The 54,461-nt window shown below is 69.9% G+C and carries 51 protein-coding genes; 18 read left to right on the plus strand and 33 right to left on the minus strand.

Annotated features, from left to right (window positions below; all coding sequences use genetic code 11):
* Positions 1–92: 92 nt before the first annotated feature.
* Together Pth03_RS34610 and Pth03_RS34615 are read right to left on the minus strand one after the other, a co-directional pair.
* On the minus strand, positions 93–971 hold the full coding sequence (locus tag Pth03_RS34610; RefSeq protein ID WP_203948690.1) for an LLM class flavin-dependent oxidoreductase: 879 nt from the start codon (positions 969–971) through the stop codon (positions 93–95).
* Positions 962–1,474, minus strand: a complete 513-nt coding sequence (locus Pth03_RS34615) for a hemerythrin domain-containing protein (protein WP_203948691.1) — start codon at positions 1,472–1,474, stop codon at positions 962–964. Before Pth03_RS34615 ends, Pth03_RS34610 begins: the two co-directional genes overlap by 10 nt.
* An 80-nt stretch (positions 1,475–1,554) precedes the next feature.
* On the opposite strand from Pth03_RS34615, the gene Pth03_RS34620 reads away from it, so the two are divergent.
* Positions 1,555–2,010 carry a MarR family winged helix-turn-helix transcriptional regulator gene (locus Pth03_RS34620; RefSeq protein WP_203948692.1) on the plus strand — a complete coding sequence of 152 codons (456 nt, stop codon included), beginning with the start codon at positions 1,555–1,557 and terminating at the stop codon, positions 2,008–2,010.
* Positions 2,011–2,016: 6 nt separating this feature from the next.
* Here Pth03_RS34620 and Pth03_RS34625 read toward each other — a convergent pair whose 3' ends face one another.
* Positions 2,017–3,153, minus strand: coding sequence for an LLM class flavin-dependent oxidoreductase (locus Pth03_RS34625; protein WP_203948693.1), 1,137 nt, complete (start codon positions 3,151–3,153; stop codon positions 2,017–2,019).
* Positions 3,153–4,337, minus strand: coding sequence for an SfnB family sulfur acquisition oxidoreductase (locus Pth03_RS34630; RefSeq protein ID WP_203948694.1), 1,185 nt, complete (start codon positions 4,335–4,337; stop codon positions 3,153–3,155). The genes Pth03_RS34625 and Pth03_RS34630 overlap by 1 nt, the downstream gene beginning before the upstream one ends.
* 285 nt (positions 4,338–4,622) lie before the next feature.
* Between Pth03_RS34630 and Pth03_RS34635 the strand changes: the two genes are divergently transcribed.
* From Pth03_RS34635 to Pth03_RS34645, 3 genes are read left to right on the plus strand one after another with little or no spacing between them, the layout of a single operon-like run.
* Positions 4,623–6,803, plus strand: a complete 2,181-nt coding sequence (locus Pth03_RS34635; protein WP_203948734.1) for a SulP family inorganic anion transporter — start codon at positions 4,623–4,625, stop codon at positions 6,801–6,803.
* A gap of 49 nt (positions 6,804–6,852) precedes the next feature.
* Complete coding sequence (locus tag Pth03_RS34640; protein ID WP_203948695.1) at positions 6,853–7,233, plus strand: ArsR/SmtB family transcription factor; 381 nt, start codon at positions 6,853–6,855, stop codon at positions 7,231–7,233.
* Complete coding sequence (locus Pth03_RS34645; protein WP_203948696.1) at positions 7,230–7,928, plus strand: cation efflux transmembrane domain-containing protein; 699 nt, start codon at positions 7,230–7,232, stop codon at positions 7,926–7,928. Before Pth03_RS34640 ends, Pth03_RS34645 begins: the two co-directional genes overlap by 4 nt.
* A gap of 87 nt (positions 7,929–8,015) precedes the next feature.
* On the opposite strand, the gene Pth03_RS34650 is transcribed toward Pth03_RS34645, so the two are convergent.
* Genes Pth03_RS34650 through Pth03_RS34700 form a run of 11 tightly spaced genes read right to left on the minus strand, consistent with a single transcriptional unit; the run spans position 8,016 to position 19,054 of the window.
* Entirely contained in the window at positions 8,016–8,855 is an 840-nt protein-coding gene (locus Pth03_RS34650; RefSeq protein ID WP_203948735.1) for an SMP-30/gluconolactonase/LRE family protein, read from the minus strand.
* A 12-nt stretch (positions 8,856–8,867) separates the two neighbouring features.
* Positions 8,868–9,839, minus strand: coding sequence for a sugar kinase (locus tag Pth03_RS34655; protein WP_239119589.1), 972 nt, complete (start codon positions 9,837–9,839; stop codon positions 8,868–8,870).
* Positions 9,836–10,477 (minus strand): bifunctional 4-hydroxy-2-oxoglutarate aldolase/2-dehydro-3-deoxy-phosphogluconate aldolase, encoded by a 642-nt coding sequence (locus Pth03_RS34660; protein WP_203948697.1) that lies wholly within the window; start codon positions 10,475–10,477, stop codon positions 9,836–9,838. Before Pth03_RS34660 ends, Pth03_RS34655 begins: the two co-directional genes overlap by 4 nt.
* Positions 10,477–11,298 (minus strand): hypothetical protein, encoded by an 822-nt coding sequence (locus tag Pth03_RS34665; protein ID WP_203948698.1) that lies wholly within the window; start codon positions 11,296–11,298, stop codon positions 10,477–10,479. Before Pth03_RS34665 ends, Pth03_RS34660 begins: the two co-directional genes overlap by 1 nt.
* Positions 11,292–12,437, minus strand: a complete 1,146-nt coding sequence (gene dgoD / locus Pth03_RS34670) for a galactonate dehydratase (protein ID WP_203948699.1) — start codon at positions 12,435–12,437, stop codon at positions 11,292–11,294. The genes Pth03_RS34665 and dgoD overlap by 7 nt, the downstream gene beginning before the upstream one ends.
* On the minus strand, positions 12,434–13,138 hold the full coding sequence (locus Pth03_RS34675) for a FadR/GntR family transcriptional regulator (protein WP_203948700.1): 705 nt from the start codon (positions 13,136–13,138) through the stop codon (positions 12,434–12,436). The genes dgoD and Pth03_RS34675 overlap by 4 nt, the downstream gene beginning before the upstream one ends.
* A gap of 31 nt (positions 13,139–13,169) precedes the next feature.
* A complete protein-coding gene (locus Pth03_RS34680) occupies positions 13,170–13,913 on the minus strand; it encodes an SDR family NAD(P)-dependent oxidoreductase (RefSeq protein ID WP_203948701.1) in 744 nt (247 codons plus the stop codon).
* A 5-nt stretch (positions 13,914–13,918) separates the two neighbouring features.
* The gene (locus Pth03_RS34685; RefSeq protein WP_203948702.1) at positions 13,919–15,994 is read right to left on the minus strand and encodes an alpha-galactosidase; all 2,076 of its coding nucleotides are present in this window, start codon (positions 15,992–15,994) and stop codon (positions 13,919–13,921) included.
* The gene (locus tag Pth03_RS34690; RefSeq protein WP_203948703.1) at positions 15,991–16,821 is read right to left on the minus strand and encodes a carbohydrate ABC transporter permease; all 831 of its coding nucleotides are present in this window, start codon (positions 16,819–16,821) and stop codon (positions 15,991–15,993) included. Before Pth03_RS34690 ends, Pth03_RS34685 begins: the two co-directional genes overlap by 4 nt.
* Positions 16,818–17,720 carry a carbohydrate ABC transporter permease gene (locus tag Pth03_RS34695; RefSeq protein WP_203948704.1) on the minus strand — a complete coding sequence of 301 codons (903 nt, stop codon included), beginning with the start codon at positions 17,718–17,720 and terminating at the stop codon, positions 16,818–16,820. The genes Pth03_RS34690 and Pth03_RS34695 overlap by 4 nt, the downstream gene beginning before the upstream one ends.
* 41 nt (positions 17,721–17,761) lie before the next feature.
* Positions 17,762–19,054, minus strand: coding sequence for an ABC transporter substrate-binding protein (locus tag Pth03_RS34700; RefSeq protein ID WP_203948705.1), 1,293 nt, complete (start codon positions 19,052–19,054; stop codon positions 17,762–17,764).
* A gap of 329 nt (positions 19,055–19,383) precedes the next feature.
* On the opposite strand from Pth03_RS34700, the gene Pth03_RS34705 reads away from it, so the two are divergent.
* On the plus strand, positions 19,384–19,986 hold the full coding sequence (locus Pth03_RS34705; RefSeq protein ID WP_203948706.1) for an RNA polymerase sigma factor: 603 nt from the start codon (positions 19,384–19,386) through the stop codon (positions 19,984–19,986).
* A gap of 10 nt (positions 19,987–19,996) precedes the next feature.
* The gene (locus Pth03_RS34710; RefSeq protein ID WP_203948707.1) at positions 19,997–21,115 is read left to right on the plus strand and encodes a hypothetical protein; all 1,119 of its coding nucleotides are present in this window, start codon (positions 19,997–19,999) and stop codon (positions 21,113–21,115) included.
* A 190-nt stretch (positions 21,116–21,305) separates the two neighbouring features.
* Here the strand turns inward: Pth03_RS34710 and Pth03_RS34715 are convergent, their stop codons facing one another.
* The 7 genes from Pth03_RS34715 to Pth03_RS34745 all read right to left on the minus strand — a co-directional run bounded on the left by Pth03_RS34715 (position 21,306) and on the right by Pth03_RS34745 (position 28,692).
* Entirely contained in the window at positions 21,306–22,613 is a 1,308-nt protein-coding gene (locus Pth03_RS34715) for an ImmA/IrrE family metallo-endopeptidase (protein WP_203948708.1), read from the minus strand.
* Positions 22,610–23,020: a hypothetical protein gene (locus tag Pth03_RS34720; protein ID WP_203948709.1), complete on the minus strand. Its 411-nt coding sequence runs from the start codon at positions 23,018–23,020 to the stop codon at positions 22,610–22,612. Before Pth03_RS34720 ends, Pth03_RS34715 begins: the two co-directional genes overlap by 4 nt.
* Positions 23,021–23,092: 72 nt before the next feature.
* Positions 23,093–24,091 (minus strand): LacI family DNA-binding transcriptional regulator, encoded by a 999-nt coding sequence (locus Pth03_RS34725; protein ID WP_203948710.1) that lies wholly within the window; start codon positions 24,089–24,091, stop codon positions 23,093–23,095.
* A gap of 62 nt (positions 24,092–24,153) precedes the next feature.
* The gene (locus Pth03_RS34730) at positions 24,154–25,539 is read right to left on the minus strand and encodes a GH1 family beta-glucosidase (RefSeq protein WP_203948711.1); all 1,386 of its coding nucleotides are present in this window, start codon (positions 25,537–25,539) and stop codon (positions 24,154–24,156) included.
* On the minus strand, positions 25,536–26,357 hold the full coding sequence (locus tag Pth03_RS34735; protein ID WP_239119590.1) for a carbohydrate ABC transporter permease: 822 nt from the start codon (positions 26,355–26,357) through the stop codon (positions 25,536–25,538). Before Pth03_RS34735 ends, Pth03_RS34730 begins: the two co-directional genes overlap by 4 nt.
* A gap of 8 nt (positions 26,358–26,365) precedes the next feature.
* Positions 26,366–27,325, minus strand: coding sequence for a carbohydrate ABC transporter permease (locus tag Pth03_RS34740; protein WP_203948713.1), 960 nt, complete (start codon positions 27,323–27,325; stop codon positions 26,366–26,368).
* 74 nt (positions 27,326–27,399) lie between these two features.
* Positions 27,400–28,692, minus strand: coding sequence for an ABC transporter substrate-binding protein (locus Pth03_RS34745; RefSeq protein WP_203948714.1), 1,293 nt, complete (start codon positions 28,690–28,692; stop codon positions 27,400–27,402).
* Positions 28,693–29,051: 359 nt separating this feature from the next.
* Between Pth03_RS34745 and Pth03_RS34750 the strand changes: the two genes are divergently transcribed.
* Both Pth03_RS34750 and Pth03_RS34755 read left to right on the plus strand, forming a co-directional pair.
* Positions 29,052–31,217: a discoidin domain-containing protein gene (locus Pth03_RS34750; protein ID WP_239119591.1), complete on the plus strand. Its 2,166-nt coding sequence runs from the start codon at positions 29,052–29,054 to the stop codon at positions 31,215–31,217.
* An 82-nt stretch (positions 31,218–31,299) separates the two neighbouring features.
* Complete coding sequence (locus tag Pth03_RS34755; protein WP_203948715.1) at positions 31,300–32,586, plus strand: DUF1996 domain-containing protein; 1,287 nt, start codon at positions 31,300–31,302, stop codon at positions 32,584–32,586.
* Between the two features lie 50 nt (positions 32,587–32,636).
* Here Pth03_RS34755 and Pth03_RS41800 read toward each other — a convergent pair whose 3' ends face one another.
* Together Pth03_RS41800 and Pth03_RS34765 are read right to left on the minus strand one after the other, a co-directional pair.
* Positions 32,637–33,239, minus strand: coding sequence for an HAD family hydrolase (locus Pth03_RS41800; RefSeq protein ID WP_239119592.1), 603 nt, complete (start codon positions 33,237–33,239; stop codon positions 32,637–32,639).
* Positions 33,240–33,359: 120 nt separating this feature from the next.
* Complete coding sequence (locus tag Pth03_RS34765; RefSeq protein WP_203948716.1) at positions 33,360–34,601, minus strand: ROK family transcriptional regulator; 1,242 nt, start codon at positions 34,599–34,601, stop codon at positions 33,360–33,362.
* Between the two features lie 147 nt (positions 34,602–34,748).
* Between Pth03_RS34765 and Pth03_RS34770 the strand changes: the two genes are divergently transcribed.
* Positions 34,749–36,782: a beta-galactosidase gene (locus tag Pth03_RS34770; RefSeq protein WP_203948717.1), complete on the plus strand. Its 2,034-nt coding sequence runs from the start codon at positions 34,749–34,751 to the stop codon at positions 36,780–36,782.
* Here the strand turns inward: Pth03_RS34770 and Pth03_RS34775 are convergent.
* A complete protein-coding gene (locus tag Pth03_RS34775) occupies positions 36,779–37,090 on the minus strand; it encodes a sigma-70 family RNA polymerase sigma factor family protein (protein ID WP_203948718.1) in 312 nt (103 codons plus the stop codon). The genes Pth03_RS34770 and Pth03_RS34775 overlap by 4 nt on opposite strands.
* Before the next feature lie 43 nt (positions 37,091–37,133).
* On the opposite strand from Pth03_RS34775, the gene Pth03_RS34780 reads away from it, so the two are divergent.
* The 3 genes from Pth03_RS34780 (at position 37,134) to Pth03_RS34790 (ending at position 40,080) form a co-directional block, all read left to right on the plus strand.
* A complete protein-coding gene (locus tag Pth03_RS34780; RefSeq protein WP_239119593.1) occupies positions 37,134–38,117 on the plus strand; it encodes a sulfite exporter TauE/SafE family protein in 984 nt (327 codons plus the stop codon).
* The gene (locus Pth03_RS34785) at positions 38,107–38,874 is read left to right on the plus strand and encodes an aminotransferase class IV (RefSeq protein ID WP_239119594.1); all 768 of its coding nucleotides are present in this window, start codon (positions 38,107–38,109) and stop codon (positions 38,872–38,874) included. Before Pth03_RS34780 ends, Pth03_RS34785 begins: the two co-directional genes overlap by 11 nt.
* A gap of 378 nt (positions 38,875–39,252) precedes the next feature.
* The gene (locus tag Pth03_RS34790; RefSeq protein WP_239119595.1) at positions 39,253–40,080 is read left to right on the plus strand and encodes an SAM-dependent methyltransferase; all 828 of its coding nucleotides are present in this window, start codon (positions 39,253–39,255) and stop codon (positions 40,078–40,080) included.
* A gap of 78 nt (positions 40,081–40,158) precedes the next feature.
* Here the strand turns inward: Pth03_RS34790 and Pth03_RS34795 are convergent, their stop codons facing one another.
* From Pth03_RS34795 to Pth03_RS34820, 6 genes are all read right to left on the minus strand, one after another.
* The gene (locus Pth03_RS34795; protein ID WP_203948720.1) at positions 40,159–40,533 is read right to left on the minus strand and encodes a luciferase domain-containing protein; all 375 of its coding nucleotides are present in this window, start codon (positions 40,531–40,533) and stop codon (positions 40,159–40,161) included.
* An 82-nt stretch (positions 40,534–40,615) separates the two neighbouring features.
* Positions 40,616–41,461 (minus strand): metal ABC transporter permease, encoded by an 846-nt coding sequence (locus Pth03_RS34800; protein ID WP_203948721.1) that lies wholly within the window; start codon positions 41,459–41,461, stop codon positions 40,616–40,618.
* Positions 41,458–42,360, minus strand: coding sequence for a metal ABC transporter permease (locus tag Pth03_RS34805; RefSeq protein WP_203948722.1), 903 nt, complete (start codon positions 42,358–42,360; stop codon positions 41,458–41,460). Before Pth03_RS34805 ends, Pth03_RS34800 begins: the two co-directional genes overlap by 4 nt.
* Positions 42,357–43,127: a metal ABC transporter ATP-binding protein gene (locus Pth03_RS34810; protein ID WP_203948723.1), complete on the minus strand. Its 771-nt coding sequence runs from the start codon at positions 43,125–43,127 to the stop codon at positions 42,357–42,359. Before Pth03_RS34810 ends, Pth03_RS34805 begins: the two co-directional genes overlap by 4 nt.
* Entirely contained in the window at positions 43,124–44,086 is a 963-nt protein-coding gene (locus Pth03_RS34815; protein ID WP_203948724.1) for a metal ABC transporter substrate-binding protein, read from the minus strand. The genes Pth03_RS34810 and Pth03_RS34815 overlap by 4 nt, the downstream gene beginning before the upstream one ends.
* Positions 44,087–44,202: 116 nt before the next feature.
* Positions 44,203–45,312, minus strand: a complete 1,110-nt coding sequence (locus tag Pth03_RS34820; RefSeq protein ID WP_203948725.1) for a glycerophosphodiester phosphodiesterase — start codon at positions 45,310–45,312, stop codon at positions 44,203–44,205.
* A gap of 160 nt (positions 45,313–45,472) precedes the next feature.
* On the opposite strand from Pth03_RS34820, the gene Pth03_RS34825 reads away from it, so the two are divergent.
* Together Pth03_RS34825 and Pth03_RS34830 are read left to right on the plus strand one after the other, a co-directional pair.
* Complete coding sequence (locus Pth03_RS34825; protein ID WP_203948726.1) at positions 45,473–45,967, plus strand: beta-class carbonic anhydrase; 495 nt, start codon at positions 45,473–45,475, stop codon at positions 45,965–45,967.
* Between the two features lie 81 nt (positions 45,968–46,048).
* A complete protein-coding gene (locus Pth03_RS34830) occupies positions 46,049–46,516 on the plus strand; it encodes a hypothetical protein (RefSeq protein ID WP_203948727.1) in 468 nt (155 codons plus the stop codon).
* A 100-nt stretch (positions 46,517–46,616) separates the two neighbouring features.
* Here Pth03_RS34830 and Pth03_RS34835 read toward each other — a convergent pair whose 3' ends face one another.
* Positions 46,617–47,411, minus strand: a complete 795-nt coding sequence (locus Pth03_RS34835) for a DUF72 domain-containing protein (RefSeq protein ID WP_203948728.1) — start codon at positions 47,409–47,411, stop codon at positions 46,617–46,619.
* A gap of 96 nt (positions 47,412–47,507) precedes the next feature.
* On the opposite strand from Pth03_RS34835, the gene Pth03_RS34840 reads away from it, so the two are divergent.
* Together Pth03_RS34840 and Pth03_RS34845 are read left to right on the plus strand one after the other, a co-directional pair.
* Positions 47,508–48,053: a type 1 glutamine amidotransferase domain-containing protein gene (locus Pth03_RS34840; RefSeq protein ID WP_203948729.1), complete on the plus strand. Its 546-nt coding sequence runs from the start codon at positions 47,508–47,510 to the stop codon at positions 48,051–48,053.
* Positions 48,054–48,137: 84 nt separating this feature from the next.
* Positions 48,138–49,016 carry a sugar kinase gene (locus Pth03_RS34845; RefSeq protein WP_203948730.1) on the plus strand — a complete coding sequence of 293 codons (879 nt, stop codon included), beginning with the start codon at positions 48,138–48,140 and terminating at the stop codon, positions 49,014–49,016.
* Positions 49,017–49,029: 13 nt separating this feature from the next.
* Here the strand turns inward: Pth03_RS34845 and Pth03_RS34850 are convergent, their stop codons facing one another.
* Entirely contained in the window at positions 49,030–51,465 is a 2,436-nt protein-coding gene (locus Pth03_RS34850; RefSeq protein WP_203948731.1) for a GcvT family protein, read from the minus strand.
* A gap of 72 nt (positions 51,466–51,537) precedes the next feature.
* On the opposite strand from Pth03_RS34850, the gene Pth03_RS34855 reads away from it, so the two are divergent.
* Positions 51,538–52,455 (plus strand): phosphotransferase, encoded by a 918-nt coding sequence (locus Pth03_RS34855; RefSeq protein WP_203948732.1) that lies wholly within the window; start codon positions 51,538–51,540, stop codon positions 52,453–52,455.
* Between the two features lie 10 nt (positions 52,456–52,465).
* Positions 52,466–54,016, plus strand: coding sequence for an amino acid permease (locus tag Pth03_RS34860; RefSeq protein ID WP_203948733.1), 1,551 nt, complete (start codon positions 52,466–52,468; stop codon positions 54,014–54,016).
* Positions 54,017–54,461: the final 445 nt, after the last annotated feature.

Here is a 54,461-nt window from a genome sequence, read left to right on the forward strand (position 1 = left end):
CCCCCCCCCCCCCCGGAGTCGGCGGCCGCCCGCGCGTAGAAGCTCGGCCGACTCGTCAGGGCCACGCGGCAGGTCGCATCACAGCGGCGACGCTAACGAGCGAGCAGCGCGCGGGTCCGGGGCACGACCTCCTCCGCGAACATCCGGATCTGCTCGGGCGAGGAGACGACCGGCCAGAAGACGAATGTGTCGAAGCGCAGACGGGTCGCCCAGTCGGCGAGGGTCTCGGCCCACAGCTCGGCCGGGCCGTTCAATCCCTGGCCGTCGGTGCCCGGGCCGATCGTGCCGAACACGTTGTAGATACGCCGGATCCGCGCCGGGTCGCGGCCCGCCTCGACGGCGGCGCGGTCGATGACGTCCTGCAAATCGGGCACCTGGGGTGGCGGGATGTAGATGTTCAGCGGGCACACCCAGCCGTCGGCAAGGCGGCCGATCATGCGAAGCATCCGGGGCTTCTGTGCGCCCACCCACAGGCCGATCGCACGGCTCGGGGTGGGCCCGGGCTGGTAGCCGTGAACCTGGTGGTGCTCGCCGACCAGGGCGAACGGGCGTGATCCCCAGGCCGCCTTGATGATCTGCAGGGCTTCTTCGGTGGCCTCGACGCTTTCGGCCGGGGTCCGCGCCGGGCCGCCCATGCCCGCGATGGCCTCCGCGAACGCCCCCGCACCGACACCCAGCTCGATCCGGCCGCCGCTGAGCAGGTCGAGTGAGGCGGCGGCCTTGGCGAGCATCACCGGCGGTCGCAACGCCAGATCGGCGACGGCGGGGAAGAACCGGATGTGCTCGGTGCGGTCGGCCAGGTGGGTGATCAGCGTCCAGGTGTCGAGGAACCCCGCCTGGTACGGATGGTCCTGGACGGCCACCAGATCCAGCCCGGCGGCGTCGGCGACCTGGGCGAGGCGGGTGATGTCGTCGATGGCCGCCGCGTCGGGGGTCACCGATATGCCGAAGCTGAGGGGGTTCACTCCCATGGCCATCTCCTCCATGACCTCAATGTGGGGCTGATCGACCGCTCCTCGAAGTCGAGGTGCTCGAGCAGGTGCGCGCCGAGCTCGTTGAGGGCGCCGGCCAGCCGCCGCCGTGCGTCCGCGTCCTGATCGGTGCCGAGCAGGCCCGCGATGGCCTCCACCGTGTCCAGCAGGTCGGACACCTTCCTGTGGTCGGACTCCAGACGGTCGACCGTACGGGCGAGGGAGGGGTCGGCCTGCCGCAGCGCGGGGAACAGCATCGCGCTTTCGAGGCCGTGGTGGTGATGGACGAACTGGCAGTACTGCAGGCAGTTCACGCGCAGCTGCCACAGCGGGCTCTGTGTCTGCAGCGAGCGGATCGTGGTCGTGATGTGGACGGCCGAGGCGCCCCCGGCCGCCTGGGCGGCGAGCTCCCGGATGGTGGCGAGGTCCTGGCGGAGGATGCCGTGAATCCACTGGAGCTCCTGCACCAGATGTTCGCCGGGCGCGACCGTTCGTTCTTTCATACCGTCGAAGCTATCAGATCGTTGAACTACTTCAACTATCCAAATACAGCAATGATTGATGGGCTGATAGCATGCGAGACATGGCAGAGGACGTTCACAGCGGCACGGACAGGCTGGGGCTGCTGCTGGCCCGGCACGGGGTGATCATGAATCTGCGCATCCGCGAGGCGCTCGGCGTCAACGGGCTGACGTCCCGCCAGGGAATGGCGTTGATGCATCTGGCGGAGACCGGGCGGATGAGCCAGCAGGCGTTGCTGGAGGCGCTCGGCCTCGATCCGAGCGTGCTCGTCGCGGTGCTGAACGACCTCGAACGCGAAGGCCTGGCCGAGCGCCGGCGCGATCCCGCCGACCGGCGCCGGCACATCGTGGAGATAACCGCGGCGGGGCGCCGCGCGTCGTCCGTGGTGGAGGACGCGCTCGCGGCCGTGGAGCGCGACCTGTTCGCCGATCTCGACGACGAACAGGTCGCTCAGTTGCGGGGGCTTCTGTCGCGCGTCAGGACCACGCCCGACGACCCCGCGTGCACGGAGGCATGACCGCGCTCACGACGCCGCGAACGGCACCAGCGACGGAGAGGCGGCCGGACGGCCGGGATGGGTCCACAGGCCCCGCCGTTCGAGGATGGGCAGCACGCCCTCGCCGAACCAGTAGGCCTCTTCCAGGTGGGGGTAACCCGACAGGATGAACTCGTCGAGCCCCAACGCGTGATATTCGGCGATGCGGTCGGCGACCTCTTCGTGGCTGCCGACCAGCGCGGTCCCCGCTCCGCCGCGGACCAGCCCCACGCCCGCCCAGAGATTGGGTGAGATCTCCAGGCCGTCCCGGGATCCGCCGTGCAGGTCGAGCATGCGGCGCTGCCCCTCCGACTCGCTGCGCCGCAGGCCGGCCTGCACCCGCTCGATGGTGGCGGGGTCGACGCCGTCGAGCAGCCGTGCGGCCTGCGCCCACGCCTCGGCCGCGGTGTCGCGGGTGATGACGTGGAGCCTGATGCCGAAGCCGAGCGTGCGGCCCTCCGTCGCCGCCAGGCCCCTGATCCACTCGATCTTCTTCGCGACGGCCGCCGGGGGCTCGCCCCAAGTCAGGTAGACGTCGCAGTGCCGTGCGGCGACCGGTCCGGCGGCGGCCGACGACCCGCCGAAATACAGCGGCGGCACCGGGTCGGGCAGCCGTGCGAGCCTGGCCTCCTCCACGGCGAGGTGCTCTCCCCTGAAGGTGACCGGGTCGCCCTTCCAGAGCTCGCGCACGATGTGGAGGAACTCGTCGGTACGCGCATAGCGGGCCTCCTTGTCGAGGAAGTCTCCGTACGCGCGCTGCTCGTGGGCCTCCCCGCCGGTCACGACGTTGAGCAGCAGCCGTCCCTCCGACTGCCACTGGTAGGTCGCGGCCATCTGCGCGGCGAGGGTCGGGCTGACCAGCCCGGGCCGGAAGGCGACGAGGAACTTCAGCCGCCGCGTCGCCTCCACCAGGAACGCCGTGCTCAGCCAGGCGTCGTCGCACCAGGCGCCCGCGGGGGTGAGCGCACCCTCGAACCCGAGGTCCTCGGCGCCCGCCGCGATCTGCCCGAGGTAGCTGCGCGACGGCGGGCGGTCGCCTCCTGCGGCGCCCGCGGGCAGGCCGTGGCCGCCGCCGACGATGTGCCGGCTGTCGCCGTTGGTGGGCAGGAACCAGTGGAACTTCATCAGATCACTCCGTGCCGGGGCGGGTGGGTGCCGTTGAGGGTGTGGCGGCCGATGTGCTGAACCTTCCAGCGCACCGGGTCGTGCAGGGTGTGCGTGCGGGCGTTGCGCCAGTGCCGGTGCAGGTTGAGCCGGTCCAGGGCCGACCGCGTACCCGACACCTCGAAGAGCGCGTTGACGAGCTCGATCGCGGTTCCGTCCGCATGCGCCTTGGCCACGGCGACCGCGACCGACGCAGCGGCCGCGTTGTCGTCGGTGAGCTCGGCCCTGGCCGCGTCCACGGCGCGGCCCGCCTCGGCGAGCAGGGCCTCCGCCGCGCGCAGCCGGATGGTGAGCTCGCCGAAACGCTGGATCAGCAGGGGGTCTTCTGCGGCGGTGGCCGCCCCGCTCTCGAACCACGGCCGCGATTTCGTACGGACGAAGTCCGCGGCCTCGCGCAGGGCCCCGCCCGCGATGCCGACATCGATGGCCGCGTGGAGCAACTGGGCGTAGGAGCCGTGCACCTGCGGCCCGGTGAAGGTCAGGTGATGGGGAACGACGTGGCGGGCGGGCACGCGCACGTCGTTGAGGCGCACCGTGCCGCTGGCCGTCAGCCGCTGGCCCATGCCAGCCCAGTCGTCCACGACCTCGAGGCCGTCGGCGTCGGCCGGCACGTAGGCGACGTGCAGCTTCTCGTCGTCGCCCACGGCGAGCACGGGGATCCAGTGGGCGAACAACGCCCCCGTGCTGTAGTGCTTCTCGCCCGTCAGCACCAGGTCGCCGCCCTCGGGGTCGGCACGCAGGCGGGTGCGGTAGTCCTGCACGTGCTTGGTGCCCGCCTCCGACTGGGCGTTGCCGAATCGCCCGCCCCGGAGGATCTCGCCGAAGAAGAACGCCTGCTGCTCGGGCGTTCCCTGCTGCTTGAGCACGTTGATGTAGACGAAATGGCTCTGCGGGATCTGAGCGATGTTCGGGTCGCCCGTCGCGAGGAGACGCACGACCTCGGCGACCGTCTGGGCGCCCACGTCGGCTCCGCCGTACTGCGTGGGCACGGTGACGGCGAGCAGGCCACTGGCCGACAGTTGGTCGAGCTCCTCGCGGGGCAGGCGCCGTGAGGCGTCACGCTCGGCCGCGTCCCTGGCGAACCGCTCCGACAGCTCCGCCGCCACCGTGAGCGCTTCCACGGCCGAGCCGATCACATGGGTCATCTGTCACAACCTGTTCCGTACTGCATGCACTCGACCGGTCCAGGCGGCCCGGGAGATCGGCGCGAGGACGGCAGCGGGAGGACGTCGCTGTGCGGCACGCGCAGATTCCCCTCCTCATTCCCGCACAAACAGTAGGAAAATGGGGTTTTCATGTCAATGCCGGGCGACGTGATCTCTTAGCCCGCGCTTGTCCCAGGTTTGTGATGTTCGTGATGGTCTGCGACGTACGTTCATAGAGTGACTGTTTGTGCTGAGATAGACACGAAGCGTCGTTTGTTGTCCGTGATGCGATATGACGTACCGGCGTCGCTGGTCGTCTTCCTCGTCGCGGTGCCGCTGTCGCTGGGGATCTCCGTCGCGTCGGGCGCCCCGATCGCGGCCGGGCTGGTGGCGGCGGTGGTCGGCGGCGTGGTGGCGGGCGCGCTGGGCGGATCGGTGGTCCAGGTCAGCGGGCCCGCGGCGGGCCTCGCCCTGGTCGTGTCCGAACTCGTCCACACCTTCGGCTGGCGCGCGACCTGCATGATCACGGTGTTCGCCGGGGCGCTCCAGGTGCTGCTGGGCGTCTTCCGCGTCGCCAGGGCGGCGCTCGGCGTCTCGCCCGCGGTCGTGCACGGCATGCTGGCCGGGGTCGGCGTCGTGATCGCGTTGTCTCAGCTCCACATCGTCCTCGGCGGCAAGCCGCAGAGCTCCGCCGTGGACAACCTGCTCACGCTTCCCTACCAGATCATGAACAACCACGGCCACGCCGTCATGATCGGCCTCATCACGATCATGGTCATGCTGGTCTGGGGACGGCTGCCCAAGGTTCGGGCGGTGCCCGCGCCGCTGGCCGCCCTGCTGATCGCGGCGGTGCCCGCGGCGTTGTTCGGCTGCCTGACGAAGGTCGACCTGTCCGGCGGCTTCTCCTCGCTCCAGCATCCGATGTTGCCGCAGGGCGAGGTGCTCGCCATCGTCTCGGCCGTCCTGCTCGTCTCACTGCTCGCCGGGGTCGAGTCGCTGCTCACCTGTGTCGCGTCGGACCGCATGCACCCGGGCCCCCGGGCCAACCTCGACAGGGAACTGGCCGCCCAGGGCGTGGCCAACGTCGTCTCCGGCGCCTGCGGAGGGCTCCCCGTGGCCGGCGTGGTCGTCCGTACGACGACCAACGTGCGGGCGGGTGCGCGCAGCCGCTGGTCGACGGTGCTGCACGGCGTGTGGATCCTGCTGTTCACCGTGTGCTTCGGCTGGCTGATCGCGCTCATCCCGATGGAGGCGCTGGCCGCACTGCTGATGTTCATCGGCGTCCAGATGGTCAACCTCGGACACGCGCGCAACCTGCGCAGCCACCGGGAGATGCCGATCTATTTCGTGACGATGGGCGGTGTCGTGCTCATCGGGCTGGCCGAGGGCGTCGCCATCGGGCTGGGCCTCGCGGCCCTGCTGGCCCTGCGCCGCCTCACCGGAGTGTCGGTGCAGGCGCGCGAGTCCGGCGGGCGGTGGCGGGTGGTCGTCAGCGGGTCGCTCACCTTCCTCGCGGTTCCCCGGCTGACCAGGGCGCTCGCGGCGATCCCGCCCGGTGCGGCCGTCGCGCTCGACCTCGACATCGACTTCATGGACAACGCCGCCTTCGAGGCGCTCCAGGCGTGGCGGGTGCAGCACGAGCGCGGCGGCGGCACGGTCGACGTCGACGAGCAGCACGGCGACTGGTACGCCACCGCGGTCGGCGGCACCCGCGTGTCGGCGGGAAAGACTCACACGCGGCACGACCGGTGGTGGCAGCCGTGGGCCCACCGCCGTACGGCCGGCGCACCGGAACAGCCGCTGGAGTCGCAGGAGTCGCAGGAAAGCGTTCCCGACCTGCTGGAGGGCACCCGGGAGTTCCAGCGGCGCACGGCCCCGCGCATGCGCCCGCTCCTCCACGGGATGGCACGCGAGCAGGCGCCCTCGCACCTGTTCATCGCGTGCGCGGACTCGCGGATCGTGCCGAACATCATCACCGCGAGCGGGCCAGGAGACCTTTTCACCGCCCGCAACGTCGGCAACCTCGTGCCCCGCGCGGCGAGCGCCCCGGCCGGGGAGTCGGTGACCGCGGCGATCGAGTACGCCGTGAGCGTGCTGAAGGTGAAGACCATCACGGTGTGCGGCCACTCGGGATGCGGCGCGATGGCCGCCCTGCTCGGCAAGGCCCCCGACCTGCCGGGCCTGCGCGGCTGGCTGCGCCACGCGGAGCACAGCCTGGAGCGGTTCCACTCGGCGGAACGATCGCTGCATCCCGACGAGAACGGCGAGGGTGAGCCGCTCGACCGCCTCTGCCGGATCAACGTGATCCAGCAGCTCGACAATCTGCGCACCCACCCTCTGGTGGACCACATGGTGCGGGACGGGCGGCTCGAGCTCACCGGTCTCTACTTCGACATCGGCGCGGCGCGCGTGCACGTGCTCGAACGCGAGGGTTTCACCCCGGTGCCCGAGATGCGGACACACTGATCAACAGTTCAGCTTGCACTGAATACAGCTTCGGCTTTACTGTCGAGGCATGCCGACAGACTTCTCCGGTCCCCGTGTCGTCGTCGACGCGGACGCGCTGGCCCGCGTCGGCGTCGCGCTCGCCGACGCCACCCGCCGCCGGCTCCTGCTGACCCTGCTCGACGGCCCGGCGTTCCCCGCCGACCTGGCCGAGCGGCTGGAGCTGACCCGCGGCAACGTGTCGAACCATCTCTCCTGCCTGCGCGGCTGCGGACTGGTGACCACCACGCCCGTGGGCCGCCGGGTGCGCTACGAGCTGGCCGACCCGCGCCTGGCCGTGGCCCTGGCCGAACTCGCCTCGCTCGTGCTGCTCGTCAGCCACGACGAGTGCCCGCCCGACTCCGACTGCTGCGACTCCGATGAGAGCGCCGACGAAGGCACGGCGCCATGACCGCGATGTCCCTGGGACCGTCACCGGCCCGCCGCGCCGCACTCGCCCGGCGCATCCGCCTGCTCGTCGCGGCGACGATCACCTACAACGTCGCCGAGGCCGCGGTCGCGCTCACGGCGGGCACCGCCGCCTCCTCGGCCGCCCTCGTCGGGTTCGGCCTCGACTCCGCGATCGAGGTCGCCTCGGCGCTCGCCGTCGCCTGGCAGTTCTCTGGGGCCGACCACGAGCGCCGGGAGCGGGCGGCGCTTCGGATCATCGCGCTGTCGTTCTTCGCTCTGGCCGCCTACGTGTCGGTCGACGCGGTGCGGGCGCTGCTCGGCACGGGAGAGGCCGAGCACTCCACGACGGGCATGGTGCTGGCCGCGTTGTCGCTCCTGGTCATGCCCGTGCTCTCCCGCGCACAGCGCCGCGCCGGGCGCGAACTGGGGTCGGCGAGCGCCGTGGCCGACTCCAAGCAGACGCTGCTGTGCACGTATCTGTCGGCCGTCCTGCTCGTCGGCCTGGCGTTGAACAGCCTGTTCGGCTGGTCGTGGGCCGACCCGGTGGCGGCACTCGTCATCGCCGCGGTCGCGGTCAAGGAGGGCCGCGAGGCGTGGCGCGGCGACGCGTGCTGTGCCGTACCGGGCGGGGGCCACGCGGACGAGCAGGCCGGTGGATGCGCCGACGGCTGCGCCTGCTGCGGGGGCGCGGCCTGACCGGCGCCCGCAGCGGGCGCCGGTCAGAGCGCCGTAAGAGGGACGTGGCCGTCCGCGCCGGCCACCACCGCCGTCAGGAAGAAAAGGTCAGCCGAGCAGAAACGGGCTGGCCGGGCGTCCCTGTGCGACGCCTTCCACCACGTGCACCGCGCCCGCGCCCGGCGGGATCGGGTCGAGGCCGTACGCGGCGGAGGTGACGAACAGGCGGCCGCCGGCGAGGCAGACGCTGGTCGGCTGGGGAGTGGGCAACGGGACGACGCGGTCGAGCCGGCCGTCGGGGGCGTAGCGGTGAACGGCGGAGCCGCCCCACAGAGCGACCCACAGATGGTCGTCCTCGTCCACGGTCATCCCGTCGGGGCCGCCGTCCGTGATCGTGGCGAAGACGGACGGCTCGCCGAGCTCACCGGTGACCGGGTCGACCGTGTGGCGGTCGATCCGTCTTTCTGCGCTGTCGGCGAGGTACATGGTCCGGCCGTCGGCCGTGAAGGCCGGGCCGTTGGGAATCGTCAGGCCGGTCCGCACGGTCGTCACGCTCAGGTCCGCGTCGATCCGGTAGAGCGCGCCCGCGCCCCGCCTCCCGTCGTACGGCATGCCGCCCGCCCAGAACCTGCCCGCCGGGTCGCAGACGGCGTCGTTCACGCGGGAGGTCGCGGGCAGCGGCCGGTCGATCCAGTCGAGCGCGCCGGTCGCCTGGTCGAGCAGCGCGAACCCCTGACCGGCCGCCGCGATCCATGTGCCGGGACGCCCGGCCACGGGGGCGACGGCTCCGAGCGGCACGTCGAGGCTGACCAGTTCCTCAGCCGGCCCTGGACGGTCGGCGGAGGCGGCGAGCAGCCTCCCGGCAAGGATGTCGACGAAGATGAGCCGTCCGCCGACCCATCTCGCCCCCTCCCCCAGCTTGCAGGTTGTCGGGCACCAGACGTTGATGTCCCACCTCGTTCAGCGCAGAGTGGATCCGGGCAGGGTGTCGAGCAGCGCGAGCTCGGCCCGCGTCGGCAGGCCCTCCCAGTCACCGGGCGAGGCGACCGCGAAGGCCCCGGTGGTGACGGCGCGGTCGAGGCGTCCGGCCAGGTCGAGGCCGTCGAGCCGGCCGGACAGGTAGCCGGCGACGAAGGCGTCGCCCGCGCCGACGAGGTCGGTGACGCGCACCCGGCGGGCCGGCACGTCGACGGACTGCTCCGCCGTGTGGGCGCTCGCGCCGTCGGCTCCGCGCTTGACGACGACCTCGCCCACTCCGAGGTCGAGGAGTGCGGTCACACGGTCACGCTCGGTCGTCGCCGACGCGGGGGCGACCAGTTCCAGCTCGTCGTCGGAGGCGACCACCACCGACAACGACGCCGCCAGGGGGCGCAGCACCTCGGCGGCCGTGCCGCGGTCCCACAGCCGGGCCCGGTGGTTGACGTCGAGGCAGACCGGGGCTCCCGCCTCCGCCGCCGCGCCGACGGCGGCGCGCACCGCCGCGGCCGGGCCGGGGCCGAGGGCCGGGGTGATGCCTGTGACGTGCAGCGTCCGGGGCGGCGGGGTGAGCGCGGGCAGCACATCCGACGGCTCCAGGAAGGACGCGGCCGACCCGGCCCGGTGGTAGATCACCCGGGTCAGGTCGCCGACGCGCCGCTCGAAAAGGATCAGCCCCGTGGGGCCGCGCCCGTCCACGCGGGCGTTCGTCACGTCGACGCCCTCGGCGCGCAGCGTCCTCAGCACGAGCTGGCCGGTCTCGTCGTCGCCGACCAGGCCGGTCCAGCTCACGCGATGGCCCAGCCGGGCCAGCCCGATGGCGACGTTGGACTCCGCGCCCGCGACCGACAGCCCCATCGTGCCGCCGAGCCTGATGGGGTCGTGCGCTCGCAGGGCGGCCATCGTCTCGCCGAAGACGACGACATCGGTCGCAGCGCCGGTCACGGCATCGGTCACAGTGCTTCCAGGAAGCCGCTGATCCGGCCCTTCAGCGCCTCGACGCCGCCGCCGTCCGCCGCGTCGCCGACGAGGGGCGAGCCGACGCCGACCGCGACCGCTCCTGCGGTCAGGTATTCGCGCGCCTCTGCGACGCCGACTCCGCCGACCGGCACGAAGGGGACCTTGGGGAAGGGGTCGCGCAGCGCGCGCAGGTGGCGCACGCCGCCGAGCGAGGCGGGGAACAACTTGATCGCGGCCGCTCCGGCGTCGAGCGCGGCCACGACCTCGGTCGGGGTGAGCGCGCCCGCGAGCACCGGCAGCCCGAGCTCGTGACCTGCCCGCACCCCCTCGCTGACCGCCGGGGTGACGAGGTAGGACGCGCCCGCGTCCGCGGCCCGCCGCGCGTCGTCGGCGGTGACCACCGTTCCCGCGCCGAGCCCCGCCGCCTCACCCAGCGCCTTGCGCGCGTCGCGGATCACCCGCAGCGCGTCCGCGGTGACAAGGGAGACCTCGATCAGGTCGACGCCGTGCTCGGCCAGCGTGATCACCGTGCGCAGGGCGGCGTCCGCGTCACCTCCGCGCACGATCGCGAGCAGGCGCCGCTCACGCAGCGTCTCCAGGAACGTCTCGCGGCACATTTCCGGAAATATGGTCATCAGTCCATCCGTTCCGCGGCCAGCACCAGCCGCCAGGTCAGCTCACCGGAGGGCGGCACGACGGCTGCGTCGCCCGGACCCGCGTCCGCGAGGTCGAAGACGGCGCCGAGCATCGGCTCGACCCCCACGCTGCGATAGGGCGCGTGCGCGGGGAAACCGCCGAGGTTGCGCCACAGGGCGGTGGAGACGGGCACGCTGTCGGGGGCCTCCACCCGCATGCGCAGCACGTCGGGCCCGTCGGCCACGCGCACATCGCCGCAGCGCAGGACGGCGCCGACCGCCGTGCCGTCGTCAGGCCCGAGCCGATCCAGCGGCAGGCCCAGCGGCTCCGGCCAGGCCCCCTCCAGAAAGGCCGCGCCGTACGGCCAGGCCTGCCTGAGCAGCGGCGCGGCCTCGGGGAAGACCCGCACCGGGGTGGCCTCGGGAGCCACGACGCGGGCGTCCTGGCTCAGGTCGAGCAGCGCGTGGGCCGCCCAGACGAACGTGTATCCGGGGTCGGCCGACATCCGGTAGGTCGCCGAGACCTGTCCATCGTCGTGGGTGACCTCGCGCACGAGTTCGAAGTCGTCGCAGCTCACGGCGCTGCTCGCGGGAGATCCCTGCCACGGGCGGCTCCACGCGTCGCCGTGGTCGGGCAGGCCGCGTACCGTCGGGACGCACTCCTCCAGGCCTCCGGCGTCGACGAACTCCGATCCGGGCGCGACCGAGGCCCGCCCGGCGGCGGGACGCGACCAGAGCCATTCCCGGCCGCCTCCGGCCAAGGAGGTCCACCGCCCGCCGCAGGCCAGGTCGAAGCCCGCCTTCAGGGGCACGCTCACCATTCGGCGAGCCCTCCGTCGGCACGCCGCCAGACCGGGTTGCGCCAGGCGTGGCCCGTCTCGTCGGCCCGCCGTACGGCGGCCTCGTCGACCTGAACGCCCAGCCCCGGCGCGTCGGAGCGGGTCGCGTGGCCGTCCACGAAACGGAACACCTCAGGGTCGACGACGTAGTCGAGCAGGTCGGCCTCCTCGTTGTAGTGGATGCCGATCGAGTGCTCCTGGATGAGGAAGTTGGGGGTCGAGAAGGCGACCTGCAGGCTCGCGGCCAGCGCGATCGGGCCGAGCGGGCAGTGGGGGGCGAGCTTGGCGTCCCACACCTCGGCGAGCGCGGCGATCCTGCGCGTCTCGGAGATGCCGCCCGCGTGCGAAAGGTCGGGCTGCACCACGGCGACCCCGGCGTCCAGCACGGGCCGGAAGTCCCACCGCGAATACAGGCGCTCCCCCGTCGCGACCGGAACGCTGCTGGCCGTCACCACGTCGCGCAGCAGGTGGGGCCGGTCGGGCAGGATCGGCTCCTCGGCGAACATCGGCTGGTAGGGCGCGAGGAGCGGCAGGATGCGCCGGGCGTCGGCGGCGGAGATCCGGCCGTGGAAGTCGACGGCGAAGTCACGATCGGGGCCGAGCACCTCACGGGCCTGCGCCGCCCTGTCCACCATCGCGGTGACGTCGGCCATGGTCGCGAGCGGGGGCAAAAGCCCGCCGACGTTCATCTTGACCGCGCTGAACCCGGCCTCGATCCGCTCGGTGATGCTGTCGGCGAGCTCGGACGGGTCGTCGCCGCCGACCCAGGCGTACATGCGGACCCGGTCGCGGACCGGCCCGCCGAGCAGCGCGTGCACCGGCACGCCGTACGTCTTGCCCGCGATATCCCACAACGCCTGGTCGAGCCCGGCCAGCGCACTCGACAGCACGGGCCCGCCGCGGTAGAAGCCGCCGTTGGCCATGACCTGCCAGTGGTCCTCGATGCGCAGGGGGTCCTGCCCGACGAGGTATTCGGCCAGGACGTGCACGGCCGCGCGGACCGCCTCGGCGCGGCCTTCCACGACCGGTTCGCCCCAACCGACGACGCCCTCGTCCGTTTCCACGCGGCAGAACAGCCAGCGCGGCGGCACGAGGAACGTCTCAACATTGACGATTTTCACCGTCGACCCCGATTCTTGATCTCCTGTTCGTCCTTGGCCGCCTGTTCGAGCAGTTCGCGCATCGCGCGTTCGGCGCCGTCGGCGTCGGCGTCGCGCACGGCGTCGAGCACCGCCTGGTGCGGCGGCAGGAAGTCGTCCTGGTGTCCCTCTGCGTGGACGAGCAGGTCACGGGCGCGCAGCCCGATCTCGATGATGTATTCCATCCGGATCAGCAGCTCGTTGTGCGACGCCTCGAGGAGCTGACGGTGGAAGGCGAGGTCGGCCTCGACGATCTCCTTGGCGCCCGATGTGTCGTCGATCGCCCCCAGCGTCGCCGTGAGGAGGGCGACGTCCTCGTCGGTGCGCCGGGCCGCGGCGAGCCTGGCGCCCGCGGGCTCCACGATGATCCGCACCTCGTAGAGGTCGTCGAGCATCTGCGCACCCTCGGGGGCCTCGAACTGCCAGCGCAGCAGGTCGGGATCGAGCAGGCTCCACTCCGAACGCGGCCGCACGAACGTCCCGCGTTTGGGCCGCGCGTCCACCAGCCCCTTCGCCGCGAGCACCTTCAGCGCCTCACGCACGACGGTCTTGCTCACGTCATAGGTGATCTCCAGCGCGTCCAGGTCGAGGGTCGAGCCGGGGGCTTCCTGGCCGGTGACGATGCTGCGGCCGATCGCCTCGACGACCTGACCGTGTACGCCACGGCCCGGATAGACGCTCAATTTCGCCGTCCTCGTGTGGGGGAATTTGTGATCATGCCGAATCCTTCACCGCGCTCCAGCCGCCGTCCACCAAAAGGCATGCTCCGGTGACGTATGAGCCCTCCTCGGAGGCGAGGAACGTCACCGCGGCGGCGACCTCCTCCGGGCGGCCGAACCTGCGGGCGGCCGTCCCGGCCACGCTGCGCTGCCGGTCCTCCTCGCCGATGCCGTCCCACGCCGCGGTGAGGATCGGCCCGGGCAGCACGGTGTTGACCCGTACGGCGGGGCCGTACTCGACGGCGAGCTGACGGCCGAGCGAGACGAGCCCTCCCTTGGCCGCGGCGTAGCCCGGGTGGCCGGGCAGGCCGGCGATGGCGTGGACCGACGAGCACAACACGACCGAGCCCGCGCCCCGCTCGGGGAATCCCGCGCCGAGCAGGCCGACGCACGACCTCATCGCGAGGTAGGTCGCGGTGAGGTTGACCGCGATCTGCCGGTTCCAGTCGGCCTCGGCCAGCTCGTGGGCGGGGGCGCGAACCGTCACGCTGGCGTTGGAGAACAGCACGTCGAGGCGGCCGAATTCGGCGCGTGCCAGGTCGGCCACCTCCTGCCACGTCTGCGCCGACGACACGTCGCCGACGAGCGGGTGGACGCCGGGGGCCCGCGCCGGGGCGGCGACGTCGACGGCGATCACCTGCGCGCCTTCGGCGGCGAAGCGTTCCACGGTGGCCGCGCCGATTCCGGAGGCCGCTCCGGTCACGACGGCCACCCTGCCCGCGAGCATGTCCCTGTTCATACGAGTCAGATCCTGTCCAGGATGACGACCGAGGCGTCGGCCGTGTCGTCGGGCAACGGCACGAGGCCTGCCCCCGCCAGCGCCGCGCCGCTGTGCCGGCTTCCGTCGTCCCTGCGCCGGTAGGCGGCCGTACGGTCGACCCCGCGCGGCCTGATCCGCGCCGGCCGGCCGACGTGCGTGGCCGACCCGCGGGTGCGGCCGGTGCGCCAGGTGAGCAGCACCAGGGTTCCGCCTTTGGAGTATTCGACGGTGTAGATCGGACCACGCGGGTCGCCGTGCCGGTGCACCTCGCCGAGTTGCACGACGTCCCTGACCGACCGGTACAGCTCGATCCACCGGGCGGCCTCCTCGATCCGCTCCCGATCCCATTTGGAGATGTCGGCGCCGATGCCGAGCACGCCCGCCATCGCGCTCACGAACCGGAACGCCAGGCTGCGCGGGCTCGTGTCGAAAATGCCGGCGTCGTCGGTCACCCACGAGCTCATGAGGTGAGGAGAGAACGCCTGCAGGAAGCCGTGCTGAATCGTCAGCCGGTCGAGCGGGCCGGTGTTGTCGCTCGGCCAGAGCACGTCGCATCGGGCGGCTGTGGCGAGGTCGACCCTGCCGCCGCCGGCGGCGCACCCCTCGAGGACCACGCCCGGGTGGTCGCGCCGCAGGGCCTCCAGGATGCGGTAGTAGTTCGCGACGTGCCGGCCGTCCAGATCCGCCCCGGCACCGCGCTCGGTCATGGGTCGGTTCATGTCCCACTTGAGGTAGGAGATGTCGTAGCGCGACAGCAGCCCGTCGAGGGTCTCCAGCGCCCAGGCGGCGGCGTCGTCCCTGGCGAGGTTCAGCACGTACTGGTTGCGGATCGTCGTCATCGCCCGGCCGGGCACCTGGTAGACCCAGTCGGGGTGCTCGGCGAACAGGCGCGAGCGCGGGCTGACGCCCTCGGGCTCCACCCAGAGGCCGAAGCCGAGGCCGAGCGCCCTGACCTGGTCGACGAACGCGCTGAATCCGCCGGGGAACTTGGCGGGGTCGGGCTCCCAGTCGCCGAGGCCGCCGCGGTCGTCGTTCCTGCCGACGAACCAGCCGTCGTCCACGACGAACGTCTCGACCCCGAGCTCGGCGGCCGTGCGGGCCAGCTCCAGCTGGTGGTCGGCGCGCACGTCGAACTCGGTGGCGAACCAGGAGTTGTAGACGACGGGCAGCGCGACGTCGCGGCGCAGCCCGCGCTGGTAGGCGTGCCACGCCCGGGCCGCGCCCGCGAGACCGTCGCCGCTGTAGAGACCGCAGGCGACGGGCGTGGTGAAAGTCTCGCCTGGAGCGAGCTCGATCGCCGCCTCGATCGGCACCCTGCCGAGGCCGACCCGGGTCAGGCCCGCGTCCGCGTCGGCGTCGGCGTCGATCGCCCACGAGCCGGTCCACGCCAGGCCCGCACTCCAGGTCGGCCCTTCGGGCTCGTCCAGCGGTTGTACGGCGAGCCACGGCGACTGGGAAAGACCGGTCAGGCCGATGCGGCTCTCCAGGGTGAACCTGCCGTGCCGCAGCTCGGCCTGCTCGGTCTGGAACTCCTGGGCCCACCGGCCGTGCATGTAGTGGAGCCGGGCCCCGCCGGGGGTGGGCACGTTGAACGCCGCCGAGCGCACCTGCTCCAGCCGCAGCGCGGTGTCGCCCTCGTTGCCGAGCTCGATCCACCGTTCGACCACGTCATGCGTGCTCCGCACGCGGTAGCACAGGGTGGCGGTGAGCCGCTGCAGCTCGTCGGTGAAGCGCAGCCGCAGCTCGGTCGTGCCGTCCTTCTCAATCAGCTCGTCGGAGGTGAAGGCCCACACCGTGCCCCGCACGCCGCCGTCGCGCTCGGCGACCAGGTCGAGCTGCCGGAAATGCCGCACCCCGAAGGGCGCGTATTCGCAGGCCGCCGCGTCCGCCGCCGTCTCGTACGGCGTGGGCCCGTCGTATTCGAGCGGGCCGGGTTCGACGACCTCGTCGACCGCGGGCCCCCAGTAGGTGAGCTCCGCCCAGCCTTCGCCGGTGGCCAGCCGTACCTGGTAGGAGGTGGTGGCGGTGCGAAGCGCCCATCGCGGCGCCGGTCGTGTCATTTGGCGGATCCGATCAGCAGGCCGGAGATGAAGTACCGCTGGAAGCGGAGGAACACGATCACGGTCGGGATCGCCGCGACGACCGTGGCGGCGGCGATGACGTTCCAGGACGAGACGAACTCGTCTCCCTGCATGCCGAGGATGGCCGGGGTCACCGGCAGCTTCTCCTCGCTGCGCAGCAGGGTGATCGACCACAGCAGGTCGTTGAACGTCCAGGTGAAGGCGAGCGAGCCGAGGGCCGCCATGGCGGGCTTGGTCAACGGCAGCACGATGCGCAGGTAGACACCGAAGGTGGAGGCGCCGTCGATGCGCGCGGCCTGGGTGACCTCGTCGGGGATGCCCCGCATGAAGCCGTGCAGCACGAAGACGTAGAAGCCGAGCCCCACCGCCGTCTGCACGACGATCATGCCGAGCAGCGAGTCGAACAGGCCGAACTGCTCGGTCAGCTTCAGCACGGGGATCAGCAGCAGCTGCGCGGGCAGCAGGTTGCCGGCGAGCATGAGCAGCAGCAACGTCCGGCGGAACGGGATGCGGTGGCGGGCCAGGGCGTAGGCGGCCATCGACGCGAGCACCAGCGACACGATGACGACGGGCACCGCGATGATGAGGCTGTTGATGATCGAGCGCCATTCGCCCAACCCCAGCGCCTCACGGTAGGGGCCGAAGGTCAGCGCCTTGGGCAGGCTCGCCAGACCCCGGTCGGCCAGGTCGTCGAAGGTCCGCAGCGAGGTGACCAGCACCAGCAGAAGCGGCACCAGCCACAGCAGCGCGAGCAGCGACATGCCGCCGTGGAACAGCCACGGCCGCGTACGTGACTTGGTGGTCATGCGGTCTCCTCCTCACGAAGGCTCCGGGCGAGGTAGACGACGATCGTGCCGACGGTGAGCACGAAGATCAGCACGGCGAGGGCCGAGCCGTAGCCCAGCTGAGAGCCCTGCACACCGGTGGCGAACTGGTAGGTGCTCAGCAGTTCCGAGGAGTGGTACGGCCCGCCCTGGGTCAGCGACCAGACGATGTCGAAGGAGCGCAGCGCGTCGATGACGGTCACCGCGAGGACCACGGTGGAGACCGGGCGCAGCTGCGGCAGCGTGATGTAGCGGAAGCGTTCGAACGCGGAGGCGCCGTCCATCTTGGCCGCCTCGTGCAGCAGCGGGTCGACGGTCTTCAGCCCGGCGAGGAACAGCACCATGATGTAGCCGATCTGCCGCCAGAGCGCGGGCAGGATCTGGGCGTACAACGCCGTGTCCGGGTCGCCGAGCCAGATCTTCGCCTGGTCTTCCAGGCCGACGGCCGACAGGATGCTGTTGATCACGCCGTCCGGCTGGTAGATCATCCGCCACACCAGGGCGGTGACGACCAAGGAGAAGACGACGGGGAGGAAGAAGATCGCCCGGTAGATCCCGATGCCGCGCCGGGGTTTGTCGAGCAGGAGCGCCAGCCCCAGGCCGCCCAGCACGGACAGCCCGCCGAACAGCACCAGCCAGATGACGGTGTTGCGCAGCGCCAGGCGGAACGTGTCGTCCGACCACATCCTGGCGTAGTTGTCCAGGCCGATGAACTGCGGCGGGGAGATGCCGTCCCATCGGGTCAGCGAGATGTAGACGCTGTTGAGCGCGGGCCAGAAGGTCCAGAACATCTCGAGCGTGAACGGGACGAGCACGAACGCGAGGAGGATGACCGTGTCGCGGGACCCGCGCAGGATGCCCTTGGGTGAGGCACCCGCCACGCGGGATCCACGCGTGACGGCCTGAGGAACGGCGGCCATCGTCAGTTACCGCGCGCCTTGGCCGAGTCGTTCTGCCACTGCTTGAGGATGTCGGCTCCCTCGTCCGGCTTGTCCATGAACTTCACCATCGCCGCGGTCAGCACGTTGAGCTGGTCGTCGTTGGTGTCGCGGTTGAAGAACTGCGTGACGTCGGCGGCTCCGGCGACCATCGCGCGCCCCTTCTCCAGCAACGGCGTGCTGATCGGCGACTTCGCGTTGCTGTTGGCCGGGATCACCGTGTTGCCGGAGATCTTGAGGTAGAGCTCCTGGGCCTCGGGAGTGGCCACGTAACCGAGGAACGCCTTGGCCCCCTCGGGGTTCGCGGTGTGCGCGCTGGCGATGAAGCCGTCGAGCGGCGCCTCCTCGGCGACCGGCACGGCCGGGTCGAGGATGGGGAACTGGAAGAAGCTGATGTCGTCCTTGACGTCGGCGGGCATCGCGTCGGCGAGGAACGGGCCGCTCAGGAACATCGCCTCCTTGCCCTGCTGCCACTTCGCCGTACCCTCCTGGAAGGCGAGGCCCTTGGCGGCGGGGTCGAAGTACGGCAGGACCTCGCGGTAGGAGTCGAGCACCTTGGCCACGCGGGGGTCGGTGTACGACTCCTGGCCGGCGAGCAGCGCCCGGTGGAACGTCGCCCCGTTGAGGCGCAGGTTGAGGTAGTCGAACCAGGAGGCCGTCAGCCAGGCCGAGTCCGACAAAGGCAGCGCGATCGGAATGACGCCCTTGCCCTTGATGGTCTTGCAGAGCGCGATGAACTCGTCCCAGGTCTTCGGCTCCGACAGCCCCCACTTGTCGAAGTAGGACTTCCGGTAGAACATGCCCCACCAGTAGTAGTTGGTGGGAATGAAGACCTTCTTACCCGAGGCGTCGGTGGACAGCTGGGCGAACTGCGGGCTGTAGCCGTCGGCGGGGAACACCGACGACGCATCGAGGAGCAGTCCCTGCTTGGCGAAGTTGCTGGCGATCTCGCCGGCGAACCACGTGAGCACGTCGGGCGGGGTGGAGAGGGTCAGGTCGGAGCGGATCTGCTGCTGGAAGGCGGCCGCCTCCATCGTGTTCAGCTTCGGCTTGTACTGCGGGTGCTGCTTGACGAACGTGTCGAGCAGGGCCTGCATGGCCTTGCGGCTGCCGTCGCTGGTCTCGCGGGACTTCAGCAGCAGTGCGTTCGACGTCGAGCCGGATCCGGACGCGGGCTTCGCCGGGGTGGCGGTGGCGCAGGCGCTCAACGCTGACGCGAGGCCGAGCGCGCCGAAACCGGCGAGGAAGCCGCGGCGGCTCACGTTGGGGTAACTCACAGGTGACCTCCGTAGGGGGACCGGTGGGGGGCGGGGGTCCGGGCCGAGACAGAGCACACCTTGGCATTCCAGCTTGTGCGACGTCAATAACTATTCATAAGAAATGAAGATTTAGGCCTCTCACGGGCGTGCGTGGCTGGCCACGCACGGTCGGTCACCCGCGCGACAAGCGGATGTAACGTGCCGCACGACTCAGCTTGGCGGCGCTCTGGCGGCCCCTCGTTGTCAGCCGCTTGGCGCCGAGGGAACCCGAATCCCACTTCAGGGAAAAGCGGATGAGGCGCACACTGCGCACGGCCGGAACACCGGCCGCAACAGACAGGAGCCGTATGACTGTGACGACCCGGCAGGGCGTGAGCGACGCCGCTGTCATCGAGCAGTCTTGGCGCGAGCCCGGGGTTTTCGCCGCGCTCTATGAGCGGCACGCACCCCACATCAGCCGTTACGTCGCCCGCCGCCTGGGCGACGATCTCGCCGATGACGTCACTGCCGAGACGTTCTACCGGGCGTTCGAGAAACGCCGGCATTACGACCTCGGGCGACCTGACGCCAGACCGTGGTTGTACGGGATCGCCGCCAACGTGATGGCCCAGCACCACCGCAAGGAGACCCGGATGCTGCGGGCGTTCGCCCGCAGCGGCGCCGACCCCGTGGCGCAGACCTACGGCAGTCAGATGGAGGGCGCCGACGACCGAGTGGTGGCGGCCGGGATGCACCGATCGCTCGCGGCTGCCCTGGCGGGTCTCAGCCGGGCGCACCGCGAGGTGCTGCTGCTGATCGCCTGGGCCGATCTGTCCTACGAGGAGGCTGCGCAGGCACTGGACATCTCCGTGGGGACCGTGCGGTCGCGGTTACACCGGGCTCGAACGAAGATCCGCGCCGTGCTCGGCGGCGAAAACCCCATGTCCGTTTCAGATTCAGAGGAAGGCTGAGGTGCCGACCGTGAACGACCTTGATGTGATGCGCACGATGCGCGCCGATGCCCCGATCCCGTCGCAGGAGCGCCTGGACACCGGCCGGGAGCGGCTGCTGGCGGCCATCGAGTCCTCGTCGCCGCGTGCCGTACCGACGAGACGGCGCCACGGGGGCATACGAGGCATTCTGCTGGCCGGCGGAGCGGCGGCCGTCGCCACCGCAGTGGCCGTGGCCATGCAAATGGGCGTCCACCCCACCGCGGTCGACGTCCGCCCCACCACGCTGCATCCCCTTCCTGCTGCGGACGCCAAATACACCGACCTGCTGGTGGAACGCGCCGCCTTCGGCTGGCTGCCCCCCGGCATGCGCCCCAACCGATTCGGCGTCGACCATCAGGTTCAGGACGCTTACGGGGTCACCGCTGATGAACCGGAGACCAGGGCCGTTGTGCATCTCAACGACTACGGACGCGGCAAGGAACCGGACCTTCCGGCTCTGCCCGGTGGTGCCCCCGGCAGGCGCATCCCTGCCCCGCCTGTCAACGGCCACGACGCCTACTGGACTTTCGCACCGGACGAAAACGGGCAGTCGACGTTCGAGCTGCGCTGGCAGTACGCCCCGGACAGCTGGGCGGAATTGACAGCAACCGGACTGCACGGCAGCAGCGCGGAGCTGACCACGACGGCCTACAAGATCGCCGAGTCGGTGACCTTCGGCGGCACCCGGCCGGTCGCGCTGCCCCTGCACGTCGACGGCGTGCCCGGTGGGCTGACGCCGACGGCGACAGGGCTCGAAAACACCGCGTTCGGCGAGGTCAGCGCCGACCTCGCCTTCCTCGAAGCAGGAGGGTCCAATCTGATGATCACGATCACCAAATCGGATGGCGTCATAGGCACCGGCGTCCCCAACGCGCAGGGGGTGATCCCCGGTCTTCCCCGTCCCAACACGAAGCTCGACGGGCACCTCGCCTTCCAGAAGCCAGGCCTCGTGCACGTCTACGGAGTCAACGGCTTCGACGTCCACATGAGCGCCACCGGCGCGATCCTGGCGAAACTCAACGAGACCGGCGGAGTCGCCGGCCTGTTCCACAGGACGACGATTCTCGGCACCGACGAGGCGAACTGGACCACCAAGCCGGTCAACTGATCTGTTCGACGTCGCGCCGGATCCGGAAGCCCTCTTCGCCAGGGTGGTGGTGGTACATGCGCTAAGAGCCGATGCGAGGCCGAGCGCGCCGGCATCGGCGAGAGATGTGCGGTCAAACACGTGCGGTCGGTCACCCGCGCGACAAGCGGATGTAACCTGCCGCACGGCTCCGCAGCAGGTCAGGGTCTGGTCACGCCATCAGCAGTTGGTTCTCCAGTTGATGCTTGATGACCATGGGTGACACCCGGAAATGATCCGCGATCTGCTCCATGTCGTCCTGCACCGCGGACTCCGGCGCGTCGCCCAGCAGTTCGCTGATACCGGCGGCCGGTGCGAGCAACTCCGCCGCGAACGCACGCTCCACCTTCTGGCGGTCGGTGTAGGCGTTGGTGACGAGGAAGACCGCCTCCGGCTCCCAGAGGTAATGCCAGAGCGCACGCGAGAGGGTGAACCTCCGCGAACCGGCGGGCCGGCCGGGATCGATGACCGCCAGAGGGCCAGACCCCTCCACGGCGCCCGCCACCGCCTGCAATCCCCTGTCGACGGGAGTGCGGTCGACGGTGGAGATGTACGGGGAGAGAACGAAGACCTCTCCGCCTGAAAGCCCCAGCGTCCGACGTACTGCTCGGGCCTGGCTCCAGCCCTTTTCCCAGGACCGGTCTCCCGATGCGGGCTGGAGAGGCCCGATCTCATGGCGCAATTCGACCGCCGCACCCGCTCCTCGTGACCGCGAGATCTCAGAGCGGGCCGCTCGGATCCATTCGAGGGCGTCGCCCATCCGCGCCGGTTCGACCGCATCGAGGAAATCTCCGAGGAGATGCCCCTGCAGTTCGTCGGCGGCCTGCAGAATCAGCTGCTCGTACGGCTCCGCCTCCGCGTAGGGATCGAGGCCCAGCCGTGCTGCGGCGAGGCAGAACTCCGCCTCCTCCTCGTCCGCCTGCTGGATCGCCTCCCACTCCTTGTGCAACGGCGTATCCGTAATGCCCCGCTCGGCGAGCCGCGTCAAAACAGCGGAGATGAGGCCTGCGAGCTCCCGCTCGACAGACTCACGCCCAACGAGCGCCTCACCTCGGGAGAGGAATCTGATCGGGCGATCCGGCGAAGGACGCCGATCCTCGTGCCAGATCAGATGGCTCTGCTCCCCCTCGGGGACAACCATGAGGTTCGGCCAGATGAAGCCGTCCCCGCTCCCCCGAAGGGAGTGTCTCTGGAACTGCCGCGCGTCATGATTGCCGGGAATCTGCAGGCCCAGGCTACGTGCGGGCCTGGCGTCCGCCTGGAGGAACCACCAGTTGTACGCCGCCCACTCCGCCATCGGGTAGAGCGGGCAATAGATGGAGCGCCGGGAACTGCCGGACTCCCGGTCCTCGACCAAAGTGACATGGTCGGAACCCACGCTGATCTCGATGCGCGCCCAGGTGGCTCGGTGCTCTGGAGCTCGCACCGACGGCGCCGGCTCCCACTCCCAACGGATCCTGAACTCCGGCACCGTCCTCATCGGTCACCGTCCTCGCTGATCTCGGTGAGCTTCTCCGGCCACTCATCTGGATCGAGCGGATACCCCTTGTACTGGCCGAGTTCTCTGTTGACCAGCCGTGCTTCGTAAATCACATTATCGAGACGATGCCAGGCGTATCTCGGGAACTCCCCCTCCCATGGCGCGCCGACATTGCCACACGCAATGGTCTGCCGCAACCAGCCAGTGATCTCAGCGGGGTCGGCGAACCTGGGATCGCACTTGCTGGCGTCCGCGCGCAGCTTGGGCGTCCCGGCGAAGGAGGGATACGACTTGTGCTCCCCACTGCCGACGTAGGAAGCCCGCTGGGCAAGGTCTGCCAGAGATATGCCGTCCGGCGGCGTCTGGGGGGTTCTCCGGAGTGGGCGACGGCGTTTGGGGGCACGCATGCGATCAGTATGCAACCCGTCACTCCTTGCACATGACAGCTTCGCCTGCCTTGTGGACAACCTCGAGGGGGCCTAGGCGGACTCGCGGACGACGAGCTCGGTCGGCAGGATCACCGGTACGGCCGGGCCTCCCTTGAGCAGGGAAAGCAGCAGCGCGACCATGGCGGCGGCCTGCTCGCGGAACGGGTGGCGCACGGTGGTCAGCGCGGGCTCGCTGTAACTCGCGGCCTCGATGTCGTCGAAGCCCACGACGGCGACGTCGTCGGGGACCCGCCTGCCGGCTTCGCGCAGCGTGCGCAGGGCGCCGATCGCCATGAGGTCGTTGGCGGCGAAGACCGCGTCGAGCTCCGGGTCGTCCCGCAGGAGTTGCCGCATCGCACTCGCGCCCGACTCCCTGGTGAAGTCGCCGACGGCCACGATGGACCGGCGGTCGGAGTCGCGCAGGACCGTGCGATACCCGGTCAGCCGGTCCTGTCCGGCGATCATGTCCGGAGGCCCGGCGATGGTGGCGATGCGCCGCCGTCCGCGTTCGAGCAGGTGCCGGACGGCCGCCTCAGCCCCTCCGATGTTGTCGTTGTCCACATACGGCAGGGGGACGTTGACGGCCGGCCTGCCGTACGACACGACAGGCACGCGCATGCGTGCCAGGGCGGCGGGGATCGGGTCGGCGCCGTGCATCGAGATGAGCATGACGCCGTCCACGTGCCCGCCGGTGAGATACCGCTCGACCCGGCCGTGGCTGGTGCGGTCGCCGACGAGCATCAGCACGACCTGCTTGTCGGCAGCATCCAGCTCGGCGCTGGCCGAGCGGATCACCGTGGAGAACATCGGGTCGTCGGAGAACACCCGGGTGGGCGGCTCGGAGACGACCAGGGCCACCGAGTCGGTCCGCTGGGTGACGAGGCTGCGGGCCGCGAGGTTGGGCACGTAACCCAACTCGTTGATGGCGCGCAGCACGGCGTCGCGGATGCCGGGCGTGACGGTGGCCTCGCCGTTGACGACTCTGGAGACCGTGGCGCGGGAGACTCCTGCTCGCGCGGCCACGGCCTCCAGAGTGGGCCGTTTCGTCATGCCGGCTCACGGGTCACGAGCTCGTCCAGCATGATCTCCGTCTTCCGTGAGAGGGGGCCTGCTCAGGCCAGGCCGTTCCGTTCGATGACCCCCCGATACCAGAGCGCGCTGTCCTTCGGCAGCCGCTGCTGGGTGCCGAAGTCGACCCGCACGAGGCCGAACCTCCGGTGGTACCCGTCGTGCCACTCGAAGTTGTCCAGCAACGACCACACGAGGTAGCCGCGGAGGTCGGCGCCCGCCTCGATCGCGGCGTGCGCGGCGCGCAGGTGCCCGTCGAGGTAGGCCACCCGGTCGCTGTCGTGCACCCGGTCGCCGGCGACGACGTCGTCGAAGGCGGCGCCGTTCTCGGTGACGACCAGGCCCACCTCGGGGTAGTCCCGCGAGAGCCGTACGAGCAGGGACGTCAGGCCGTCGGGGCTGATCGGCCATCCCATCGCGGTGGTGGGCTCGTCGGACCCGATGAAGCCGATGCCCTCGCTGCCCGGCCAGGCCGGGTCGGCCGGCTCACCCGGCTTCGCGATGACGTACGTGGGGTTGTAGTAGTTGATGCCCAGCAGCTCGATCGGCTGGTGGATGAGGTCGAGATCGCCATCGTGAATGTGGCCCAGCCCGGCCCTGCGCTCGACGATCTCCAGCAGCTCCGCGGGGTACGTGCCGCGCAGCGCCGGGTCGAGGAACTGCCGGTTGAGCAGGATGTCGGCCCGGTGCGCCGCCTCGGCGTCGGCCTCCCCGGCCCCCTGCGCGACGATCGGCGACATGTTGAGGGTGAGCGCGATCTCCTCCACACCGGCCGAGCGCAGCGCCGCGGTGGACAGGCCGTGGGCGAGCAGCAGGTGGTGGGCGGCGCGCAGCGCGTCCGCCGCGTCGGTACGGCCGGGCGCGTGCACGCCGTTGCCGTATCCGAGGAAGGCCGAGACCCACGGCTCGTTCAGGGTCGTCCACGTCTTCACCCGGTCGCCCAGCCGGGCGTGTACGGCGAGGGCGTAGTCGGCGAAGCGGTGGGCGGTGTCCCTGACGGGCCAGCCCCCGTGGTCCTCCAGGGCCTGCGGGAGATCCCAGTGGTAGAGGGTGACGTAGGGCGTGATCCCGGCATCCAGCAGCCGGTCGACGAGCCGGTCGTAGAAGTCCAGGCCGCGCGTGTTGGTCGGCCCGGAGCCGTCGGGTTGCACCCGCGGCCAGGCCACCGAGAAGCGGTAAACCCCCAGGCCGAGGTCGGCCATGAGCCGCACGTCGTCGGCATAGCGGTGGTAGTGGTCGCACGCCACGTCGCCGGTGTGCCCCGTGGCCACCCGGCCAGGGGTATGCGAGAAGGTGTCCCAGATCGACGGCCCCCTGCCGTCGTCCCGGGCCGCGCCCTCGATCTGATAGGACGCCGTCGCGGCGCCCCATTGGAAACCGTCAGGGAAGACCAGCGCCTGCCCCCGAGTCTTGACGGTGGTGATGGTCATCCCTTGACAGCTCCTTGCATGATTCCTCCGATGATCTGCTTGCCGAGCAGGGCGAAAACGATCACGAGCGGCAACGTGCCGAGCGTCGTCCCGGTCAGGCTGAGCGCGTAGTCGCTGACGTATCCCGCGGCCAGCGAGGACAGGGCCACCTGAACGGTGGGGTTCTCCGGAGTGAGCACGACCAGCGGCCAGAAGTAGTCGTTCCAGGCCGACATGAACGTCAGCATGCCCAGCACCGCGGCCGCCGGGCGCGCCACCGGCAGCACCACGTGCCAGAACAGGCCCCAGGTGGTGCACCCGTCGACCCGCCCGGCTTCGAGCAGTTCGGTCGGCAGCGCCCGGGACAGGTACTGCGTCATGAAGAAGACACCGAAGGCGTTGACCAGGGCGGGAACGATGAGGGCGTACATCGAGCCCGTCCACTCCAGCTTCACCATGATCAGGTAGAGCGGGATGATGCCGAGCTGCGTCGGCACCATCATGGTGGCCACCGTGATCAGCAGCAGTGCGTTGCGGCCGCGGAAGCGCAACTTCGCGAAGGCGAACCCGGCCAGCGTGGAGAAGAACATGACCGAGATCGCGATCGAGCCCGCCACCAGGATCGAGTTGAGCAGGGCCAGCGCGAACGGGACGGTGGTGAAGACGTTCTCCACGTTCGTGAAGAAGTTGCCTCCGGGGAACAGCGGCGGCGGCACGTCGGCCAGCGCCGAGTTGTCGCGGGAGGCGACGACCACGCTGTAGTACAACGGCAGCGCCGAGAAGAACACCACGGCGATCAGCGTGAGATAGGTGAGAGTACGGGTCTTGCTTGCACCCAACCGAGGAATCACGTGATGTTCCCTCCCGAGCGGCGGGTGAGCAGGTAGTTGACGCCAGCGATGATCACGATGAAGACGAACATCATCCAGGAGATCGCCGAGGCGTAGCCGAAGTCCAGCTTCGTGAAGTTCTCGTAGATGAACAGCGCGAGAGTCTGGTACTGGCGGTCGGGTCCGCCGGTGGGGCTGTAGGTGCCGAACAACAGCGGTTCGGCGACGACCTGCATCGCCCCGATGGTCGAGGTGATGACGACGAAGACGATCGTCGGCTTGATCATCGGGATGGTGATCTTCCTGAGCTGCTTGAACCCGGAGGCGCCGTCGATGGTGGCGGCCTCGTAGAGCTCGCGCGGCACTGCCTGCATGGCCGCCAGGAAGAGCAGCGCGTTGTACCCGGTCCAGCGCCACATGATCATCGTGGAGATGGCGACGTGCGAGGTCGCCGTGCCGGCGTTCCAGTCGATGGCGCCGACGCCGAACCACGACAACACCCAGTTGATCAGCCCGTAGTCACGGCCGAAGAGCTGGCTGAAGATGACGACGACGGCGACGACGCTGGTGACGTTGGGCAGCAGCAGCGTGACGCGGAACAGGGTCTGGGCGCGCAGCGGGCGGTTCAGCAGGTGCGCCAGCCATATGGCCAGCAGCAGCTGCGGAACCGTCGACACCAGGCCGATGGACAGGGTGTTGAAGGTGGCGTTCCAGAAGTAGGAGTCGCCGAGGAGGAAGGTGAAGTTGTCCAGGCCGACGAACTTGTGGACGTCGGACAGCAGAGTCCATTCGTGCAGGCTCACCCAGGCCGTGTAGACCAGCGGGAACAGCCCGAAAGCGCAAAAGAGCAACAGGAACGGGGCGACATAGGCGTACGGCGAAGCCTTGACGTCGAGCCGGTGCGCGAGCTGCCGGCTGAGTCGTTCGGACCTGTGGCGCGAAACCGCCGTGGAGCGGTCGGGGGCACGGGTGGCCACAGCGGGTCCTCTCTTGGTTCGTGAGATCGATCTGGGCGGCCGGACCGGCGACGCCGGACCGGCCGCCTGGCGAGCTACTTGATCCGTTCGAGGTCCTGCAGGGCCTGCTGCCACGCCGCTTCGGGCTGCTGCTTGCCCTGTTCGACACGCTGCAGGGCGTTGCCGAACGCAGTGAGGACGTCACCGGCCTTCGGCCCGACGTACTGCGGCTTCAGCGCCTTGGCCGCATCGGTGAAGATCTTGCCGGTGGGCGCGTTGTTGAAGAACGGGTTGGTGAAGCCCGTGATCGTCGGGTCGTCGTAGAGCGCGGGGATCGACGGGAGGGCGCCGGCGTCGGTGAACAGCTTGAGCTGGTTGTCCTTGCTGGTGAGCAGGTCGATCAGCTCGGCCGCCTCCTTGGGGTGCTTGCCCTGCTTGGGCGCCATGAGGTGGGTGCCGCCCTGGTTGCCGCCACCGCCGCCGGGCACGGCCGCCACGTCCCACTTGCCGGAGGTGGTCGGCGCCGCGTCCTTGATGCTGCCGGTCTTCCACGACGGGCAGATGATCGTGGCGAAGGAGCCCTTGGTCAGGCCGGTGTTCCACGGCGGGCTGAAGGCCAGAAGCTTGGCCGACTCCCCGGCCTGGAGCATCTGAACCGACAGGTCCCATGCCTTGCGCACGTCGGGGTTGGTCCCGGCGACGAGGTTGTTCTGCGTGTCGTAGTACCCGACCGGGGCCTGGTCGACCATGGCGCGGAAGTTCTCACCCGGCCCGTCGAACCACTTGGCGTCCTTCACCTTGCCGACGAAGTCCGCGCCGACCTTGGAGTAGTCCTCCCACGTGGGCCAGAGCTTGGAGACCTCGTCACGGTCGGTCGGCAGGCCCGCCTTCTTGAACAGGTCGGTGCGGTAGCACATGGCGAGGCCACCGATGTCGGTGCCCAGGCCGAGCAGCTTCGACCCGTCGGGCGACAGCCCCTGCTTCCACTTCCAGTCGAGGTAGTCGGCCTGCCGCTTGTTCAGGCCGTACTGGTTGAGGTCGTAGAACTTATCCGCCAGCGGGGTGAACGTGGCGATGTATCCGGCCTCGACCGCGACCACGTCGGCGGCCCCCGCCCCCGTCGCGAGCTGGGTGGTGAGGTTCTTGTGGTGGTCGTTGAACTGCGCCCTGCGCTCGACGATCTCGACGTTGGGGTGGGCCTTCTTGAACTCTTCGTATATCGGCGCGAAGTGGAAGTCGCTGAACAGCGCCACGGTGAGTTTGATCTTCTCGGCCGGTGCGCCGGAAGCCGCGGGCTCGTTCGAGCCGCCGCCACAGGCCGCCACTGAGGTGGCCAACAAAACCGCGGCGAGCATCGGGGCGATGCGTCCGGGGCGAAGCTTGCCCATAGAACCCTCCTTGGGCCCCTTAGTGATCTTGTAGGGAGCGCTCTATCGCAGAGTGGATTCCGGCGGCATTTCGTGTCAAGGGTCCCGTTGTAACAATGGTGGATACCTGCGGAACATTCGGCGGTTACGGACGAGAGAGCGGTTTCTCGGCTCCGTGTACATAAATGCAGCTCATGCTGCCCAATAGCGCCCGATTGCGAAGATCCGAGAGCGCTCTCAGGATGTAACTCGCCATTGATTTGGGATGTGCGCTGAATTTCGGCCGGGTTAACTGGGTTCTTGACAGTTGTTATCCACAGGTAGGACGCTCAGCCTCGGGAGCGCTCCCTGAACCCCCCGGCCCCCTCCAAGGAGACCCCGTGAGTTCATCCCGCAGCCCGGGCATTCGCCGTCTGGGCTTACTGATCGCAACGGCGATCACCCTCATCACGACGTGCTTCGTCCTCGTTCCCGCCGCCTCCGCCGACACCCTCATCTCGCAGGGCAGAACGGTCACCGCGTCCTCGGTGGAGAACGCCACGTTCCCCGCCTCCAACGTCGTCGACGGCAGCCTGACGACCCGCTGGTCGAGCGCGTTCAGCGACCCCCAGTGGATCCAGATCGACCTCGGCTCCGTCCAGACCGTCAGCCAGGTCGTGCTCAACTGGGAGGCCGCCTACGCCAAGGCCTTCCAGATCCAGACGTCCGCCGACGGGACTAACTGGACGACCGTCTACTCCACCACCACGGGAACCGGCGGCACCCAGACGCTCGCCGTGACCGGCAGCGGCCGCTACGTCCGCATGTACGGCACGCAGCGCGCCCTCCCCTACGGCTACTCACTGCTCGAGTTCCAGGTGTTCGGCCCCGGTGGCGGCCCGGCGGGCTGCGGCACCGACGACGCGGCCCGCGGTCGCCCCGCCACCGCCTCCTCCACCCAGAGCGCCGTCTTCCCGGCGGCCAACGCCGTGGACGGCGACGCCGGCACCCGCTGGTCCAGCGCGTTCAGCGACCCGCAGTGGCTGCAGGTCGACCTCGGCTCGTCCAAGCAGCTCTGCGGCGTTGGCCTCGTCTGGGAGGCCGCCTACGCCGGCGCATTCCAGATCCAGACCTCGCCCGACGCGGCCACCTGGACCACGATCTACTCCACCACCACCGGCACCGGGGGCACCCAGAACCTCGACGTGAGCGGCACCGGCCGCTACGTCCGTGTCTACGGCACCCAGCGGGCCACGGCGTTCGGCTACTCGCTGTTCTCCCTGTCCGTGCGCACCGGGTCAGGCCCCACGCCGACGCCCACGCCGACCCCCACTCCCACCCCGACGCCCACACCGGATCCCGGCGGCGACGTGCTGCTGTCGTACAACAAACCCGGCGTGGCCTCCACCACGCAGAACGACGTGAACTGCGGCAACTGCATCGCCGCCCGCGCCTTCGACCGCGACCCGGCGACGCGCTGGGCGACCAGCTCGACCACCGGCTGGGTCGACCCCGGCTGGATCTACGTCGACCTCGGCGCGACCGCGCAGATCCACAAGGTCATCCTGCAGTGGGACCCGGCGTACGCCCGGGCCTTCCAGATCCAGACCTCGCCCGACGCGGCCAACTGGACCCCGGTCTACTCCACCACCACCGGAACCGGGTTCAAGCAGACCCTGACCGTCAACGGCACCGGCCGCTACGTCCGCATGTACGGCACGCAGCGCGCCACGGCCTACGGATACTCCCTCTGGGAGTTCCAGGTTTGGGGAACCGGCGGCGCCCCGACGGCTCCGCCCCCGCTGCCCCCGGACCCGCGCAACCCTCCGCAGCTCGTCTGGAGCGACGAGTTCAACGGCCCGGCCGGCAGCAAGCCCGACCCGGCCAAGTGGACCACCGACACCGGCACCGGCCCGAACAACGAGCTGGAGTACTACACGAACAACAACAACGCCTCCATGGACGGCAACGGCAGCCTCGTCATGGAGGCCCGCCGTGAGACGACCCCCGGCTCGGCCTGTCCCGGCGGCACCTGCCAGTACACCTCGCACCGGATGAACACCGGCACCAAGTTCACCTTCACCTACGGGCGGGTGGAGGCCCGGATCAAGGTGCCCAAGGGCAACGGCTTCTGGCCCGCGTTCTGGATGATGGGCTCCGACTTCCTGACCGGGCGGCCGTGGCCGTACAACGGCGAGGTCGACATCATGGAGATCCTCGGGAAGGACACCAAGACGGCCTACTCGACGATCCACGCGCCCGCCTACAACGGCGGCGGCGGGATCGGCTCGCCGTACACGCTGCCGGGGAACGCGGACTTCTCCGCCGACTACCACGTGTGGGCCGCCAACTGGGACAGCAAAGGCATCGTCTACACGCTCGACGGCCAGACGGTGTTCACGCTCAGCAAGGACCAGGTCGAGGCGACCCGCGGCCCGTGGGTCTACGACCACCCGTTCTACCTGATCCTCAACCTGGCGGTCGGCGGCGACTGGCCCGGGCCGCCCGACGCGTCCACGCCGTTCCCGTCGCGGATGCTCGTCGACTACGTGCGCGTCTACCAGTGATCGAAAACTGAACTTCCAGTGATCCAGCCGGTGGCCCGAGACCCCTCCCCCGGGCCACCCCACCCCCCACCTGGAGGTCACCATGTCCCTGCCCGCTCATGTCCCTCGACTACGGTTGGCGGCGCTGGCCGCCGCCCTGATCGGGCTCCTCGGCGCGTCCGCCGTGTTCCTGCCGAAGGCCGAGGCCGCCGCGCCTCCGCTCTCCCAGGGGCACACGGTCACCGCTTCGTCCACCGAGAACGGCGGCACACCCGCCTCCGCCGCGGTCGACGGCAACCTCGGAACCCGCTGGTCCAGCGCCTTCTCCGACCCCCAGTGGCTGCAGGTCGACCTGGGCGCGAGCGCCACCGTCAACCAGGTCGTGCTGAACTGGGAGGCCGCATACGCGAAGGCCTTCCAGATCCAGACCTCCGCCGACGGCACGAGCTGGACGACCGTCTACTCCACCACCACCGCGACCGGCGGCAACCAGACGCTGAACGTGTCCGGCACCGGCCGCTACGTCCGGCTCTCCACCACCCAGCGCGCCACGCCGTACGGCGTGTCCTTGTGGGAGTTCCAGATCTTCGGCACAGGCGGCACGCCGCCTCCGGCCGGGGGCGGCGGCCCCATCGTGCGGGTGGCGGAATTCCTGGCCGACTGCCCGTTCAGCCACCGGCTGCCCGACGACCCGATCATCTTCCCGGGCCTGCCGGGCGCGTCGCACATGCACAGCTTCTTCGGCAGCACGACGACCAACGCGAGCTCGACGCTGGCGAGCCTGCAGAACGCCAACAGCAACTGCAACCCGGCGGTCGACAAGTCCGCCTACTGGGTGCCGACGCTGTACAAGGACGACGTGCCGGTCGAGCCGGTCATCACGACGTTCTACTACCTGGGTGAGGGTGTGCGGGACGACATCATCGCCCAGACGCAGCCCATGCCGCTGGGCCTGCGGATCGTGGCCGGCAACGCGAAGGCGACCGCGCCCGACTCGACCACGATCGCGCGCTGGTCGTGCCTGCACGCCGGCCAGGTCGACCCCGGGAAGGACTTCGTCAACTGCCCGGCGGGCACGATGCTCGAGTCGTACCTCGACTTCCCGCAATGCTGGAACGGCAGGGACCTCGACTCGGCCGACCACAAGAGCCACATGGCCTACCCGGTGGGTGGCCAGTGCCCGGCGACGCACCCGGTGCCGGTGCCGAAGCTGCGGCAGGTGCTGCGTTACCCGGTGAACGGCGACCCGTCGCACTTCCGGCTGGCGTCGGGTCCCGGGTTCACGATGCACGGCGACTTCTTCAACGCCTGGCCCGAGGCCGAGATGGCGCGCCGCGTGAACGACTGCATCCGCCCGATCATCAAGTGCGGGGCGGACGGTCACCCCTAAAGAAAGCTCCCTGGTGCGGGACCGGGCGTTCCCGGCCCCGCCCCGGGGGTTCAGCGCAGGAGCGCGTCGATCTCGGAGATCGCCTGCGCGTTGTCCTTGAAGAGAACCGCGTGGATGCCCGCCTCGCGGGCACCCTCGACATACGCCTCGACATCGTCGAGGAACACCGTCTCCTCCGGAAGCACGCCGAGCCGTTCGCAGGTGAGCTCGTAGATGCGGCGGTCCGGCTTGGACATGCCGACCTCGTGCGAGTAGACGATGAAGTCCACCAGTTCGCCGAACCCGTACGCGGCCTGCTCCTTCTCGCGGGCCCCGACGAAGCTGTTGCTGAGGATCGCCGTGCGGTAGCGCGGGCGCAGGCTCGTGGCGTACGCCGCGAGTTCCTCGTTGAGCGTGCCCAGATACTGCACCCAGATGTCGGCCATGAAGGCGTCCACCGTGGCCGCGTCCAGGGCGAAGATCTCAGCCAGGCCCTGGTGGACCTCCTCCTCGGAGACGGCGCCCACCGCCCCGTCGCGCCACAGGTCGCCCGCCCGCCGGTTGATCTCGCCGGGCTCGAGACCGAGCTTCTCCTCCCATTTCGCGCTCACGCCGAGAGGAGGATCGATCTCAAGAACCCCACCGATGTCGAAAACGACGGCTTTGACGGCCAAGACGCCTCCATAGCGAGAAATATCCGGAAGATCCTTCCGGACACCCTCACATATCGCCGCCCGTCCAGATAGGGGCCGGACGTCGGAGCCGATGGCCCGCTCTCGACCTCATGGCCTCAATCAATTCGAGGGCGCGCCGCCGCTCGCGAGGAAGCGCTCCACGATGAGCGTGGCCGCGCCGAGCGCCACCGCGTCGGGTCCGAGCCCGCACCGCTCGAACGACACCCGGCGGGCGGCGGGCGCCAGCGCGTGCCTGCGGGTCTCCTCGATGGTCGGCCCCATCAGGTAGGGCTCCAGGACCAGCCCGGCCCAGCCCCCGATCACGATCTTCTCCGGGTCGAACAGGTTGATCAGATTGGCCGTCGCCACGCCGAGATAGCGGGCGGTGTCGTCCATGACGGCCACGGCCGCGTGCTCGCCCCTGCCGACAGCCGCCGCGAACTCCTCGATGCCCCGCCGTTCGTCGGACCAGTCGCGGTCACGGCCCGACGCGATGGCCCAGCGGGCGAGGATGCCCGGAGCTCCGACGTACGCCTCCAGGCATCCGGTGGCGCCGCACCGGCACGGCGCGCCGTCGATGACGACCGTGGTGTGCCCCCACTCGCCCGCCGCGTTGCCCGCGCCCCGGTAGACCTCGCCGTCGGTGACGACGGCGGCTCCCACGCCCGTGCCGATCAGCGCCACGACGAGATGCCTGACCCCCCGGCCCGCGCCGAACCACGCCTCGGCCCGGCCCATCGTCTTGGCGCCGTTGTCCACCAGCACGTCCATGCCGAGTTCGGCCGCCAGCAGGCCGCTGAGCCGTACGCGCTCCCATCCGACGCTCGGCGCGTGGACGAAGCCGTCCCGCCGCCCGTCCGCGCCGCCCATCCCCGCGCCGTCCATCTCCACGGTTCCCGGCACGCCCACCCCGGCGCCGATCACCTCGCCGATCTCCACTCCGGCCTGCTCCCTGGCCTGCCGTACGGCCCTGCCGACCAGGGCGACGAGGCGGCCCGGAGACAGGTCGCCCCCGCCAAGGGGCAGCTCCGCCGTCGCCAGCGCATTGAGCGTGAGGTCGAAGACCTCCGCCTTCACGGCGGTCTCGCCGACGTCGACGCCGACCACGGCCCGGTGCGCCGGATCGACGCGGACCAGGACGGCGGGCCTGCCCCCCTCGGACATGAGCTGGCCCGCCTCCTGGGCGACGCCGTCGGCGATCAGGTCGGCGACGACGTTGGTGACCGTGGCCGCACTCAGGCCCGTGCGCCTGGCGATCTCCAGCCGGCTGGTGGGGCCCCCGAAGTAGAGCTGCCGCAGGACGTCGATCCGGTTGGCCCGCCGAAGGTCGCGTGCCGTGCGTCTCGTAGGCGACGGTCCCATGGTGCTCCCTCCCAGCCGGATCCGTACTTATTTTGCTTCTTGGTCTAAGTCTGTCAACCCTGGTGAGAGTGCCAGACCGATCCGTTGACCCACCCAGGAGACCCTAGTTAATCTAAGGCGAAAATTAACTGCGTTTCGGAGGCCGGGTTGAGCATCGAAATCAGCAACGGGGTCGTCCGCGTCGACGGCAGCCCACGCGTCCTCGTCACCGCCGACTATCCCTACTATCGGGACGAGCCGTCGGCCTGGGCCGACCGGCTGCGTGCGATGCGTGACGACATGGGCGTCGAGGTCATCACCTGCTATCTCCCGTGGCGGCACCACCAGCCCGTGGCCGACGAGGCGCCCGACTTCACGGGTCGCACGCACCCGGCCCGCGACGTCGTCGGGTTCTTCCGGCTCTGTGACGAGCTCGGAATGAAGGTGATCGCCAAGCCGGGTCCCTTCATCCATGCCGAGACCACCTACGGCGGCCTTCCCGACTGGGTGGACCCCTCGCGCGACCCGGCCGTCGAGCCGCTGCTCGACGCGGCGGGCGAGCCGTCGCTCTGGTCCGACGGCGCGGGCCGCCCCGGACGGCCGCTGCCCGCTCCCCTCGCCCCCGAGTTCCTGAGCCGGGTCACGCAGTGGCTGGCCGCGGTCGGCAAGGAGGTGCTCGACGCCGTCACCTACCCCGACGGCCCGGTCATCATGATGCAGATCGCCAACGAGGGCATCTTCACCAGCGGCGCGCTCCCCGTGTCCGCCTACGACTACAGCGCCTCCGGCCTGGCGTTCTTCCGGTCCTGCCTCGCCCGCTGGTACGGCACGCCCGAGGAGTACAACCGGCTCCACGCGACGGCCGTCACCTCGTGGGACGAGATCGAGCCGCCCCGGTCGTGGACGTCGCCCACGAGCGCGCACGAGCAGCAGGCCCATGCCGACTGGGGCCGTTTCCACGCCGAATACCTCGCGGAGGTCTACCGCCTGTGGAACGAGGCCGTCGCCTGCCGCGTGCCCACGGTCGTGAACCTCAACCCGCCGACGATCGCCGACCTGGACGACTGGCTCACGCGCGTGCGCCCGCGGACGTGGGGCGACATCGCCTACGGGTTCACCAACTGGATGGGCGTGGTCTCGGCCGACCCCGACGCGCACGCCCGCTACGTGATCGCCGCAAAGCTGTTCCCCGGCCCCAACATGGAGGAGAACTGGGGATTCTCCGAGCTGTACGACCGGGCCTACGCCGACGCGACGACGAGCTACCACCAGACGCTGCTCGCGCTGGCCGCGGGCGCGACCGGGTTCAACGTCTACACGGGAGCGGCCACCTCGGGCTGGGACCGCGACCTCGACTCGGCGCACGAGTACCCGTACCCGGACAGCTCGCCCATCGGCGCCAACGGAGAGGTGACGCCGAAGGCCGAGACGGTGCGCTGGCTGGCCGACTTCTTCGCCGCGCACGGCGAGGAGTTCCTCGAGAGCCGCCCGGTCACCGGCGGCGCCTTCGGGCTGTACCTGCCCTACGCCGGCATCGGGGCCTGGGCGCGCGGAGCCGAGGACGCGCCCGGATGCGGACGCGCGCTGCTCGCCTTCCACGCCCGCATGCGCGCCGCCGGCCTCGACTACGCCCTGGTCGACCTGGAGACGGTCACGCCCGAAGAGCTGTCCGCGCACCCCTCCGTGACCGTACCGGGCGGATCCTTCATGCACGCCGGCGTGCAGCAACTGCTCGCCGACTATGCAGCGAACGGCGGCCGGGTGGTCCTCGACGGGCCGGCCCCCACGCTCGACGAGCACCTCCGGCCGTGCACCGTCCTCGCCGACGCTGGGGCGCACGCCGGCGGGGAGGACACCGACAGCGTGGTCAAGGTCGTGAGGGGTGAGGCGGACGCGTACCTGCGCGTGCACCCGGACCGCGACGTCTCCTACCTGACGGTGCTGGTGTCCGCCGGCAACGAGGGATCGATGGCGATCCAGACCCCCTACGGGCTCGTCGAGGTCGTCACCGCCCGCGGAGGCGCCGCCGTCGTGCGGATCGCCGGCGGACGGATCGACGACTTCGTCGTCAAGGGCGTCAACGCCTTCCTCGACTCGGCCGTGCGCGCGGGCGTCTCCCTGGACGGCACGGCGGCCGTCACCCCGGAGGGCAAGGCCGCCGACCTCGCGCGGATCGGAGGCACGGTGCGCCGTCTCGGCTAACCCTCCTCGGCCCAGGCCAGCTTGTCGGGGTTGAGCACGGCGGAGACGGTGTGGATGAGCCCGTCCCTGATCTCGACGGCCACGAGTTGCCGCAGGCCGTCGACGGTCGTCCACAGGGCGGGCTCACCGTTGACCTCGGCGGCCCGCACCTCGCCCATCGGATAACGGGAGACGAGCCCGGCCAGGAAGGCCAGCACGTTGTCCCGTCCGCCCTCCTGATGAGCCCGCCCCCGCCTGCCGGAGGACACCGGAGACAGGACGGGCGGGCCCTGCCCGGCGTGACACGCCGCGAACGTGATCCATCTCACAATCGATAGTCGATTATTCCGATGGTTTTGGTAGGATTCACAGGTGCATTTCGACTACGCGATGGCGATCGGCTCGTTCCTGGTCGCGATCGTCGTCGGACTGACCGGCATGGGCGGCGGCGCGTTGATGACCCCCATGCTGGTGACCTTCTTCGGCGTCCCGCCCCTCGCCGCCGTCTCCAGCGACCTCGTGGCCGCCGCCGTGATGAAGCCCGTCGGCAGCCTCGTGCACCTGCGCCACGGCACCGTGCATCTCAAGCTCGTCGGCTGGTTGTGCGCGGGCTCGGTGCCCGCCGCGTTCTGCGGCGTGCTGCTCGCCCGCGCGCTCGGCGACGGGGAGGACGTCCAGGTCGTCGTCCAGTGGGCCCTCGGCGTCGCACTGCTGATCGCCGCCGCCGGCTTGGCCGTACGCGGTTATCTCGCCATGCGGGACCGCCCGGACGGCATGGCGGCGACCGACCTGCCCTCGGTGTCCGCGCGGCCGGTTCCCACGGTGCTGGTAGGCGTCGTCGGCGGCCTGGTGGTGGGCATGACCTCCGTGGGATCGGGCTCGCTGATCATCGTGGCGCTGCTCGCCCTGTATCCGGCGCTCAAGGCCAACCAGCTCGTCGGGACCGACCTGGTCCAGGCGGTGCCGCTCGTCATGTCGGCGGCGCTGGGACACTTGTTGTTCGGCGACTTCCAGCTGTCGATCACGACGGCGCTGCTCGCCGGGTCCATCCCCGGCGTCTACATCGGCTCGCGCATCTCCTCCCGCGCGCCGAGCGGACTGGTGCGCCCGGTGCTGGCGTTCGTGCTGCTCGCCTCGGCGCTGAAGATGTTCGGCGTCGGCACCACCGCGACCGTGTGGCTGCTCGTCGGCGTGCTCGTCGCCGCCCCCGCCCTGTGGTCCGCACTGCGCGTACGGCACGGCCTGCCAATGTTGCCCTGGGGACGGCCCCGCACCCCTTTTGGGAATGAGCCGATCAGCACGGGTATTACCGATGTTCGTGACAGCTCCGGCACAGAACCCCTCAATGCGAATTGAGGTCGACGGCCGTCCCCCGACCGCCGACGACCTCCAAACCGTGCTGCCCGCCTACGGCCACTTCACCGCCATGCAGGTCAGGAGTGGCAGGACGCGGGGCCTCGCCCTCCATCTCGCGCGGCTCGACGCCGCCACCCGCGAGTTGTTCGGCGACGGCCTCGACGGCGACCTGGTACGCACCCGCATCCGCCACGCCCTGAAGGACGGCCCCGCCGACGCGTCGGTGCGCGTCCACGTGTACTGGCCGGACGGCTCCGACGCCGCGACGCTCCTGGTGACCGTGCGGCCGCCCGCTCCACCGGCACACGGGCCGCAGAGCCTCATGTCGGTCTCCCACCTGCGGCCGGGCGCCCACATCAAACACCTGGGCGGCTTCGGGCAGACCTACTACGGCCGCCTTGCCCGTCGCGAGGGCTTCGACGACGCGTTGCTGACCGGCCCCGGCGGGGTCGTCACCGAGGGCGGAATCACCAACATCGGCTTCTTCGACGGCACGTCCGTCATCTGGCCCGACGCGCCTCACCTGGCCGGCATCACGATGCAACTGCTCGAGCCCCGCCTGCCGGACATCGGGATCGCCTCCCGCCACGCGCCGGTGCACCTGAAGGACGTCGCGGGTTACGCGGCGGTCCTCGTCACCAATTCCCACGGCGTCGCCCGGGTCGGCCGGATCGACGACATCGTCCTTCCCACCGGGGACGACGTCGTGGCGGCGGTGCGCGAGCTCTACGAGTCCGTGCCGTGGGACGCCATCTGACGTCAGATTTGGGCCTTGACCGAATTTCCTGACAACTCTAACTTTTGATCGCCATGGCCGTTCACAAAGGCGCGCACGGTTCACGCAGCCGAACACCCCCCGCGTGAGCGCCGCCTGCGGCCATGGCCCCCCAGCAACGCCCGGCCGGGACCAACAACCTCTTCGTCGCGTGGGAGACGCTCACTCACGGCGACAACCCCAACTAGCCCGTGGCGGGGGCAGGGCCTGCCGTGCGATTGACGCGATTATCGCCATTCAACGACATTTGTCGGCATTTCACCGATATCGCCGTAATCGTGAGCCATCCTCACTCAATTCATTTGAATTCCAGCGATCGACCCCTATGCTCGCGGTAGATCCGCATAAAGGAGAGATTGCTTGGCTGAGGACGCGGCCCTGCCCCCGGGCATCGACGTGCACATCCCCAACGCGGCCCGCATGTACAACTACTTCCTGGGCGGCAAGGACAACTTCGCCGTCGACAGGGAGGCGGCCGAGCGCGTCCTCGCCGTGGCCCCCGAAGCCAGACAGCTGGCCAGGCGCAACCGGGCGTTCCTTCGCCGGGCGGTCAGGCATCTCGCGGCCGAGGCCGGCATCCGCCAGTTCGTCGACATCGGCACCGGGCTGCCCACCGAGGGCAACGTCCATGAGATCGCGGGGCAGATCGACCCCGGCACCCGTGTGGTCTATGTGGACAACGATCCCGTCGTGCTCGCACACGCCAGGGCGCTGCTGTCCAACGCGACCAACACCGTGAGCATCGAGGGCGACCTCAGGGAGCCGGAGACCATCTTCGACAACCCCGAACTGCTCTCCTTGATCGACTTTTCCGAGCCGGTGGCGGTGCTGCTGCTGGCCGTCCTGCACTTCCTGCCCGACGGCGACCGGCCGGCCGAACTGGTCGCCCGGCTCCGCGACACCCTTCCCCCCAGCAGCTACCTCGTGTTGTCGCACGTGACCGCCGAGGAGCGGGCGGGCTCCGCCCAGGAGGGCGCCGCGGTCTACCAGAAGGCCAGTTCGAGCGTGACTCTGCGAACCCGCTCCCAGATCAGCGGGTTCTTCGACGGTTTCGAGCTGCTCGACCCCGGAGTGGTCAGGCTCGACGAGTGGCGGCCCGACCACGACGCCACGATGGCGAGCCGGGCGCTCGACCTGCCCACGTGGTTCCTGTGCGGCATCGGACGGGTGAGCGACCCGCAGGAGTGATGCACGGCCGCGCCGGGGCACTGGCGCGACCGCGCAAACCGAGTGTAACGATAACGATTTTCAAATCAAGCGCGGCCCTCAGCCGGCCAGGCACCGCGACGCCGCGGGCTGCACCTCCTGCCCGGCGTGCGCCTTGATGGCCAGGCTGAAAAGTGACACGAGCAGGTCTGCGTCGTCCTCGGTCTCCAGGCGGATGCCGATCCAGTCTCGCTGCGGTTCCAGCGCCACCTGCGGAGACGTCTCCAAGGCGGGGCGCATACGCTCGATCAGCGAGACGGTCAGCCACAGTTCGGCCTCGTCGCCGGTGTGCAGATGCAGGATCTGCCGCGCCCCCACCGTGATGCCCGCTCCGCTGCCGCATGCCGCATCCCCGGCCTGACACTCCGGCCATGCCTCCAACTGCTTCAGGACTCGCGAGGCGATCGACTGCCGGGCGATTCCGGACGCGTTCATGCTGCCATCGTGACTGCCGGTGACGGGCATCGGAAGCAGGTAACGGCAATCGTTATTCACCGTATGGACATCGAAATGAGCGTTATGCCGATACGGGGTCGGACGCGGGATTGCTCCCAGCCACTGCCGTACGGCCGCGCAGCACCGAGCCGATGAAGGCCACACCGAAGGCGAGCCCGACGAACAACGCGATCGACGCACCCGCGGCGATGTTCCACTGCGTGGAGACACCGACCCCGGCGAGCGCGCACACGACGCCGACCACGGCCGCGATCGGGAACAACAACGCCAGCCGGTCGGTGATCAGGCGGGCGGTCGCGGCCGGGCCCACGATGAGCGCGACCGTGAGGATCGCTCCCAGCGCCGGCACCGTGGCCACCACGGTCACCTCGATGACCGCCAGGAGCACGAAGTCGAGCACGGCCCTCGGCAGCCCCACCGCCGAGGCCCCGACCGGGTCGAAGGCCACCAGCAGCAGTTCCTTGCCCAGCGCGACCAGCACGAGCAGCACCACGGCGGCCACCACCGCAGTGATCACCAGGTCGGACGTGCTGACCGCGAGCACGTCACCCACGGTGTAGGCGGTGAGGTCCTTGCTGAAGCCGTCCTGCGCGGAGACCAGGACGACACCGAGGGCGAAACCCCCCGACAACGCGATCCCGGTCGCGGCCGTGAAGTCCTGCCCCCTGGCCCGCGAGAACACCACGACGGCCAGCACCACGAGCAGGCCGAACACCCCGCCGCCGAGGTACAGGTTGAGCCCCAGCAACGCGGCGACGACGATCCCGGGGAAGGTGCCGTGCGTGAGCGCCATCGTGAAGAACGGCAGCCGGCGCGCGATGACGAACACGCCCACCACGCCGCCGAGCACGCCGACCAGCGCCGCCTCGATCATGGCGCGCACGACGGTGGAGTCGAGCCAGCTCACCGCGTCATCTCCAGTTCAGGCGTCTCCAGTTCGGGGGCGGTCAGCCGTACCCGGCCGAGCGCCACCCGCTTCCGTACGGCACCGGCCAGCGCGGCCAGGCCGTACAGCACGACGAGGACGAGCACGACGGTGCCGCCCGAGGCGAGGCGCAGGCCATGGTAGACGGAGGCCTCATAGCTGACGGCCAGCCCGAGCCAGCCTCCGAGTGCGCCGATGACGCACGCCACGGGCACGATCACCACGAGCCGGTCGGACAGGGCGCGGGCCGCCGCGGCGGGCACGATCAGCAGCGCGATGACCAGGATCGTCCCTACGGCCTGCACCGCGGCGACGACCACCAGGGCGACGGCGACGTTCATGACCAGGTCGAGCAGGCCGACGCGGATGCCCGCCGCCGCCGCGCCCTCGGGGTCGAAGGTGCGCATCATGAGCGGTCGGCGCAAGACGGCCAGCAGACCGGCGACCAGCACGGTCACGACGGCCGTCTGAACGAGCTGCTCCTGGGTGACGGTGAGCACCCGGCCGAACAGGAACTGCGTGAGGTCGGAGGTGAAGGCGGTTCTGCGGGAGACGAGCACGACGCCGACCGCGAATAGCGTGGTCAGCACCATCGCGAGCGCGGCGTCCTCGCTGACCCGCCGCCGGTGGGCCAGGACGGTCAGCAGCACGGCGGTGAGCGCGCCGGCGACCAGGGCTCCCCAGAAGACGCCGTCCTCGTCGCCGAGCATGTAGCCGATGACGACGCCGGGGAAGACGGTGTGGGTCAGAGCGTCGCTCACGAACGCCAGCCGGCGCAGCAGGACCAGCACGCCGACCGTGCCCGCGAGCATCCCCAGGATCACCAGCTCGACCAGCGCACGCGCCATGAACGGCAGATGAAAGGGCTCGATCAGGCTCATGTCTGGGTCACGATCACGCGGTCGCCGCGCAGCTCCAGCGCGTGCCCGCCGTACGTCGCGCGCAGGCGCTCCGGAGTCAGCACCGCCTCGGTCGGCCCGAAGCCGAACTGGTGGTGGTTGAGCAGGCAGACCTCGTCGCACGCGAGGTGGGCGATGGAGAGGTCGTGGGTGCTGACGACCACCGCCGCGCCCTGCCGCTTGAGCACGGCGATCGCGTCGAGCAGGGCATGCTGGCTGACCGCGTCCACCCCGTTGAAGGGCTCGTCGAGCAGCAGCAGGCGCGGCTGGGCGGCGATCGCCCTGGCGAGCAGCACCCGCTGGCGCTGCCCGCCGGACAACGTGCCGAACCGGTGCCTGGCCCGCTCACTCAGCCCGACCTGCTCCAGCGCCTGTGCCACGGCGGTGCGGTCGGCGGCCGACGGGCGGCGCAGCCAGCCGATCTTGCGGTAGCGGCCCATCATCACCACCTGCTCGACCGACACGGGGAAGTCGGGGTCGAGGGTGTCGGCCTGCGGCACGTAGGCCACGTCTCTGCGCGCCTGTGCGGGAGTGGTGCCGAGCACCTCGATCCTGCCGCGCACGACAGGCACGAGCCCGAGGATGGCCTTGATCAGTGTGGACTTGCCGGCGCCGTTGGGGCCGATCAGCGCCACGGCCTCACCGGAGGCCACGGTGCCGTCGAGCTCTTCGAGCACCGGTATATGCCCGTAGGCGACGCTGGCCTTGTCGAGGACCAGCGCCGCCGTACGGCTTTGCTGCTGCGTCATGTGGCGGAACCCTTGAGGGCGCTGACGATCGTGTCGGTGTTGTGCTCTTCCATCTGGAGGTAGGTCGCGCCCGCGGACCCCTCCGGTCCGAGAGTATCGCCGTACAAAGAGTCCTCTCCCGCCTCCACCTTCACTCCGGCCTCACGGCCGATGGCCTCGGCGGTCTTGGGCGGCAGGGACGACTCCGAGAAGATCGCGGGCACGCCGGTCGCCCTGATCTTGGCGACGAGATCGGCGATCTGCTTGGCGGACAACTCGGCCGAGGTGTCGAAGCTCGGGATGATCGAGCCGACGAAGGTCAGCTTGTAGCGGTCGATGTAGTAGCCGAACGCGTCGTGGTTGGTGACGAGCTTGCGCTGGTCGGCGGGGATCGCGTCGATCTTCCCGGTGATGTCGGCGTCGAGGGCGTCGAGCTTGGTGCTGTAGGCGCTGAGGTTGGCCTGATAGGCGGAGGCGTCCGCCGCGTCCGCGGTGGCGAAGGCCTTCTCGATGTTCGTCGCCATGATCTTGGCGTTCATCGGGTTGTGCCAGATGTGCGGGTCGCCCGCGGCCTCCTCATCGGAGCCGTTGCCCTGGCGGATCGACACTCCTTGGCTGGTGTCGACGATCGTGCCGCTGAAACCGGCGGCCGAGATGACCTGGTCGAGCCACCTCTCCAGGCCCACGCCGTTCTTGACCACGACGTCGGCCTCGGAGATCGCCTGAATGTCGGCCGGGGACGGCTCGTAGTCGTGCGGGTCGACGTTCGGCTTGAGGATCTGGGTGACCGAGACCTTGTCGCCACCGATGTTGCGGGCGAAGTCGGCGACCTGCGTGGTGGTGGCGACGACCTTCAGGGGCGAACCGCCGGTGGAGGAGGTGCCGGACGATGCCGTCGGCGACGTTCCGGAGCCGCAGGCGGCGGCGAACATCACAACGAGGGCGGCGACCGGCAGGGATCGAGCAAGTGGGGAACGCACGACGGTCCTGTTCGATTCGATGTATTTGGGGATACTCCCGAATCGTGGACCAAATGAAAATGATTGTCAACTTCACTTGGGGGCGTGGCGCCCAGCCGGGCGCCACGCCCCGATGGTCAGCGGAGGGTGCGCGTGGCCAGCACGGCGCGGGCGATGCCGGGGTCGTCGGAGAAGACGCCGTCGATGCCCTGGTCGTACAGCTTGTTCAGGTAGCCGGCCACGTCACCGGTCGCACCGGCATATGCCGGGCTCGCCGGGTCGCCGCGCCGGTAGTCCACCGGGAGCTGGGAGTTCTCCGGCCTGACCGTCCACGTGTGCACGTCCAGGTGGGCCCGGTGCGCGTCCCTGACCAGCGTCGTCGGGGCGAGCGTGCGCCCGTCCGCACCCGTCGGGATGATGCGGGTGGTCGCCACGCCCACGCCGTCGGCGTAGGACGCCACGTCCTTCAGACCCGCCGGCGTGACCATCTTGTCGTAGGTGAAGCCGTCGCCCGCGGCCACGTGGTCGTACGGCGCGCCGGACGCGTTGACCAGCTGGACGATGTGCAGCTTGGTCTTCTTGCTCAGCGCCCGGATGTTGGCGGTCTCGAACGACTGGATGAAGACCGGGTCGCTCTCCTTGCGCCAGCCGTGCCGGGCAAGAGCGGCGAGCAGCGGCTCCTCGAGCGACAGCCCGATGGAGTCGAAGTAGGTCGGGTGCTTGGTCTCCGGGTAGACGCCCACGCCGTGGCGCTGTGCCAGCTCGATGACCTCGTCGAAGGTCGGGATCTGCGCCTGGCCGTTGAAGGCGGTGTTGTCCGGGCGCAGGTCGGGGATGCGCTCCTTGGCCCGGAGAGTACGCAGCTCGGCGAGGGTGAAGTCCTCGGTGAACCATCCGGTCACCGCCACCCCGTCGATGGTCTTGGTGGTGCGTCGGCCCGCGAACTCGGGGTGGTCGGCCACGTCGGTGGTCCCCCCGATCTCGTTCTCGTGCCTGGCCACCAGGACGTGGTCCTTGGTGGAGACCAGGTCGGGCTCGATGTAGTCGGCGCCGAGGGCGATGGCCGTCTCATAGGCCGGCAGGGTGTGCTCGGGCCGCAGGGCGCTCGCGCCCCGGTGGCCGATCACGAGGGGCTCCCGCTCCCGCCTGTCGGCGGTCGCCGGTCCGGGCTGCATCAGCACAGCGGCCACCGTACCGCCCGCGAGGACGGCCAGAGCCCCGGCCACGAACTTACGGATCATGGTCATGCGCCGGACCATAAACGGCGTAAGCGTCCCCCATATGAAGCGCAGGTGCCTACAAAACGACGGCTCACCCAGTGTAATAACCTATTGACACAGTAGGAAATAGGGCCGAAGGTGCAAGGGTCCACCCGGAGCACAGCGCCCGCGAAATGGGGAGGCCTCCATGAGCGTCACCGACGACCTGCTCGCAAACGCGGAGAACTACGCTGCCGCCTTCGACAAGGGCGACCTGCCGCTGCCTCCAGGCAAGAAGGTGGCGGTGGTGGCGTGCATGGACGCCCGGCTCAACGTCTACGGCCTGCTCGGCCTCAGCGAAGGCGACTCCCACGTCATCCGCAACGCCGGCGGGGTGGTCACCGCCGACGTACGCCGGAGCCTGGCCATCAGCCAGCGACTGCTCGGCACGCAGGAGGTCGTCCTGATCCACCACACCGACTGCGGCATGCTGACCTTCACCGACGACGACTTCAAGGCGTCGATCCAGGCCGAGACCGGCATCAAGCCCGACTGGGCGGCGGAGGCGTTCGGCGACCCCGACGACGACGTGCGCCAGTCGGTGGCCAGGATCAAGGCCGACCCGTTCATCCCGCGCACCGGACACGTCCGGGGCTTCGTCTACGAGGTCGAGACCGGTCGCCTGCGCGAAGTGAAGAGCTGATCGCCCCCTGGCATGAACGCCGGTTCGCGGGGCAGTGGAGGGGGGCCCGCGAACCGGATTCACGACTTGGGGTGAGATCGAATGGTCCTGCTAGGCCTATTGCTGATCGTGGTCGCGGCGGCGGCCATGATCGAGGTATCCGTCGCCGACACCACCACGACGGTCCCGATCGACGTCTGGGACCGCACCTTCAGCCTTTCCGGGCTCGAACTCTTCCTCGCCGGAGCGGTGACGGCCGTGGTCTTCCTCGTCGGTCTCCTCATGGTCAGCGGGGGTATGCGCAGAAGCGCAGTGAAGCGCCGCCGGCTGCGCGAGGGCCGGCTGGCCGAGCGTGAGCGCGTCGCCAAGCTCGAAGCCGAAAAGCGCGACCTTGAGCGCCGCCTCGCCGACGAGCCGACCGCCGCGCCTACTACTGCGCCTACTAGTGCGCCGGTCCCCCGCGCCCGGGAGCACGAGAAGACGACCGGCAAGACGACCGACTCGGACACGACCCGGCCCACCGATCAGCTCGTGGCCGGCCGGCGCCCGTCCGGCGACCGCCCCGCCTGACCGAACTCCCCGCTGATCCCCCGCAGATCCCCGCCGATCCCTGCCGATCCCTGCCGATGCCCGGGAGCCCGCACGCTCCCGGGCATCGGCGTCGCCGTGTTCAGACGGTTCTGGACAGCTGGGGCAACTCGGGAAGCTCGTCCGGGGGCGTGACCCGGCTCACCGAAAGTCCTGCCTCCTCCGCCAAGGCCGCGAACGTCACGGCATCCCGTACGGCGGCGCCACCCGCGTCGTTGTTGAAGTACACGTAGGCGTCCCCCGCGTCACCCACGACGTCGCCCAAGGGGTCGAGCCACTTCCGGAGCACCTTCTCCCCATAGCTCGGCCGCGGCCGGGCCGTACCCTCGTGGAATCGCAGGTACGCCCAGCCGGCGGTGCGCCACAGCGGGCTCTGCGCCTTGTTGCGCCTGTCGGCCCAGCACAGCGCGGCGCCCTGGTCCGCCATGATCTGCTGGATCTCGTCGGTCCACCACGACGGATGCCGTGGCTCAACGGCCACGCGGACCTTCTTCGGGAAGCACGCCAGGCAGTCCCTGAGCCGGCCGGCGTCGGCACGCATCGTCGGCGGAAGCTGCAGCAGGATCGGGCCGAGCTTGCGCCCGAGCCCCTCGGCCACGCCCATGAGCCGCGCGACCGGCTCCTGTGGATCCTTCAGCCGCTTGATGTGCGTGAGGAAACGACTGGCCTTGACCGCCATGACGAAGTCGTCCGGCGTGCGTTCCCGCCACGACTCGAACGTCTCCTTCGAGGGCAGCCGGTAGAACGCGTTGTTGTTCTCCAAGGTGGCGTAGGCCTGGCAGTACCTCTCCAGCCAGAGCCGCTGTGGCACCCCGGCGTAGATCTCGTCCCGCCAGTCGCCGTACTGCCACCCCGATGTTCCGACATATATCGGCATATGACCCCCGTACCCCAGGAGCGGCATACATGCCGGGATGGTGGGCAGGCGGGCAAAGAGAGTCCTTTACGAGAAGGCGCGTGAAAGGAGCGCAAGATGTTGCAGGGCAAGACGATCGCGTTTCTGGTCGCCCCAGAGGGCGTCGAGCAGGTCGAGCTCACCGAGCCCTGGCGGGCGGTGGAGCAGGCCGGCGGCACTCCGCGGCTGGTTTCCACCCAGCCGGGCCGCATCCAGGCGTTCGACCACCTGGACAAGGCCGACACGTTCGCGGTGGACACCACCGTCGGCGACGTGTCCGCCGCCGACTTCGACGGGCTCCTCCTACCCGGAGGCGTGGCCAATCCGGACATCCTTCGCACCGTTCCGAAGGCCGTCCAGTTCGCCAGGGACTTCTTCGACGCGGGCAAGCCGGTGTCGGCCATCTGCCACGGGCCGTGGACGCTCATCGAGGCGGACGTCGTGCGCGGCCGCTCGCTCACCTCGTGGCCCAGCCTGCAGACCGACCTGCGCAACGCCGGCGCCGAGTGGGCCGACCAGGAGGTCATGATCTGCACGGCGGGCCCGAACACCCTCGTGACCAGTCGCAAGCCCGACGACCTGAAGGCGTTCTGCCAGGCCGCGATCGACGCCTTCGGCGGCTGATCGGGCATACGCCTACCCGGCCTGGAACGATCTCTGCCATGCTTTTGGCACGACAGAGCACGAAAGAGCGTGGGGAACAACAGCATGACCGAGGTGTTCACGCTCGGTGAGGCGCTCGGCGTCATATCGGCCGACAGGATCCGGCACGACATGACCGCCCGCCTCGACGTCGAGGGCCCGGAGCTGACGGTGGCGGTGGGCCTGGCCCGGCTCGGGCACACCGTCTCCTGGCTCGGCCGGGTCAGCATCGACGAGCTGGGAGTGCGCACGCTCACCGTGCTGCGCGGCGAGGGCGTGGACGTCTCCCATGCGCGGGTCGACGAGACCGCCCCCACCGGCATCGTGATGCGCCAGCGGCGGATCGGCCGCTCGTTGCACGCGGTCCACTACCAGAACGGCTCGGCGGGCTCACGCCTGTCCACGGGCGACGTGCCCGCCGAGGCCGTGCAGGCGGCCAGGATCCTCCACGTCACCGGCATCACGCTGGCGCTCAGCGGATACGCCTGGAGTGCCGTCCATCACGCCGTCAAGCTGGCGCGGGACGCGGGCGTGCTCGTGTCGGTCGACGTCAACCACCGTGCGCACCTGTGGGAGAGCTCCGACGAGGCCAGGAATGCGTTGTCTGAGCTGGCGTCCTCCGCCGACATCCTCTTCGCCAACCAGGACGAGCTGCCGCTGGTCGACTCGGCGCTCGCGGGCGTCTCGGAACTCATCGTGACCCGGGGCGCGAAGGGCGCGAGCGCGACGGTCGACGGGCTGCGCTACGACACCCAGGCGGCCCCGGTGACCTCGGTCGACGCGACCGGCGTCGGCGGCGCCTTCGTGGCCGGCTATCTCAGCGCGCTGCTGGACGGCCTCCACCCGTCCGACCGGCTCAAGCGGGGCATCTCGCTGGCCGCGTTCGCCGTGGCCGGCCCGAGCTCGTGGCAGGGCCTGCCTACCCGGGGCGAACTGCCCCCGTGATCAGGCACGTGATTCACGCGTCCCACGGCCGGGCTCTGACGCGCTCACCCGCCGGGTCGTAGAGCGGTTCGGCGGCGACCCGCGCACCCGTCCATCCGCCGTTGACTGCGATCTGCACGCGGTCGCCGTCCGCGACGCCCACCGGCAGGTAGGCGTAGGCGATCGACCGGCCGACGCGGTAGCCGTACCCGCCACTGGTGATCCGCGAGACCGGCCGCCCGTCCAGGCGGACCGGCTCACCGCCCAGGCAGACGTCCGGCCGGTCATCGTGCCGCTCGTCCAGCACCAGGCAGCGCAGCGTACGGGTGGGCTCGGCCAGCGCGGCCCGCCGCTCCGACCGTACGGCGAAGCCGAGCCCGGCCTCCAGCGGCGTCGTCTCGGGCGTGATGTCGAGGCCCCACACCCGGTAGCCCTTCTCCAGCCGCAGGGAGTCGAGCGCACGGTAGCCCGCCGGGCGCATGCCGTACGGCAGGCCGGCCTCCATGAGGGTGTCCCACAGGGTCAGGCCGAACTCGGCGGGGCAGTAGAGCTCCCAGCCGAACTCGCCGACGAACGTCACCCGCTGGGCCAGCACCGGCACATGCCCCACGCTGATCTGCCTGGCCCGCATGTAGCCGAAGGTCAGATCGTCGTCGCTCAGCTCATTGAGGATGGCGTACGCCTGCGGCCCCCACAGGCAGTAGCACGCCAGCGCCGAGGTGACGTCGGTGACCTCCAGGCCGTGACGGCGCAGCAGGGCCGCGTCGTGCACGCCGAAGGCCGTGCCGGTGACCAGGCGGAACCGCTCGTCGTCCAGCCGGGTGACGGTCACGTCGGCCTCGATGCCGCCGCGCTCGTTGAGCAGTTGCGTGTAGACGACCGAGCCGACGGGCCGGTCGAGGCCGTTGCCGCAGACCCGCTCCAGGCCTGCCAGCGCGTCCTTGCCGGAGATCTCCAGTTTCGCGAAGGACGTCTGGTCGAAGAGCCCGGCCGCCCGTTCCGTGGCCTGGCACTCCTCCCGGATCGCCGGCGACCATACCCGGCCCGCCCATCCCCGTGGCGCGGACCCGGGGTCCTGGCCTGTCGGCGGGAACCAGTTGACCCGCTCCCATCCCGCCTTCTCCCCGAATGAGGCGTTCAGCGCGGTGTGCCGCACCCAGGCGGGCGAGCGGCGTAGCGGCCGGGCCGCCGTGCGCTCCTCGCCGGGATAGACGATGTCGTAGTACTTGCTGTAGGAGTCGAGCGCCCTGGCCCTGGCCCACCGGGCCGAGCGCGCGTGTCCGCCGAACCGGCGCACGTCCATGCCGAAGACGTCGTATTCGGGACTCCCGTCGGTGATCCACTCGGCCATGACCTTGCCGACGCCGCCCGCCGCCGCCAGGCCGTGCACGCAGAACCCGGCGGCCACCCAGAAGCCCGCCACCGCGGTCTCGCCCAGCAGGAACTCGCCGTCCGGAGTGAACGCCTCCGGCCCGTGCACCACCTTGCGGAGCTCGGTGTCCGGGGTGAGATGGCCGGGGAGGCGGTGGACGGCCGCCTCCCACGACTCCCGGAACTTCGGCATGTCCGGGGCGAAGAGCGTGCGCGGCTCCGCGAGCGGCCGCTCGGTGTCCCAGACCTGCGGCGTACGGATGTATCCCCCGACGAGAATCCCGCCGCCGTCCTCCCGGAAATAGACGATGTTGTCCGGGTCGCGCACGGTCGGCGTCTCCGCCGGAACCCCCGCCTCCGCGGTCACCACGTACTGGTGCTTGATCGGCACGATCGGCACGTCGACACCCGCGAGGCGGCCCACCACACCGGCCGCCGCCCCCGCCGCGTCCACCACCGTCTCGGTGCTCACGACGTGCTCGTCGTCGCCTGTCTCCTCGAGGCTCTTCCTGGGGCTTTTCCTGAGGCGTACGGCACGCACCCGGCCGGCCTCGACGTCCACGCCGGTCACCTCCACGCCCGTGAAGATCCGCACGCCGAGCCTGCGTGCGCCCTCTGCCAGTGCCTGCCCCAGCCGGGCCGGATCGAGCCAGCCGTCTCCCGGCAGCCACAACGACCCGAGGACGTCGGCCACCTCCAGCCCCGGCAGCCGTTCGAGGGTGCGCGCGGCATCAAGGAGCTCCATGTCGAGCCCGTACGTCTCGGCCGCTCCGGCCTGCCGTACGAGCTCCTCCTGGCGCTCGGGGGTGGTCGCGAGCCGCAGGCCTCCGACGCCGTGCCAGCCGGGGTCCAGGCCCGTCAGCTCACGCAGCTCCGGATAGAGGCCGGCCGAATACATGATCATCCGGGTTTGCGTCACCGTCGACCTGAGCTGGCCAACGAACCCGGCGGAATGCCACGTCGTGCCCTCGGTCAGCTCGTGCTGCTCGACGAGGATCACGTCGGTCCAGCCGAGCCTGGCAAGGTGGTAGGCCACGCTGCACCCGGCCACACCGCCGCCGATGACGACGACCTGCGCGTCGGTGGGAAGTTGCGACATCGACACCCTCCTGTAACACCTGGCCCGCAGAATCTGATCAATGGTCTGAAGGTAGACCAAAAGGAGCCGGGCATGCCAGATGCCGTCACGGACGCACTGGACCTCGTCACGGCCTGGGCCGGCCGGCCGATCATCTCCACGACGATCAAGGGTGGGCTCAGCCATCACATCGCCCGCGTTGAGACCGACGACGGCGAACGGTGGCTCCTGCGGGTGCTCGATCCGCTGATCGCGGAAACCGGCCTCGGCATCCCCCTCGACCAAGAGATCTCCAACACTATCCGCGCCGCGTCCACGGGAGTCGGCGCGCAGGTGCTGCACGTCATGCCGAACGCGGTCCTCCTCGAATACCTCGACGGCGTGACCCTCGACGCCCCCGCCGTGCGCGAGCCGGCGACCATCGAGCAGATAGCGGCGGCCTGCCGTCGTCTGCACTCCGGGCCCGCGTTCGTGAACGACTTCTCGATCTTCCGCAAGCTCGCCCAACTGCTCGCGCTGTGCCGTACTCACGATCTGACGCTGCCAGAGGGCTACCTCGACGTGCTGCCCGCCGCCCGCGACATCGAAGCCGCGCTCGACGCGCACCCGCTGCCTGCCGTGCCGTGCCACAACGACCTGCTCGCGGAGAACCTGATCGCCACTCCGGCGGGCATCCGCATCGTCGACTACCAGCTCTCGGGCAACAACGACCCCTGCTTCGAGCTCGGCGACATCGCCGCCGAGTCCGACTTCGACCCCGACCATGTCGTACGGCTCACGCGCGCCTACTTCGGCTCCGACGACCTGGTGCCCCGGGTGCGGCTGAACCTCATCATGTCCAACCTCACGTGGGCGCTCTGGTTCGTCGTCCATCAGGGCCTGGTCCGCAACGAGGCCCTTCCTGATTTCGACTACAGCGCCGAGGCCGCCGACAAGTTCGCCCAGGCCGCGCGCGACATCGCAGATCCGAGCTTCGGCCATCTGATCGACGGCCGGAAACCCCCCACCTAGAGGAGGCCTCATGGCGCAAGCCCTCGACGACGACGCCCGACGACTCGCCGAACTCGGTTATAAGCAGGAGCTGGCCCGGTCCTGGAGCGGCTTCTCCAACTTCGCGATCTCCTTCTCCATCATCTCGATCCTGGCCGGGTGCTTCACCACCTTCAGCCAGGCGTGGAACAACGGCGGCCCACTCGCCATCTCCGTCGGTTGGCCGCTGATCTCGATCTTCATCCTGATCATCGGCTTCTGCATGTCGGAGCTCGTCTCGGCCTACCCGACCGCCGGCGGCATCTACTGGTGGGCGGCGAAGCTCGGCAAGCCCGTCCACGGCTGGTTCACCGGCTGGCTCAACCTGATCGGCCTGATCGCGGTGACCGCCTCGGTCGACTACGGCTGCGCCACATTCCTCAACATCACGATCGGCCGGTTCAGCGACAGCTGGGCGAACGGCAACACCCTGCACCAGACGTTCCTGCTTTTCGCGATCATCCTGGTGCTGCACGCGCTGATCAACATCTTCAGCCACCGGCTCATCTCGATCCTCCAGAACGTGTCGGTCTGGTGGCACGTCTTCGGCGCGGCCGCCGTCGTCCTCATCCTGATCTTCGGCCCGTCCAAGCACCAGGACGTCGGTTTCCTCTTCGAGCAGTTCAACCACTCGGGCTTCGGCGGGGACAACGGCTCGGGGCCGACCTTCTGGCTCTACGTGCTGCCGCTCGGCTTCCTGCTCACCCAGTACACGATCACCGGTTTCGACGCCTGCGCCCACGTCTCTGAGGAGACCCACGACGCGGCCCGCTCGGCTGCCAAGGGCCTCTGGCAGTCGATCTTCTACTCGGCGATCGGCGGCTGGATCCTGCTCCTGTCGTTCCTCTTCGCCGCCACCGACGTGACAGCGGTCGACAACGAGGGCGGCTTCGTCGGGGCGATCTTCACCTCCGCCTTGTCGTCACCCTTGGCGACCGTCATCTTCGGCATCTCCACCATCGGCCAGTTCTTCTGCGGCATGAGCTGCGTCACCTCCATGTCGCGCATGACGTACGCGTTCTCCCGTGACGGCGCCGTGCCGGGCTGGCGCCTGTGGTCGCGGGTCGACCGCAATCGCACGCCCGTCAACGCCATCATCGGCGGCAGCGTCGTCGCCCTCCTGATCACGCTGCCCGCGCTGTACGCACCCGCGGGGACCACCACGCCGGTCGCGTTCCTCGCCGTCGTGTCCATCGCGGTCATCGGCCTCTACCTCGCCTTCCTCATCCCGATCTGGCTGCGGCTCCGCGCGGGCGACTCCTTCAAGCCGGGCCCCTGGACGCTGGGACGCAAGTACAAGGTCATGGGCTGGATCGCCGTCATCGAAATTCTCGTGATCTCCGTCTACTTCATCCTTCCGCTCGCTCCCGCCGGCGTCCCGGGCAACAAGGACTTCGCCTGGACGTCCGTCAACTACGCCCCCATCGCCGTCGGCGCCGTGCTCATCGCCATCGCCCTGTGGTGGAGCCTGTCCGCCCGTAAATGGTTCAGCGGTCCCCGCAGGACCATCGACGAGGTGGAATCCCCCGAGCCGGTCGCATAATCCCGCTTCCCATTTCATTCACTCCGCCTCCCGGGCGTCGGGTTCCTAGGGAGTCTCGGGCTTCCTGGGCTCCGGGCTCCTTGAGTTCTTCAGCTTCCTGGGCCCTGGAGCTCGTGGACCCCCGGAGCTCGTGGGCTCTCGGGACTCGTGGGTTCCCGGGGCTCACGGCTTCCTGAGCCTTGCGGGCTTTCTTGCGCGGCCCGCCCACGGGACCTTCCTTGAGCCCGCGGCTCGGGAGCGCGGAGTTGACTCGCCACAACGCGCTGCATGGCGAAGCGCCGGGCCTCCCCAGCGTGGCCTGAGGTCGTCCGATCCGACCTTGGGCATGCCGGTAGGCCCGACCTCCGCTGCGCCAGCTTTTCCAGGCATCACCGACGACGCTTGTGCCAGTGGCCTTCGATCAGATACGGCTTCCGCTCACGGCGGGTCTCCACCCGCCGCTGGA

The organism is Planotetraspora thailandica (assembly GCF_016863335.1).
Lineage (GTDB): Bacteria > Actinomycetota > Actinomycetes > Streptosporangiales > Streptosporangiaceae > Planotetraspora > Planotetraspora thailandica.

Excerpts from the sequence above, each read along its gene's own strand:
- Pth03_RS34660 (WP_203948697.1), bottom strand. The coding sequence starts at position 10,477 with ATGACCATATTTCCGGAAATGTGCCGCGAGACGTTCCTGGAGACGCTG.
- Pth03_RS34665 (WP_203948698.1), bottom strand. The coding sequence starts at position 11,298 with ATGGTGAGCGTGCCCCTGAAGGCGGGCTTCGACCTGGCCTGCGGCGGG.
- Pth03_RS34705 (WP_203948706.1), top strand. The coding sequence starts at position 19,384 with ATGACTGTGACGACCCGGCAGGGCGTGAGCGACGCCGCTGTCATCGAG.
- Pth03_RS34635 (WP_203948734.1), top strand. The coding sequence starts at position 4,623 with ATGCGATATGACGTACCGGCGTCGCTGGTCGTCTTCCTCGTCGCGGTG.
- Pth03_RS34755 (WP_203948715.1), top strand. The coding sequence starts at position 31,300 with ATGTCCCTGCCCGCTCATGTCCCTCGACTACGGTTGGCGGCGCTGGCC.
- Pth03_RS34725 (WP_203948710.1), bottom strand. The coding sequence starts at position 24,091 with ATGACGAAACGGCCCACTCTGGAGGCCGTGGCCGCGCGAGCAGGAGTC.
- Pth03_RS34715 (WP_203948708.1), bottom strand. The coding sequence starts at position 22,613 with ATGAGGACGGTGCCGGAGTTCAGGATCCGTTGGGAGTGGGAGCCGGCG.
- Pth03_RS34840 (WP_203948729.1), top strand. The coding sequence starts at position 47,508 with ATGTTGCAGGGCAAGACGATCGCGTTTCTGGTCGCCCCAGAGGGCGTC.
- Pth03_RS34850 (WP_203948731.1), bottom strand. The coding sequence starts at position 51,465 with ATGTCGCAACTTCCCACCGACGCGCAGGTCGTCGTCATCGGCGGCGGT.
- Pth03_RS34845 (WP_203948730.1), top strand. The coding sequence starts at position 48,138 with ATGACCGAGGTGTTCACGCTCGGTGAGGCGCTCGGCGTCATATCGGCC.
- Pth03_RS34685 (WP_203948702.1), bottom strand. The coding sequence starts at position 15,994 with ATGACACGACCGGCGCCGCGATGGGCGCTTCGCACCGCCACCACCTCC.
- Pth03_RS34820 (WP_203948725.1), bottom strand. The coding sequence starts at position 45,312 with ATGACCATGATCCGTAAGTTCGTGGCCGGGGCTCTGGCCGTCCTCGCG.
- Pth03_RS34825 (WP_203948726.1), top strand. The coding sequence starts at position 45,473 with ATGAGCGTCACCGACGACCTGCTCGCAAACGCGGAGAACTACGCTGCC.
- Pth03_RS34805 (WP_203948722.1), bottom strand. The coding sequence starts at position 42,360 with ATGAGCCTGATCGAGCCCTTTCATCTGCCGTTCATGGCGCGTGCGCTG.
- Pth03_RS34620 (WP_203948692.1), top strand. The coding sequence starts at position 1,555 with ATGGCAGAGGACGTTCACAGCGGCACGGACAGGCTGGGGCTGCTGCTG.
- Pth03_RS34625 (WP_203948693.1), bottom strand. The coding sequence starts at position 3,153 with ATGAAGTTCCACTGGTTCCTGCCCACCAACGGCGACAGCCGGCACATC.
- Pth03_RS34645 (WP_203948696.1), top strand. The coding sequence starts at position 7,230 with ATGACCGCGATGTCCCTGGGACCGTCACCGGCCCGCCGCGCCGCACTC.
- Pth03_RS34630 (WP_203948694.1), bottom strand. The coding sequence starts at position 4,337 with ATGACCCATGTGATCGGCTCGGCCGTGGAAGCGCTCACGGTGGCGGCG.
- Pth03_RS34795 (WP_203948720.1), bottom strand. The coding sequence starts at position 40,533 with ATGAACGCGTCCGGAATCGCCCGGCAGTCGATCGCCTCGCGAGTCCTG.
- Pth03_RS34720 (WP_203948709.1), bottom strand. The coding sequence starts at position 23,020 with ATGCGTGCCCCCAAACGCCGTCGCCCACTCCGGAGAACCCCCCAGACG.
- Pth03_RS34730 (WP_203948711.1), bottom strand. The coding sequence starts at position 25,539 with ATGACCATCACCACCGTCAAGACTCGGGGGCAGGCGCTGGTCTTCCCT.
- Pth03_RS34785 (WP_239119594.1), top strand. The coding sequence starts at position 38,107 with ATGCGAATTGAGGTCGACGGCCGTCCCCCGACCGCCGACGACCTCCAA.
- Pth03_RS34830 (WP_203948727.1), top strand. The coding sequence starts at position 46,049 with ATGGTCCTGCTAGGCCTATTGCTGATCGTGGTCGCGGCGGCGGCCATG.
- Pth03_RS34810 (WP_203948723.1), bottom strand. The coding sequence starts at position 43,127 with ATGACGCAGCAGCAAAGCCGTACGGCGGCGCTGGTCCTCGACAAGGCC.
- Pth03_RS34615 (WP_203948691.1), bottom strand. The coding sequence starts at position 1,474 with ATGAAAGAACGAACGGTCGCGCCCGGCGAACATCTGGTGCAGGAGCTC.
- Pth03_RS34765 (WP_203948716.1), bottom strand. The coding sequence starts at position 34,601 with ATGGGACCGTCGCCTACGAGACGCACGGCACGCGACCTTCGGCGGGCC.
- Pth03_RS34610 (WP_203948690.1), bottom strand. The coding sequence starts at position 971 with ATGGGAGTGAACCCCCTCAGCTTCGGCATATCGGTGACCCCCGACGCG.
- Pth03_RS34640 (WP_203948695.1), top strand. The coding sequence starts at position 6,853 with ATGCCGACAGACTTCTCCGGTCCCCGTGTCGTCGTCGACGCGGACGCG.
- Pth03_RS34680 (WP_203948701.1), bottom strand. The coding sequence starts at position 13,913 with ATGAACAGGGACATGCTCGCGGGCAGGGTGGCCGTCGTGACCGGAGCG.
- Pth03_RS34745 (WP_203948714.1), bottom strand. The coding sequence starts at position 28,692 with ATGGGCAAGCTTCGCCCCGGACGCATCGCCCCGATGCTCGCCGCGGTT.
- Pth03_RS34690 (WP_203948703.1), bottom strand. The coding sequence starts at position 16,821 with ATGACCACCAAGTCACGTACGCGGCCGTGGCTGTTCCACGGCGGCATG.
- Pth03_RS34860 (WP_203948733.1), top strand. The coding sequence starts at position 52,466 with ATGGCGCAAGCCCTCGACGACGACGCCCGACGACTCGCCGAACTCGGT.
- Pth03_RS34855 (WP_203948732.1), top strand. The coding sequence starts at position 51,538 with ATGCCAGATGCCGTCACGGACGCACTGGACCTCGTCACGGCCTGGGCC.
- Pth03_RS34835 (WP_203948728.1), bottom strand. The coding sequence starts at position 47,411 with ATGCCGATATATGTCGGAACATCGGGGTGGCAGTACGGCGACTGGCGG.